The sequence below is a fragment of the Euzebya sp. genome (assembly GCF_964222135.1).
Taxonomy (GTDB): domain Bacteria; phylum Actinomycetota; class Nitriliruptoria; order Euzebyales; family Euzebyaceae; genus Euzebya.
Genome location: NZ_CAXQBR010000051.1, coordinates 54,568 through 96,450, shown reverse-complemented (window position 1 = coordinate 96,450; position 41,883 = coordinate 54,568). Strand labels below are relative to the sequence as shown.

Annotated in this window: 37 protein-coding genes, 1 tRNA gene and 2 pseudogenes (1 of these 40 only partly in view); 17 read left to right on the top strand and 23 right to left on the bottom strand. The window is 73.6% G+C overall.

Features of this window, described 5'->3' with window-relative positions:
• Window positions 1–33: 33 nt before the first annotated feature.
• From ACEQ2X_RS12080 to ACEQ2X_RS12050, 7 genes and pseudogenes are all read right to left on the bottom strand, one after another.
• Window positions 34–1,332: a substrate-binding domain-containing protein gene (locus ACEQ2X_RS12080; protein WP_370326065.1), complete on the bottom strand. Its 1,299-nt coding sequence runs from the start codon at window positions 1,330–1,332 to the stop codon at window positions 34–36.
• Window positions 1,333–1,485: 153 nt separating this feature from the next.
• A pseudogene (locus ACEQ2X_RS12075) lies at window positions 1,486–2,439 on the bottom strand (ABC transporter permease); the annotation flags it as partial.
• An 11-nt stretch (window positions 2,440–2,450) separates the two neighbouring features.
• Window positions 2,451–3,518, bottom strand: a complete 1,068-nt coding sequence (locus tag ACEQ2X_RS12070; RefSeq protein ID WP_370326058.1) for an ABC transporter permease — start codon at window positions 3,516–3,518, stop codon at window positions 2,451–2,453.
• Entirely contained in the window at window positions 3,515–5,053 is a 1,539-nt protein-coding gene (locus ACEQ2X_RS12065; protein ID WP_370326057.1) for a sugar ABC transporter ATP-binding protein, read from the bottom strand. The genes ACEQ2X_RS12070 and ACEQ2X_RS12065 overlap by 4 nt, the downstream gene beginning before the upstream one ends.
• On the bottom strand, window positions 5,050–6,204 hold the full coding sequence (locus tag ACEQ2X_RS12060) for a Gfo/Idh/MocA family protein (protein ID WP_370326056.1): 1,155 nt from the start codon (window positions 6,202–6,204) through the stop codon (window positions 5,050–5,052). Before ACEQ2X_RS12060 ends, ACEQ2X_RS12065 begins: the two co-directional genes overlap by 4 nt.
• A gap of 86 nt (window positions 6,205–6,290) precedes the next feature.
• Window positions 6,291–7,475 carry an ROK family transcriptional regulator gene (locus tag ACEQ2X_RS12055; protein ID WP_370326055.1) on the bottom strand — a complete coding sequence of 395 codons (1,185 nt, stop codon included), beginning with the start codon at window positions 7,473–7,475 and terminating at the stop codon, window positions 6,291–6,293.
• Window positions 7,476–7,578: 103 nt separating this feature from the next.
• On the bottom strand, window positions 7,579–8,670 hold the full coding sequence (locus ACEQ2X_RS12050) for a hypothetical protein (protein ID WP_370326054.1): 1,092 nt from the start codon (window positions 8,668–8,670) through the stop codon (window positions 7,579–7,581).
• Between the two features lie 191 nt (window positions 8,671–8,861).
• Between ACEQ2X_RS12050 and ACEQ2X_RS12045 the strand changes: the two genes are divergently transcribed.
• Complete coding sequence (locus tag ACEQ2X_RS12045) at window positions 8,862–11,102, top strand: protein kinase (protein ID WP_370326053.1); 2,241 nt, start codon at window positions 8,862–8,864, stop codon at window positions 11,100–11,102.
• A 42-nt stretch (window positions 11,103–11,144) separates the two neighbouring features.
• Window positions 11,145–12,167 (top strand): aldo/keto reductase, encoded by a 1,023-nt coding sequence (locus ACEQ2X_RS12040; RefSeq protein WP_370326052.1) that lies wholly within the window; start codon window positions 11,145–11,147, stop codon window positions 12,165–12,167.
• 12 nt (window positions 12,168–12,179) lie between these two features.
• Here ACEQ2X_RS12040 and ACEQ2X_RS12035 read toward each other — a convergent pair whose 3' ends face one another.
• Entirely contained in the window at window positions 12,180–13,037 is an 858-nt protein-coding gene (locus ACEQ2X_RS12035; RefSeq protein WP_370326051.1) for an alpha/beta hydrolase, read from the bottom strand.
• 110 nt (window positions 13,038–13,147) lie between these two features.
• Between ACEQ2X_RS12035 and ACEQ2X_RS12030 the strand changes: the two genes are divergently transcribed.
• The 3 genes from ACEQ2X_RS12030 to ACEQ2X_RS12020 all read left to right on the top strand — a co-directional run bounded on the left by ACEQ2X_RS12030 (window position 13,148) and on the right by ACEQ2X_RS12020 (window position 15,048).
• The gene (locus ACEQ2X_RS12030) at window positions 13,148–13,654 is read left to right on the top strand and encodes a DinB family protein (RefSeq protein ID WP_370326050.1); all 507 of its coding nucleotides are present in this window, start codon (window positions 13,148–13,150) and stop codon (window positions 13,652–13,654) included.
• A 22-nt stretch (window positions 13,655–13,676) separates the two neighbouring features.
• Window positions 13,677–14,363 (top strand): hypothetical protein, encoded by a 687-nt coding sequence (locus ACEQ2X_RS12025; RefSeq protein ID WP_370326049.1) that lies wholly within the window; start codon window positions 13,677–13,679, stop codon window positions 14,361–14,363.
• 301 nt (window positions 14,364–14,664) lie between these two features.
• On the top strand, window positions 14,665–15,048 hold the full coding sequence (locus tag ACEQ2X_RS12020) for an iron chaperone (protein ID WP_370326064.1): 384 nt from the start codon (window positions 14,665–14,667) through the stop codon (window positions 15,046–15,048).
• Window positions 15,049–15,067: 19 nt separating this feature from the next.
• Here the strand turns inward: ACEQ2X_RS12020 and ACEQ2X_RS12015 are convergent, their stop codons facing one another.
• The 6 genes from ACEQ2X_RS12015 to ACEQ2X_RS11990 all read right to left on the bottom strand — a co-directional run bounded on the left by ACEQ2X_RS12015 (window position 15,068) and on the right by ACEQ2X_RS11990 (window position 22,079).
• Window positions 15,068–17,452 (bottom strand): glycoside hydrolase family 3 N-terminal domain-containing protein, encoded by a 2,385-nt coding sequence (locus ACEQ2X_RS12015; RefSeq protein ID WP_370326048.1) that lies wholly within the window; start codon window positions 17,450–17,452, stop codon window positions 15,068–15,070.
• Window positions 17,453–17,456: 4 nt separating this feature from the next.
• A complete protein-coding gene (locus ACEQ2X_RS12010; protein ID WP_370326047.1) occupies window positions 17,457–18,293 on the bottom strand; it encodes a carbohydrate ABC transporter permease in 837 nt (278 codons plus the stop codon).
• Window positions 18,286–19,143 carry a carbohydrate ABC transporter permease gene (locus ACEQ2X_RS12005; RefSeq protein WP_370326046.1) on the bottom strand — a complete coding sequence of 286 codons (858 nt, stop codon included), beginning with the start codon at window positions 19,141–19,143 and terminating at the stop codon, window positions 18,286–18,288. Before ACEQ2X_RS12005 ends, ACEQ2X_RS12010 begins: the two co-directional genes overlap by 8 nt.
• 80 nt (window positions 19,144–19,223) lie before the next feature.
• Complete coding sequence (locus ACEQ2X_RS12000) at window positions 19,224–20,615, bottom strand: extracellular solute-binding protein (RefSeq protein ID WP_370326045.1); 1,392 nt, start codon at window positions 20,613–20,615, stop codon at window positions 19,224–19,226.
• Window positions 20,616–20,627: 12 nt separating this feature from the next.
• A complete protein-coding gene (locus tag ACEQ2X_RS11995; protein ID WP_370326044.1) occupies window positions 20,628–21,671 on the bottom strand; it encodes a LacI family DNA-binding transcriptional regulator in 1,044 nt (347 codons plus the stop codon).
• Window positions 21,672–22,002: 331 nt separating this feature from the next.
• Window positions 22,003–22,079: transfer RNA gene (locus ACEQ2X_RS11990), tRNA-Arg, on the bottom strand.
• Between the two features lie 330 nt (window positions 22,080–22,409).
• Here ACEQ2X_RS11990 and ACEQ2X_RS11985 point away from each other — a divergent pair.
• From ACEQ2X_RS11985 to ACEQ2X_RS11975, 3 genes are read left to right on the top strand one after another with little or no spacing between them, the layout of a single operon-like run.
• Complete coding sequence (locus ACEQ2X_RS11985; RefSeq protein ID WP_370326043.1) at window positions 22,410–23,927, top strand: Ada metal-binding domain-containing protein; 1,518 nt, start codon at window positions 22,410–22,412, stop codon at window positions 23,925–23,927.
• Between the two features lies 1 nt (window position 23,928).
• Window positions 23,929–24,456, top strand: a complete 528-nt coding sequence (locus tag ACEQ2X_RS11980; RefSeq protein WP_370326042.1) for a methylated-DNA--[protein]-cysteine S-methyltransferase — start codon at window positions 23,929–23,931, stop codon at window positions 24,454–24,456.
• A complete protein-coding gene (locus tag ACEQ2X_RS11975) occupies window positions 24,419–25,105 on the top strand; it encodes a maleylpyruvate isomerase family mycothiol-dependent enzyme (protein WP_370326041.1) in 687 nt (228 codons plus the stop codon). Before ACEQ2X_RS11980 ends, ACEQ2X_RS11975 begins: the two co-directional genes overlap by 38 nt.
• Window positions 25,106–25,118: 13 nt before the next feature.
• Here the strand turns inward: ACEQ2X_RS11975 and ACEQ2X_RS11970 are convergent, their stop codons facing one another.
• The gene (locus ACEQ2X_RS11970; RefSeq protein WP_370326040.1) at window positions 25,119–25,949 is read right to left on the bottom strand and encodes an alpha/beta fold hydrolase; all 831 of its coding nucleotides are present in this window, start codon (window positions 25,947–25,949) and stop codon (window positions 25,119–25,121) included.
• 54 nt (window positions 25,950–26,003) lie between these two features.
• Here ACEQ2X_RS11970 and ACEQ2X_RS11965 point away from each other — a divergent pair, with 54 nt between their 5' ends.
• Window positions 26,004–26,912, top strand: coding sequence for a haloalkane dehalogenase (locus ACEQ2X_RS11965; RefSeq protein WP_370326039.1), 909 nt, complete (start codon window positions 26,004–26,006; stop codon window positions 26,910–26,912).
• Between the two features lie 15 nt (window positions 26,913–26,927).
• On the opposite strand, the gene ACEQ2X_RS11960 is transcribed toward ACEQ2X_RS11965, so the two are convergent.
• Together ACEQ2X_RS11960 and ACEQ2X_RS11955 are read right to left on the bottom strand one after the other, a co-directional pair.
• Window positions 26,928–27,218, bottom strand: coding sequence for a hypothetical protein (locus ACEQ2X_RS11960; RefSeq protein WP_370326038.1), 291 nt, complete (start codon window positions 27,216–27,218; stop codon window positions 26,928–26,930).
• 42 nt (window positions 27,219–27,260) lie between these two features.
• A complete protein-coding gene (locus ACEQ2X_RS11955) occupies window positions 27,261–27,500 on the bottom strand; it encodes a hypothetical protein (RefSeq protein ID WP_370326037.1) in 240 nt (79 codons plus the stop codon).
• Window positions 27,501–27,675: 175 nt separating this feature from the next.
• Between ACEQ2X_RS11955 and lon the strand changes: the two genes are divergently transcribed.
• Entirely contained in the window at window positions 27,676–30,144 is a 2,469-nt protein-coding gene (gene lon, locus ACEQ2X_RS11950) for an endopeptidase La (RefSeq protein ID WP_370326036.1), read from the top strand.
• A gap of 20 nt (window positions 30,145–30,164) precedes the next feature.
• Here the strand turns inward: lon and ACEQ2X_RS11945 are convergent, their stop codons facing one another.
• Window positions 30,165–31,661: an alpha/beta fold hydrolase gene (locus ACEQ2X_RS11945; protein ID WP_370326035.1), complete on the bottom strand. Its 1,497-nt coding sequence runs from the start codon at window positions 31,659–31,661 to the stop codon at window positions 30,165–30,167.
• Between the two features lie 55 nt (window positions 31,662–31,716).
• Here ACEQ2X_RS11945 and ACEQ2X_RS11940 point away from each other — a divergent pair, with 55 nt between their 5' ends.
• Window positions 31,717–32,364, top strand: a complete 648-nt coding sequence (locus tag ACEQ2X_RS11940) for a class I SAM-dependent methyltransferase (protein ID WP_370326034.1) — start codon at window positions 31,717–31,719, stop codon at window positions 32,362–32,364.
• A gap of 7 nt (window positions 32,365–32,371) precedes the next feature.
• Here ACEQ2X_RS11940 and ACEQ2X_RS11935 read toward each other — a convergent pair whose 3' ends face one another.
• Window positions 32,372–32,671: a hypothetical protein gene (locus ACEQ2X_RS11935; protein ID WP_370326033.1), complete on the bottom strand. Its 300-nt coding sequence runs from the start codon at window positions 32,669–32,671 to the stop codon at window positions 32,372–32,374.
• Between the two features lie 180 nt (window positions 32,672–32,851).
• Here ACEQ2X_RS11935 and ACEQ2X_RS11930 point away from each other — a divergent pair, with 180 nt between their 5' ends.
• The gene (locus ACEQ2X_RS11930; RefSeq protein WP_370326032.1) at window positions 32,852–34,006 is read left to right on the top strand and encodes a YihY/virulence factor BrkB family protein; all 1,155 of its coding nucleotides are present in this window, start codon (window positions 32,852–32,854) and stop codon (window positions 34,004–34,006) included.
• 42 nt (window positions 34,007–34,048) lie between these two features.
• Here ACEQ2X_RS11930 and ACEQ2X_RS11925 read toward each other — a convergent pair whose 3' ends face one another.
• Window positions 34,049–34,921 (bottom strand): exodeoxyribonuclease III, encoded by an 873-nt coding sequence (locus ACEQ2X_RS11925; RefSeq protein ID WP_370326031.1) that lies wholly within the window; start codon window positions 34,919–34,921, stop codon window positions 34,049–34,051.
• A gap of 117 nt (window positions 34,922–35,038) precedes the next feature.
• On the opposite strand from ACEQ2X_RS11925, the gene ACEQ2X_RS11920 reads away from it, so the two are divergent.
• The 5 genes from ACEQ2X_RS11920 to ACEQ2X_RS11900 are packed head-to-tail and all read left to right on the top strand — an operon-like array spanning window position 35,039 to window position 40,589.
• Window positions 35,039–35,629, top strand: a complete 591-nt coding sequence (locus tag ACEQ2X_RS11920) for an arsinothricin resistance N-acetyltransferase ArsN1 family B (protein WP_370326063.1) — start codon at window positions 35,039–35,041, stop codon at window positions 35,627–35,629.
• Window positions 35,630–35,647: 18 nt separating this feature from the next.
• Window positions 35,648–36,940 carry a hemolysin family protein gene (locus ACEQ2X_RS11915; protein ID WP_370326030.1) on the top strand — a complete coding sequence of 431 codons (1,293 nt, stop codon included), beginning with the start codon at window positions 35,648–35,650 and terminating at the stop codon, window positions 36,938–36,940.
• Window positions 36,941–36,990: 50 nt separating this feature from the next.
• The gene (locus ACEQ2X_RS11910; protein ID WP_370326029.1) at window positions 36,991–37,923 is read left to right on the top strand and encodes a GGDEF domain-containing protein; all 933 of its coding nucleotides are present in this window, start codon (window positions 36,991–36,993) and stop codon (window positions 37,921–37,923) included.
• Window positions 37,924–37,977: 54 nt separating this feature from the next.
• A complete protein-coding gene (locus ACEQ2X_RS11905) occupies window positions 37,978–38,526 on the top strand; it encodes a CinA family protein (RefSeq protein WP_370326028.1) in 549 nt (182 codons plus the stop codon).
• On the top strand, window positions 38,526–40,589 hold the full coding sequence (locus tag ACEQ2X_RS11900; protein WP_370326062.1) for an NAD(+) synthase: 2,064 nt from the start codon (window positions 38,526–38,528) through the stop codon (window positions 40,587–40,589). The genes ACEQ2X_RS11905 and ACEQ2X_RS11900 overlap by 1 nt, the downstream gene beginning before the upstream one ends.
• Before the next feature lie 15 nt (window positions 40,590–40,604).
• On the opposite strand, the gene ACEQ2X_RS11895 is transcribed toward ACEQ2X_RS11900, so the two are convergent.
• The 3 genes and pseudogenes from ACEQ2X_RS11895 to ACEQ2X_RS11885 form a co-directional block, all read right to left on the bottom strand.
• Window positions 40,605–41,207 (bottom strand): SRPBCC family protein, encoded by a 603-nt coding sequence (locus ACEQ2X_RS11895; RefSeq protein ID WP_370326027.1) that lies wholly within the window; start codon window positions 41,205–41,207, stop codon window positions 40,605–40,607.
• Window positions 41,096–41,452: pseudogene (locus ACEQ2X_RS11890) on the bottom strand (ArsR/SmtB family transcription factor); the annotation flags it as partial. The gene ACEQ2X_RS11895 and the pseudogene ACEQ2X_RS11890, both read right to left, overlap by 112 nt.
• Window positions 41,453–41,560: 108 nt before the next feature.
• On the bottom strand, window positions 41,561–41,883 hold the end of the coding sequence (locus ACEQ2X_RS11885; protein WP_370326026.1) for a cell wall-binding repeat-containing protein. The gene runs 1,624 nt beyond the window's last position; 323 of the gene's 1,947 nt are visible here — the last part of the coding sequence; its start codon lies off the right edge, out of view — the gene reads right to left on this strand; its stop codon occupies window positions 41,561–41,563.

Sequence of the window (41,883 nt, the reverse complement as noted above, 5' to 3'; positions counted from 1 at the left end):
CCCCCCCCCCCCCCCGCGACAGGTCGTGGTCGCCTAGCGGTCGGTCCAGGCCTCGGGGAACCCGGGCAGGTCCTCGCCGCCGAACTTCGCGTAGTGCAGGCTCGGCATGTCGGCGTTCGCCTCGAGGAACTCCCCCAGCTGGTCCTCGGTGATCGGCTCCTGGGGCAGGACCCATTCGCTCGGGACCTCCTCGCCGTCCCAGATCCGGACCGCGGCGATGACCGGCGTGCGCCACTGGAAGTTCGAGTAGACCGGGGCGATCGCGGTGATGCCCGTCTCCTCCCACTTGCGCAGGAAGCTCATCTCGTCCTCCCCGACCATCACGGGGTAGTCGACGCCGGCGTCCTCGAAGGCCTCGAGGGCCGCCACGGACCCGTCGCCGGCGTCCATCCAGATGCCGTCGACGTCGCCGCGCTGCAGGTACTGGGTGACGATGTCCTTGATCTGGGCGGCGTCACCGCCGGTGAACTCGTCGCCGAGGACCTCGAGGCCGGAGTCGGCGAAGATCTCCTGCGCCGCGGCCCAGCGGTTCTCGAGGACGTCGACGCCCGGGAGGATGCGGAGCGCGAGGACGGTGTCGCCCTCCTCCAGGTTCTCGACCAGGAACTCCGCGCCGTCGGCGCCGTACGCGTAGCCGCCGATGGGGTGGATGAAGGTGACCATGCAGTCGGTGTTGACGCCGCGGTCGAAGACGATGACCGGGACGCCGCTGGCGCAGGCCTCCTCGACGATCGGGGTGAGGGTGGCGGTGGTGGACGGCGAGATGATGATCGCGCCGCAGTCACCGGAGTCGATGAAGGACTGGATGTCGGAGATCTGCTGGTTGTCGTCGTCGGCGGCGTCCGCGACGCGGAACTCGCCGATCTCACCTGACTCCTGGAAGACCTCGACCTGCTGCTGCATCGTGATCCAGCCGGTCACGCGCCAGGGGTTCGAGATCGACGCGTTCGAGAAGCAGAGGGTCTGCCCGTCCTCCTCGACGGCGTACTCGGAGGTGTCCACCATCTCCGGGTCGATGGCCTGCAGCCACGGCTCGGCGGGGTCGCCCTCGGGCTCGACGTCGCGCTGGGCCAGCTGGCGCTCGTAGTCCTCGCGGACGAAGAACTCGCCCTCCTCGGCGCCGCCCTCGGCGGCCTCCTCCCCGCCCTCGGTGGCGGCGGGCTCCTCGTCCGCCGGCTCCTCGTCCGCCGGCTCCTCGTCGGCGGCCTCGGTCGCGGCGGCGTCCTCGCCGGCGTCTCCCGACTCCTCGGCGGGCTCGTCGGTCGTGCAGCCCGCGATCGCCATGGCCATGGCGATCAGGCAGGCGAGCAGCAGCTTCGGTGTCGGCTTCATCGTGGCTCCCTCATCGGTCGTTCGGTCGGTCGTGGGTCTGGTGGGTCCGCGGTCGCGCCGCCGGCGCCGGCATCGCCGCCGGAGTCGGTGTGCGGCTGGGCGTCGGTGCCGGGTGTGGCCGGTGACCGGACTGCGACCGGAGCGGGAGGTGTCGCGCGCGGCCCAGGCGACAGCGGCGATGATGATCACGCCCTGGAGGGCTGGGCGGGCCGTGGAGGGCAGCGCGAGCTGGGTGAAGAGGCGCTCGATCGCCTGGTAGGCGAGGGCACCGGCGATGGCGCCCATGACGGTCCCGCGGCCGCCGCCGAGGACCACGCCGCCGAGCACGACGGCCGTGATCGCGGTGAACTCGAGGCCCTGGCCGACCTGCGCGGTCACGCCGGCGAACCCGCCGATCAGGATCGCCGCGACGGTGGCCAGCAGGGACGACAGCACGAACGCGACGGTGCGGACCCGCCAGACCCGCACGCCGGCGAACGCGGCAGCGACGTCGTTGTCGCCGGTCGCGACCAGCGTCCGGCCGTACGGCGCGCGCATCAGCAGCGTCGCGAGCACGGCGATCACGAGCGCGATCAGCAGGGCGTAGGGCAGCTGGCGGAGGACCGGCATGTCGATGCCCTGTCGCCCCCACTGCCGGAAGCTCTCGCTGAGCGCACCGGTGGGCGCGCCCCCGGTCCACAGGCGCACCGCGCCGAACAGCACGAGCAGGGTGCCGAGGGTGGTGATGAACGACGGCACGCGCAGCAGGGTCGTGATCAGGCCGTTGACCAGTCCGACGAGCAGGCCGATGGCGAGCATCGCCGCGATCACCGACCAGGTCCGGCCCTCCACCCCGTCGATCATGCGCGCGGCGAACACGACCTGGGCCCCGACCAGCGCGCCGACGGACAGGTCGAGCTCGCCGGCGACGATGACCAGGTACTGCCCGACCGCCAGGACGACCAGGGGTGCGGCTGCCCGCAGGAACGCCATCAGCGACGGCGGTCGGGCGAACCCGGGGTTCAGGATCGTGATGACGACGAGCAGGACGACCAGCAGCGCGAAGACGGTCGCGGTCCCGGTGGTCAACCGGCTCAGCAGGCCGGCGGCACCACCCCGCTCGCGCAGCCCGGACGCGCTCACGCGGCCCCCTCCGACGAGGACGTCGCGGTGGCGTGCGCGCCGCGGACGGGGCGGCCTGCCCGCGTGAAGCGGTGGCGGGCGGCGCTCAGGTCGAGCTCGCGCCTGGCGTACAGCGCCACGGCGGTGATGATGATCACGCCTCGGAGCACGTCGCGGAAGAACGGGTCGACCTCGAGCAGGTTGAAGACCGTGTCGAGCGTGGCCAGGATCAGGACGCCGGCGACCGTGCCCGCCACGCCTCCCCTGCCGCCCATCAGCAGCGTGCCGCCGAGGACCACCGCCGCGATCGAGTCGAGGTCGTAGCCGGCGGAGTAGATCTGGGCGCCGACGCCGGTGGAGAACCGGGCGGCGAGCAGGAGCCCGGCGATGCCCACCGTGGCCGAGCACAGCACGTGGGCGGCGACCATCGTCCGGTCGGTGCGGATGCCCGACAGGCGGGCGGCCTCGTCGTTGCCGCCGATCGCGTACATGGCGTGGCCGACCCGCGTGCGGCGGAGCAGCAGGACCGCGGCGGCCGCGACGCCGAGCATCACGAACGTGGCCAGGGGCACGTAGGAGATGCGCGTGTACCCGAAGTCCTGGAAGGCCGCGGGGACGTCGCCGACCGGCCCGGCGTACCGGGTGTCGAGGTAGCCCTTGATGATGAGGCCCGTGCCGAGCGTCGTGATGAACGGGTTGACGTCCAGCTTCGCGATGACCAGGCCGTTGAACAGCCCGATGGCGGCGGACACGGCCAGGGCGGCCGCGATGCCCGGGACGATGCGCCCCGGGTCGCCGGCCATCGTCGTCGCGCCGACGATGCTCGCCAGCGCCGCGGTGTAGCCGACCGACAGGTCGAGGGAGCGGCACAGGATCACCAGCGTCTGGCCGATGGCGATGAACCCGAGCACGCTAGTGCGGCTGAGCAGGTTGACCACGTTGGCCTGGCCGAGGAGGTTCCGACCGTCGGCGGCGACGAGGGCGGTGCTGACGAGCACGACCGCGACGAACGCGAGCCAGATGATCGCGGTCGGCGACGTGCGCAGGCGGGAGGCGAGCGCCGGCCGGGTCGCGGTGCCGCTCACGCCGCCGCCTCCCCGGTGCCGGCGGCCAGCGCGAGCACGTCCTCCTCGGTCGCGTCGCGGCCGACCTCGCCGACCAGCCGGCCGTCGCGCATCACGACGATCCGGTCGGCCATCCCGAGCAGCTCGGGGAGCTCGGAGGAGATCAGCAGGACCCCGTCGCCCCCCGCGCAGCGCTCACGGACCAGGTCGTACACGGCCCGCTTGGCGCCGACGTCGATGCCGCGCGTGGGCTCGTCGAGGACCAGGACGGACGGCTCGGTGACGAGCCACTTGGTGAGGACGACCTTCTGCTGGTTGCCGCCGGAGAGGTACCGGACCTCCCGGTCGGCGCTGCTGGCCGTGAAGTTGAGGCTGTCGAGGACCCCCGGGATGGCCGCCGCCCGCTCGTCCGCCCGGCGAGGTGTGACCGCGTCGAGGACCAGGCGGGCGTTCGCCGTGACGCCCTGCTCGAGCGCCAGCCCCTCCGCCTTCCGGTCCTCGGTGACCAGGGCGATGCCGGCCGCGACGGCCTCCCGCGGCGACGTCGGCCGCACCTCGCGGTCCCGGACGCGCATGGTGCCGCGGAGGAGGGGGCGCATGCCGAAGATGGCGTGCGCCAGCTCGGTCCGGCCGCTGCCCTGGAGGCCGGCGACGCCGACCACCTCGCCGGCGTGCACGTCGAGGTCGATCCCGTCGACGTCGTGGTTCCCGGCACCGCGGAGGGAGAGGACCACCTCGTCGGCCGGGCCAGTGTCGCCGCGCTCGGGGAAGAAGGCGCTGAAGGAGCGGCCGACCATGTCGCGGACGATCCCCTCGGGGGTCGTGTCGGCGGTGTCGACGGTGTGGACCAGGTGGCCGTCCTTCAGGACGGTGATCCGGTCGGAGAGGTCGAAGATCTCGACGAGCCGGTGGGACACGTAGAGGATCGCGACGCCGCGCTCCTGCAGCGTGCGCACCAGCCGGTACAGCAGCTCGACCTCGGCGCCGGCCAGCGCCGCGGTCGGCTCGTCCATGCAGATGATGCGGGCGTCGAAGGACATCGCCTTCACGATCTCGACCACCTGCTGCTGGGCCACCGACAGCGAGGCCACCCGGCGGTGGGGTGCGAGCACGCCGCCATCGATCCCGAGGTCGGTCAGCAGCGCGGCGGTGTCGCGGCGCATCCGCGCGGTGTCGACCAGGCCGAGGCGACGGCGGGGCTCGCGGCCGAGGAAGACGTTCTCGGCGACGGTCCGCTCCGGCAGGAGGTTGAACTCCTGGTAGACCGTCGTGACGCCGGCCTGCTGGGCCTCCAGCGGGTGGTGGAAGCGGACGGGGCGCCCGTCGAGCTCGACGGTCCCCGCGTCGGGCTGGTGGACCCCGGCCAGGACCTTCATGAGGGTCGACTTGCCGGCGCCGTTCTCGCCCACCAGCGCGTGGACCTCCCCAGCCCGCACGTCCATGTCGACGCCGTGCAGGACGTCGACGCCGAAGAACGACTTGACGATGCCGGTCATGCGGACGAGGGGCGCGCCGGCCACCGCCGGGGTGCCTGCGCTCGGGGTGCCGGCGCTCACGGCCCGTCCACCGCCACCCAGGAGCCGTCGTCGGCGGCCGAGGCCACGACCGCGTCAACCACCCGGACCGAGCGGAGGCCGTCGGCGAAGGTGGGCAGGCCGTCGGGGACCTCGCCGGCGACGGCGAGGGCGGTGTCGCGGACGAAGGCGTCGAAGCAGTCCTGGTAGCCCTGGGCGTGCCCGCCGGGCAGGCGGCTGTACCGCGCCGCCGCGGCGGACAGGGACTCCGGGTCGCGCACGAGGACCTCCGAGGCGGACCGGCGGCCGTGCCACAGCTGCTCCGGCTGCTCCTGGTCGAACGTCAGCGTCCCCTCGGTGCCGGAGACCTCGAGCAGCAGCCGGTTCTTGCGGCCGGGGGAGACCTGGCTGATCACAGCCGTGCCGGGGAGGCCGCCGGTCGTGCGGACCTGCCGGGTGACGACGTCCTCGGTCGCGACGGGCCGGGCCCGGCCACCCCGCTGGGGCTGCACGGTCGCCATCTGCGCGCTGACGGCGGCGAGGCGGTCGCCGGTCAGGAACTCGAGCATGTCGCACCAGTGGGACCCGATGTCGGCGAACGCGCGGCTGGGACCGCCGAGGTCGGCGTCGACGCGCCAGTCGTCGTCCTCGGGCTGGGTGAGCCAGTCCTGCAGGTACGAGCCGTGGGCAAGGAGGACCCGGCCGATGCCCCCGCCGCGGATCCGTTCGCGGGCCTCGCGGGCCATCGGGTGGAAGCGGTAGACGAACGGGACGGTGCCGACGCGGCCGTGCCGCTCGAGGGCGGCCAGCATCTCGGCGGCCTGGTCGCTCGACGTGGCCAGGGGCTTCTCGCACACGACGTGCTTGCCGGCGTCGAGCGCGGCCATGGCGACCGGGTGGTGCAGGTGGTTCGGGGTGCAGACGTGGACGACGTCGACGTCATCGAGGTCCACGAGCTCCTCGACCCCGCCCACCGCGCGGCCGGCGCCGAGCTCGGCCGCGGCGCGCCGGGCGGACTCCGGCGAGCGGGCCGCGACGGCGGCGACGACCCCGCCGGCGACCACGATCGACCGGGCGTGGACGCGGCCCATGAACCCCCCGCCGACGATCCCCGCCCGGTACCCCGTCGCCCGCGGACCGTCGCCGCCGGGCGCATCGAGGGCGGAGGGGGTCGCGGTCGCCACGGGGTCCATGTGGCGAGTCTTGTGCACCCTTACGTCACATGTCAAGCAGAAGTCGGCAACCTGGCTGGAACAAGTCCGACACGGGATCGACGCGTTCAGCCTGCGGCGTCACCCCGGATCGCGGCGTCCACCGCGCTCGGGAGGAGGATCGACTCGATGATCATCACGGCGGCGCCGACCACGCCGGCGCGGTCGCCCAGCTCCGAGCACTCGACGGTCAGGTCGTGGGTGGCGAGGACGGTCGACCGCTCGTAGACGACCTCGCGCACGCCGGCCACCAGCTCGTTGGCGGCCAGCGCGACGTCGCCGCCCAGGATGATCGCCCCGGGGTTGAGCAGGTTGACGACGCCTGCCAGCACCTCGCCGATCTGGCGGCCGGCCGATCGGATCATGCGGATCGCGCGCGTGTCGCCGGCGAGCGCGGACTTCGCCACGTCGCGCCCGTCGACCACGGTCTCGCCCAGGCCGCGCAGCCGCTCGGCCAGCGCGCCGCCGCCGGCGATGGCCTCGAGGCAGCCCCGGTTGCCGCACCGGCAGACCACCTCGGTGGCGGTCGGCACCTGGACGTGGCCCATGTCCCCCGCGGCGCCGTGCTGGCCGCGGTAGATGTCGCCGTTCGCCACGATGCCGCTGCCGATGCCGGTGCCGACCTTGACGAACAGCATGTGGTCGATGCGGTCGCGCCAGCGGGTCCAGTACTCCCCGAGGGCCATGATGTTGACGTCGTTGTCCACCAGCACGGGCACGTCGAAGGTTGGGCGCAGCAGCGACGGGACCGCGACGCCGTCCCACCCCGGCATGATCGGTGGGCTGACGGCGCGGCCGGCGGAGTACTCCACCGGCCCCGGCAGACCCACCCCGATGCCCCGGACGTCCGCGTCCTGCCGTCCGACCTCCTCGAGGAGCTCGGAGAAGCGGTCCAGGACCCACCCCATGACCCGTTCGGGCCCCTCGGCGATGTCGAGCTCGCCGGCGGACTCGGCCAGCAGCCGACCAGACAGGTCGGCCACGGCGAAGCGGCTGTGCGTGACGTCGAGGTCGGCGACCAGCACGACGCCGGCGTCGGAGTTGAAGGCGAGCGTCTGCGGGGGGCGCCCGCCGCTGGACGGTGCCTCACCGGCCTCGTACAGGAAGTTCCCCGCCAGCAGCGCGTCGATGCGCTGGGTGATCGTCGACCGGGACATGCCGGTGAGGCGGGACAGCTCCGAGCGGGTCCGGGCGCGGCCGTCCCGGATCAGCGCGAGGACCTCCCCCGGGGTGTTGGCGGCGTTGTCTGGCATGCGTCCTCGAACCGGGTCGTGCGGAGCGGGCACTTCCGTCTGCTGGCCGACAGAAGTGTGGCGTCGAGCATACGTGGTGTCCGGGCGACGCCCGGAACGGAGGTCACCCGCCGCCCGGCACCGCCGGATCGCGCAGGAAGAGCATGCGGAGGGGGAGGTCCGCCGGGCGGTCCGCGGCGATCTCGAGCTCGAGGACGACCAGGCGCTCGTCCTGGCTGACGTCGGTCGAGCTGAACAGCTCGACGTAGGGCTGGCCGGACTGGGACGCGCTGCCGGTCAGCACCTCCGCCACACGGGCCACCTCGGCCGCGGCCGAAGCCTCGTCGGCCAGCCGCGCCGCGAGGAGCGCGGTGCGCGCGGGCTCCGCCTGGGACAGGGGGCACCACATCACCGGATCACCGGGCCCGAGGGCGATGTGGGCGCCGAGGCACTCCCGGTCGTCGGCGAGCTCGGCCAGGGCCAGCAGGCCCTCGTCGTCGGCGGCGCTGGCACCACCCCCGCGCAGCGCGTCGAGGGACTCGGGTGACCGCGCGACGCCGAGGACGCCGTCGGCCAGGGTCAGCCACAGCGGTTCGCCGATCGGCCTGGCGGGGGTCGTGTCCTCGAGGGACGGCGCGAACGGCTCGCCGCCGCCGACGGCCCAGAGGTCGTCATCCGGCTCGCCGATCGCGGCGGTCAGGTCGTCGGGGGTCACGTCGCCACCGGCCACCATCGTGACGGCGGGCGGGGCCGACACCTCGGCGTACCAGTCGAGGTCGATCGCCGACCACCCGACCTCCGCGGCGAACTCCGCGATCTGGGCCGCGCGCTCGGGGTGGGCGGTGGTGGGCAGCGGGATCACGACCTGGGACGGATCGCCGTCGGCGGTCGGGCCGCCGGAGATCGCGAGCAGGTAGGGGATCGCGGCCTCGTCGGCCGGGTCGCTCGGCGCGGTGACGCCGGCGAGCGCCGCGGCGCGGTCGAGGTCGCCGAGGACGACCTGGGCCTGGTCCTCCCCCACGGGTGGCAGCAGCGCCAGCCGCTCGGCGAAGGACGGCCGGTCGGTCGCGTCCGTCGCCTCCCCCGTCGACGGGTCGGTCGTCGCGGTGGGCGTCGCCGCCTCCGTCCCGTCGTCGACCGGGTCGGTCCCGCCGCAGGCCGCGGCGAGCACCGCCAGCACCAGCGCCATGACCGCCACCACCGCACGTCGGCCCACGCCGACCCCCTTCGTCCGAGTCGGGCGCCGTCGGTCGGCGCCGGACGCGTCAGCGTACGCGAGCCCCCCACCGACCCCACCCGCCGGCCCGGCGACGTCACCCACACGTCAGCGGTGCGCTGGGGGGGAGGTGCGATACTCCGCCTCCGGCCGCCGCATCCGGTGGTGGGTCGGAGGAGCAGCGGTGGACCATGGCGACTGATCTCGGGACCGAGGAGTTCGTCGATCTCGTCGAGATCGGCCGCGGCGGGTTCGGCATCGTGTACACCGCCCGCCAGCCGGCCTTCGACCGGACCGTCGCGATCAAGGTCCTGACCCTCAGCGACGAGCGCACCCTCCGCCGCTTCGACCGCGAGCGCCAGGCGCTCGGCAAGGTCTCCAACCACCCCCACATCACGCCGGTGTTCGCGTCGGGGTTCACCGCGGAGGGGATGCCGTACCTCGCGATGGAGCTGATGCGCGGCGGGTCCCTGGCCGACCGCCTCGACCGGCAGGGGGCGATGCCGTGGCAGGAGGTCCTGGACCTCGGCGTGAAGATGGCCGGAGCGCTCGAGACCGCGCACCGCTCGGGGATCCTGCACCGCGACCTGAAGCCCGCCAACATCCTGCTCAGCGACTTCGGCGAGCCGCGCCTGGCCGACTTCGGGATCGCCAGCCTCGACGACGGCGAGCAGACCAAGACCGGCATGATCACCGCCTCGGTCGCCTACGCGGCGCCGGAGGTGCTCGACGGGAAGCGACCCGAGGTGGCCGCCGACGTGTACGGGCTGGGGGCCACGCTGTTCACCCTCGTCGCGGGCGGCGCCCCGTTCGCCGCGGACGAGGACGAGTCGATCCTGGCCATGGTGCTCCGCGTCGCCCGCGACCCGGTCCCCGACCTGCGGCCGCGCGGCGTGCCCGGGGTGTTCGCGACCGCGCTCGAGACCGCGATGGCGAAGTCGCCGCGCGCCCGGTACCCGACCGCGGCGGCGGTCGGCGCCGCGCCGCGGGCCGCCCAGCGCGCGCTCGGCCTGGCGGAGACCCCGATGGTCCTCCCCCAGGCGCCGGGTGCCGAGCCGACGGCAGACGCCACGGTCACCTACGCCCGCCCGGGCGGGTTGCCCGTGTTCGACACCGACGGCGTCGCGCCGCCGGTCGCGGCGAGCGACCGGGCTGCGGACGGGGGGACGCCGGCCGTCGCCCCGGCTGGCCCAGCCGAGATCGGGCCGGTCACCGGCCAGGGTGGACCGCCGCCAGGTGCGACGACCCGGCGGTCACGCCGCGCCCCCGCGCTGCTGGCGCTGGTCGGGGTGCTGCTGGTCGTGGCGGTGGGCGCGGTCGTGGTCCTCGGGTCGGACGGGGACGACGGCGACGGCACCGAGCTGGCGGCCGGCGCGGCCGGGCCCGCACAGGACGAGGGGGCAGGTGACCCGGCGGCGGAGGACGGGCGGGCGGAGGACGGGCCGGCGGGGGGAACCCCCGCGGACACGGCCGCAGCCACCCCGGCCACCGACACCCCAGAGGTCGAGGGGGCGGACGCGGCCGGCGAGGGGTCCGACGGCGCGACGGGCATGCCGGCGCCGTCGGAGTGGCAGGCCGTCCGATCCATGCGGGTCGCGCGCCAGCAGATCCCCGCGGTGACCCTCCAGGGGACGATCTGGATCACCGGCGGGCTGACCGAGGACGGGGTCACCACGTCGGTGGAGGGGTACGAGCCGGCCACGAACAGCTGGCGGACCGGTCCGGACCTGCCCCTCCCCCTCCACCACCAGATGAGTGCGGTGTTCGGCGGCGAGGTGGTCGTGCTCGGCGGCTGGGCGCCCGAGGGCAGCCTGTTGTCGGCGATCACGAGCGACCAGGTGTTCGCCCTGCGCGGTGACGAGTGGGTCGAGCTGCCCCCGCTGCTGCAGCCCCGCGCCGCCGGCGCCGCCGCCACGGTCGGGGACCTGCTGGTCGTCACCGGCGGCCAGGACTCGGCCGGCGAGCTGATCGCCACGACCGAGGTGTTCGACGGCGAGTCCTGGCGCGAGGTGGCACCGCTCCCGACCCCCCGGGAGCACCTGGCCCTCGTCGCCGACGACCAGCACGTGTACGCCGTCGGCGGTCGGGAGCTGTCCTCGGACGCGAACCTGGCCACCCTCGAGCGCTACGACCCGGCCACCGACACCTGGGAGCCCCTCCCCGACATGCCGACCGCGCGCGGCGGTCTCGCCGCCGCGATGGTGGAGGGGACGCTCGTCGCGATCGGCGGCGAGCAGCCGCTCGGCGTCTTCGCCGAGGTGGAGGCCTACGACGTGGCTGCCGGGACCTGGACGGCCTGGCCGTCGCTGCCGATCGCCCGGCACGGCCTGGCCGCCAGCGCCTCGGCGGACTCGATCTTCACGATGGGCGGGGCGCTCGAGGCGACCCACGCCGCGCCGACCGCGGACGCCGAGGTGCTGGCGCTGCGCTGATCGCCCCTTGACCCGCGGCCGGCATCGCGGTGTCGTGTGCGCGTGGAGTACCGGTTGCTCGGCCCGACGGGCCTGCGCGTGTCCGAGGCGTTCCTCGGCACCATGACGTTCGGCGAGGGGTGGGGGTGGGGCGCACCGCCCGAGGAGTGCCGGGCGATGCTCGACGCCTACCTCGAGGCCGGCGGCAACGTGGTCGACACCGCGATCAACTACACCGACGGCGCGAGCGAGCGGATCGTCGGGGAGCTGCTCGAGGGCCGGCGCGACCGGGTCGTGCTGTCGACGAAGTACACGCTGTCGACCGATGGCGCGGACCCGAACGCGGCCGGGAACCACCGGATGAACCTGATCCGGTCCCTGGAGGAGAGCCTCCGCCGCCTCCGCACCGACCACGTCGACCTCTACTGGGTCCACATCTGGGATCCGCACACGCCGGTCGAGGAGACGATGCGGGCCCTCGACGACGCCGTCCGTGCGGGCAAGGTCCGCTACATCGGCCTCTCCGACACCCCGGCGTGGGTCGTCGCGCGGGCGCAGACCCTCGCGGAGTGGCGGGGCTGGACACCGCTCGCCGCCATCCAGGTCCCCTACAGCCTGATCCAGCGCGACGTGGAGCGGGAGCTGCTCGGCATGGCCGAGGGGCTGGGGCTGGGCGTGGCGACGTGGGGGGCGCTCGCCGGCGGGGTGCTGTCGGGGAAGTTCACCCGGCCGGAGGGGCCGGAGGGCTCGACCCGTGTCGATCCGTCGGGGCTGTCGGAGCGGGATCGCTCGGTCGCCCGGGCGGTGCAGGACGTGGCCGACGGGCTCGGCGTGTCCGCCGCACAGGTCGCCCTGGCGTGGGTGCGGTCCCGGTCGCCGCGGATCATCCCGATCCTCGGTGCCCGCCGGCTGGCGCAGCTGCAGGACAACCTGGCGGCCCTGGAGGTGGTGCTGGACGAGGGGGCGCTCGCCCGGTTGGAGGAGGCCGCCCCGATCGAGCTCGGCTTCCCCCTCGACTTCTTGGCCGAGACCGCCTCCTACGTCTACGGCGAGGCCGGCCGCCGCGTGCGGGGGCGGGCCGGCTGAGCTGCGTCCGGATCAGCCCGCCCCGACGGTCCGGTCGAGGAAGGTGAGGATGTCCCGGGTGACCTCGTCGCGGTTGGTCTCGTTCAGGACCTCGTGTCGCGCACCGGGGTAGAGGTGCACCTCGACGTCGGTGAGCCCCGCGTCGCGGTAGCGCTGCGCCAGCGCCTCCACCGCCGCGCCGCCCTGGGCGAGGGGGTCGGCATCGCCGGAGACGATGAGCAGGGGCAGGTCGTCGCGGACCGCCGCGATGCGGTCGGGGTCGGCGGCGGCGGCCAGGCTCGCGATGCCGGGCAGCGGCGGGGCCGCCCACCCGCATGCCGGGTCGGCGACGTAGGCGTCGACCTCGTCGGCGTCGCGGCTGAGCCACTCGAAGCCGGTGCGGTGCTCGAACGGCTCGTTGAAGGCGCTGAGGTCCGCCGGCTCGTCGGCGTCGAGCACCGGGACCAGCCAGCCGACCTCGGTGCTGCCGGACAGCACCACCGCGTCGACGTCAGCGGAGTGCTCGAGCAGGTGCTGCTGGGTCGCGAAGGACCCCATGCTGTGGCCGAGGATCGCGAGGGGCAGGTCGGGGTGGTCGGCGCGGATCCGCTCGGACAGCCGGCCGACGTCGTCGACCCAGCCCGGCCACCCGTCCTCTCCCCACACGCCGTAGGCGCCCTGGGCGGTCCGCCCCGAGCCGCGAGCATCGGGGGCGTACACGAGGTAGCCGGCGGCGGTCAGCGCCTGGGCGAGCCGGCGGTAGCGGGCGGCGTGCTCGGCGAGGCCGTGCTGGACCTGCACGACGGCCCGCGGGGTCCCATCTGGGGTCCAGACCCAGGTCTGGATCTCGATGCCGTCGCGGCTGGTGAAGGTGGTGGTCGACTCGTCCATGGCCGGACTCTGGCACCCCGCCCGGGTGGCCACAAGCCGGGTCGCGCCACGTGCCGCGGTGGACCGGCCGGTCTGGCGCGACGCGCCGGGCCGGTGCAGGATGCCCGCTCGTGGTGCTGGAACGCGTACGCACGCCCGGCGATGCCGGGGAGCGGGAGCAGCTGACCGGGTGGCTCGACCTCCAGCGCGCCGTCGCGCTGTGGAAGGCCGAGGGGCTGAGCGACGCCGACGCGCACCGGGCGCTCATCCCGAGCTCGCCGCTCATGACCGTCGCGGGCATCATCTCGCACCTGCGCTGGACCGAGCACCTCTGGTTCCGGGTGATGTTCCTCGGCGAGCCGGCGGACAGCCCGCCGTTCACCGCCGAGGACGGCGACATGCGCGTCGAGGGCGTTCCCCTCGCCGAGCTCGTGGAGGCGTACGTCCGCCAGTGCGCGGACTCCGACGCGATCATCGCCGCCCACGACCTCGACCAGCCCGGGCGCCACCCGGACTTCGAGAAGGCGCGCAGCACCCTCCGCTGGATGCTCCACCACATGGTGGAGGAGACCGCCCGCCACGCCGGGCACCTCGACCTGATCCGGGAGCTCCTGGACGGCCGGACCGGCTACTACTGATCGCTCCGGTACGGTCCGGTCCGTGGACCGGCGACCGCACGTGGGGACCCTGCGCGAGGGGCCGCTGCACGCGGCGTTGAAGCGCTGGTACGCCGAGGAGGGCGACTTGGTCGAGGAGCCGGTCGACGGGTTCGTGATCGACCTGGTCCGCGACGGGGTGCTGATCGAGATCCAGACCCGCGGGTTCGCGTCGATGGCGCGCAAGCTGGGGATGCTGCTCGCCGACCACCCGGTGCGCGTGGTCCACCCGATCGCGGTGGACCGGTGGATCGTGAAGGTCGACGACGACGGCGTGGTCACGTCGCGCCGGCGATCACCGAAGCACGGCGTGCCCGCCGACGTCTTCGGGGAGCTGGTCGGGGTCACGGCCCACTTGGCGCACCCGGGGTTGACCGTGGAGCTCGTCCTGACCCGGGAGGAGGAGCTGCGGCGCCACGAGCCGGGCCGGGCCTGGCGCCGTGGCGGCTGGGTGGTGCAGGAGCGCCGGCTGGTCGAGGTGGTGGATCGGGTGGTCGTCGGCGGTCCCGCGGGGTGGTCGTCGTTGCTCCCCGCGGACCTGCCCGATCCCTTCACCACCGCGGACCTGGCCGAGCAGCTGGGCCGGCCACGACGGCTGGGCCAGCAGATGGCCTACTGCCTGCGCCACGCCGGCGTGCTCGTGGCGGTCGGGAAGCGGGGCGGCGCCGTGCTGCACGCCGTGACGCGGTAGCGGTCCGCCGGAGGGGTGGCGGGACGGTCCCTCGTAGGGTCCCGCCTCTCTGCCGGGGTGTGTCATGTTCGTTGCGCAGACCGGAACGAAGGTGACGGACCTCCGTGGATCTGCCCCCTCAACCGCCGAGGTGTGTCATGTTCGTTGCGCAGACCGGAACGAACATGACAGGCCTCCATGTGTGGTGGTGACGGTCTACCCTCGTGCGGACCGTCGGTCGGTCCGTGCCGACCGCCGTGCGACGGAGGATGACGTGGGCGAGACGACCGCAGACGGGTTCACCGACGCCGAACGCGCCGCCATGAAGGCGCGCACCGAGGAGCTGCGGGCCGAGCGAGGCGGGAAGAAGAAGGCGGACGGCATGCAAGCGGTCCTGGACGCGATCGCGGAGATGCCCGACGCGGACCGGGTCATCGCCGAGCGGCTGCACGCCCTGGTGATCCGGGTCGCGCCCGACCTGCTGCCGCGGACGTGGTACGGCATGCCGGCCTACGCCCGGGGCAAGGAGATCCTCTGCTTCTTCCAGGGTGCCGACAAGTTCGACACCCGGTACGCCACGCTGGGGTTCAACGACGACGCCGCGCTGGACGACGGCGCCATGTGGCCGACCGCGTACGCGATCACCGAGTGGGACGACGGCGTGGAGGAACGCGTCGAGGCCCTCCTCCGCACCGCACTCGGCTAGAGGCGAGCCCAGCACACGGTCAGTGGCAGTCCACCCGCGCCGTGGCCGGCCGGGGGCGGGTCGTCGGGACCCACCCCTCCCCCGCGATCGACACCCGCCGCGCGACCGTGACGTCGTCGGACGACGTGCCGACCAGCAGCTCGACCTCACCCGGTTCGAGGACGTAGTCGAGGTCCGGGCCGGCGAAGCCGAGGGCGTCGACCGGCACCTCGAAGGTGACGGTGCAGCGCTCACCGGGATCGAGGGTCACCCGCTCGAACCCCTGGAGCTCGAGCACGGGACGGGTGATCGTGGCCACGGGGTCGCGGGAGTACAGCTGGACGACCTCGTCGGCCCGGCGGTCACCGACGTTCGCGAGCGACACCGCGACCTCGACGCGCTCGCCTGAGCAGACCGCCGTCGCCTGCCCCTCCCCCTCCGACGTGACGGGTTCCAGCTCGAAGCGGCTGTAGCTCAGCCCGAACCCGAAGGGGTGCAGCGGCTCGTTGGAGCAGTCGACGTACGCCCCCTTCCAGTGCGACCGCCCGCCGGACACCTTGTGCCCGTAGTACATCGGCAGCTGCCCGGAGGTGCGGGGGTAGCTGACGGGCAGCTTCCCCCCGGGGCTGAACGCGCCGGTCAGCGCCTCGGCCACCGCGATGCCGCCCCGCTCGCCGGGCAGCCACGCGTGCAGCACCGCGGCGGCGGCCTCGTGCACGGCCGGCGACCCCACCGGACGGCCGCCGACGATGACCAGCACGACCGGCGTGCCGGTCTCGGCGACCGCCAGCACCAGCTCCTCCTGGACCCCTGCGAGGGACAGCGAGGTGACGTCGCGGCTCTCGCCGCTGGTGCAGTCCGCCGTCAGGCCCGACCGTTCGCCGACCACCACGACCGCGACGTCCGCTGCAGCCGCCGCCTCCACCGCGGCGGGGATCTCCGACCGGTCGTCGGAGTTGACGTCGCAGCCGCGCACGTGGGTGATCGCGGCGTCCGGCAGCTGGGTCCGCAGCCCGTCGAGCACGGTCGAGATGTGGGACAGGTCGATCGTCTCGCCGACGTCGACGCCGTCCTGGACCGGCAGGGCGAGGACGTTCTCGCCGCTCTCGAGGAGGTCGAGGAGCGACTCGACGTGGGCGACGTAGCTGTAGTCGCCGAGCATGGCGCGGGCGTCGTCGGCGTTCGGGCCGATGACCGCGACCGATGCGGGGGAGGCGAGCGGCAGCACCCCGTCGTTGCGCAACAGGACCAGGCTGTCCCGCGCCATCGTGGCGGCCAGGTCGAGCTGGTCGGCGGTGCGCGTGACCTCCCCCACCGCGTCGACGTCCACGTACGGCGCGTCGAGCAGCCCGAGCGCGATCTTGGTCTCGAGGACCCGGCCGACCGCGCGGTCCACGACGGCCTGGTCCAGCTCGCCCCGCTCGATCGCCTCCTGCAGCGGCTTGGCGTAGCAGTCGGTGTTGGGCAGCTCGACGTCGATCCCGGCGGTGAGCGCCATCGCGGCGGCGCCGGCCTGGTCGGCGACGACGTGGTGGTAGCCCCGCAGCTGGTCGACCGCGAAGTAGTCGGCGACGACGGTGCCGGTGAAGCCCCAGTCGCCGCGGAGCACCTCGTCGAGCAGCCAGGCGTTGGCGCCGCAGGGGACGCCGTCGAGCTCGGAGTAGGCGTTCATGATCGACGCGAGGCCGGCGTGGCGGACCGCGTGCTCGAAGGGCCGGAGGTAGGTGTCGCGGAGCTCGCGAGGACCGATGTGCGGCGGCGCCCAGTTCATGCCGCCCTCCGACGCGCCGTAGCCGACGAAGTGCTTCGCCGTGGCCACGACGCCCTCGGCCAGGTCCGTGCCCTGCAGGCCCTCGACGAACGCCCCGCCCATCACCGCGACGAGGTGCGGGTCCTCGCCGTACGTCTCCTCCAGACGACCCCAGCGGGCGTCGCGGCAGATGTCGAGGACGGGCGAGAGGCCCTGGTGGGCGCCCATCGCCCGCATCTGCCGGCGGATCGCGTCGGCGGCGGCGTGGTTGTGCGCCGGCCGGAAGCTCGCGGCGACGCCGATGGCCTGCGGGAAGATCGTCGCCTCCCGGGCCATGAAGCCGGAGCAGATCTCCTCGTGGACGATCGCGGGCAGGCCGAGCCGGGTCTGCTCGCGGAGGTGGCGCTGGATGTCGTTGGCCATCTCCGCGGCCTCGCGCGCGGTGAGGCTCGACGCGCCGCTGATCCGCGTGACGTGGCCGAGCCCGGTGCTCAGGTGCTCGGTGACGCGATCCGGCACCAACCCGTCGGAGTCGGCGAGCTGGAAGATCCAGGCGCTTCCGAGCTGGCCGATCTTCTCCTCGAGCGTCATCCGCTGGAGGAGGTCGTCGACGCGCTCGGCGACCGGCCGGTCGGGGTCGGCGAAGGGCGCGTCGGCGTGGTCGGCGTAGCTCATCGGGTCACTCCTTGACTGCCCCGGCGGTGAGGCCGGAGACGATCTGGCGCTCGGCGACGGCGTAGAAGAGCAGCGCCGGCAGCATGGCCAGGGTGGTGTAGGCGAGCACGACCGCGAAGTCGGTCGAGTACTGGGCCGAGATGTTGTTCACCCCGATCGGCAACGTGTGCTGGCTCGTGTCGACCAGTACCAGGAGGGGCAGGAAGAACGCGTTCCAGCTGGTCACCAGCGTGAGGATTGCGACGGTGGACACGACGGGGCGGGACAGCGGCAGGACGACGTTGAAGTAGAAGCGGAAGGCACCGGCGCCATCGATCAGCGCGGCCTCCTGCAGCTCCCTGGGGATGGCCCGGAAGAACGGGCGCATGATGATGATCGCGATCGGCAGCCCGAACGCGGCCTGAGGCAGGGCCACGCCCATCGGGTTGCTGAGGAGGCCGACCTCGCGAAGGAGGATGAACAGCGGCAGGATCGCGACCGCGACCGGGAACAGCAGGCCGACGGTGAAGAGCCCGTACAGGGGCTCGCGTCCCCTGAAGGGGTAGCGGGCGATGACGAACGCCGCGAGCGACGACGCGGGCAGCACCAGCGCCGTCGTGACGAGGGCGATCAGCGTGCTGTTCCACACCTGCCGCCAGAACATCCCCGACGTGGCCAGGTCGGCGTAGTTGCTGAAGACCCAGGGATCGGGCAGGCCGACGGGCTCCGCGGTGAGCCGGGCGTTGGTGCTGAACCCACCCAGGATGGCGAAGGCGAGCGGGACCACGATGACCGCCATGACCACGAGGGCCACGACGTAGAGGAGGATGCGTCCGGAGTTGCGGCGCAGTCGCTCACGCACCGGCACCCACCCCCTCGATGTCACGAGCCAGCACCATGCGCTGGTAGAGGATCGCCACCACCAGCGACAGGACGAAGATGATGATCGACACCGCGCTCGCGTAGCCGAACAGACCTCGGCGGAACTGCTCGTACAGGAACGTCGCCATCGTCGAGGACGCGCCGATCGGACCGCCCCCTGTGGTCACCCAGACGAGGTCGAACAGCTGCAGCGCACCGATGACCGACAGGAACGCCGACACACGGATGGTCGGGCCGAGCAGGGGCAACGTCACGTAGCGGAAGGACTCCCAGGACGAGGCGCCGTCGATCGATGCCGCCTCCTGCAGGTCCTTCGGGATCCCCTGCAACCCCGCGAGCATCAGGATCATGTGCAGGCCGAAGTACTTCCAGGAGATGACGAAGAAGAGCGAGGTCAGGACGATGTCCGGGTCGGAGAGCCAGCCCTGGACCAGACCTCCGGCCCCCAACCCCTCCAAGGTCTGGTCGACCAGGCCGTCCGGGCGCAGGATCTGCCGCCAGACGACGCCGGTGACGACCTCGCTGAGCACGTACGGGGCGAAGAAGATCGTCCGCATGAGCGCGCGGCCGCGGATCCTCGAGTTGAGGATGACGGCCAGGCCGAGGGCGAAGGGCAGCTGGACCACCAGGGACACGACGACCACGAAGAGGTTGTGGCCGAGGGCGTCGCGGAACTGGTCCGAGCCCAGCGCGCGCTCGAAGTTCTCGAGGCCGACGAAGGTGTCGAGGGGTCCCAGCCCGTTCCAGTCGAAGAGGCTGTAGCGCATGCTCTGCACGATGGGGTAGAGCACGAACACGCCGTACAGCAGCAGCGCTGGCAGCAGGAACACCAAGATGGTGCCCCAGCTGGGCCGGTCCAGGCTCAGAGAGCCTGAACCGCGTCGCCCAGCTGGGGCAGACCGGGTGCGCATCACCCGCCGGCGACCGCCGTGATGGCCTCTGCGGCCTCTTCCGGCGTGACCTCACCGGCGAACAGGAGCGCCGTCTGGTCGTTGATCTCCGCCCCGACCTCGGGGCTGAAGAACTGGTCCAGGAAGAGCTGCATGAAGGTCGCCTCCTGGAGACCCGCGAGCACGTCCTGCATCGCCTCGTCCTCGACGGCGTCGAACGCCTCGGGGTTGACCGGAAGACCGGTGTTCTGAGCCCAGATCTCCTGGTTCTCCGTGTTGGTGATGAACCGCAGGAAGTCGACGGCCTCATCGGGGGCGTCGGCGCCCACCGCGAACCCGTCGACGCCACCGAGGGCCTCGGTCGCGGAGCCCGCGCCACCCTCGACGGACGGGAAGGGTGCCCAGCCGATGTTCCACGGAAGACCCTCCTCCGGGGTGACACCGAGCTGGCTGCGGAAGGTGCCCGGGGCCCACTGCCCCATCAGGTCCATGGCCGCGCCCTCCTGGGCCATGACGCCGGCCTCACCGTCGGGGGCGTCCCACGGTGCGCCGAGGAAGCCCTCCTGGAAGGGCTCGAGCGCGACCAGCTCGCCGACGAGCTCACCCGCGGTGATGACGTGGTCAGCGGTGAAGTCCTGCGTCTCGGCGATCTCCTCCATGGCCTCGCCGCCGCCGGCGCGGATCATGAGGTAGGAGTACCAGAAGTGCGCCGGCCACTTGTCCCCGGCGCCGACGGCGATCGGGGTGATCCCGGCGTCCTTCAGGGTCTGGACCTGCTCGAGCAGACCCTCCCAGGTGTCCGCCGGTGCGTCCAGGCCCGCCTCTTCGAAGAGGTCCTGGTTGTACCAGATGCCCACTACGCCGGCGTTGTAGGGGACGCCGTACTGGGCGCCGTCGATCTGGTGCAGCTCGACCGCCGCGGGGTTGAGGTCACCGATCCAGTCAGCGGTCAGGTCGGAGATGTCGCGGACCGCGCCGGCCTCGACCTGCTGGCGCAGCACGCCGCCACCCCAGGACTGGACGATGTCCGGGATGTCGCCGGCCTGCAGGTTGGTCTGGATGGCGGCCTTGAACGCCTCGTTCTCCATCACGTTGATGGTGATCGTGACGTTGGGGTTGTCCTCCATGTACTGGTCGGCCATGGCCTGCCAGTCGGACATCCCCGGGTCGGCGTTCTGGATGTGCCACCACTCGATCTCGACGGGCTCACCGTCCCCGCCGTCGTCGGTGGCGGCATCGTCGTCGCCAGCTGCGTCGTCGGCGGCGTCGTCACCGGCAGCCGCCGTATCGGCGGAGTCGGTCGCGTCGTCCTCCGCATCTCCGTCACCGCCGCCGCACGCGGCGACGGCCAGGGCCAGCACGGCGAGCAGCGCGAGCAGCCGCAGTCGGAAGGTACGTCCCTCTGTTGTCATGGCGATCCCTCTCTATCGACTCGGGTGGGGACTTCGGGGGGGCGCCGTCGACCCGCGGACCACGAGGTGCACGGGCAGCAGGCGGTGGATGGGCTCTGGGGTCTCGGCGCCGTCGAGGGCGCTCTGGGCGTCTCGGTCGATCAACTCGAGGAGGAGCTGGATGGCCTCGGACCCGAGCGCGCGGATCGACTGGTCGACGGTGGTGAGCGGCGGGTTGGTCATCAGCGTCTCGGGCACGTTGTCGAACCCGACGATCGAGAGGTCGCCGGGGACGTCGAGCCCGAGCTCGGCCGCAAGCCGAAGCACGTACATCGCCGAGCGGTCGTTGGCCGCGAAGATGCCGGTCGGGCGGTCGGGGAGGGCGAGGAGCCGGCGGGCGGGCGCTTCGGCACCGGCCTCGGTGAAGTCGCCGTGCTGGACGAGGTCCGGGTCGACGGGCCGGCCGGCGTCGGTGAGGGCGGCGCGGTAGCCGGCCTCGCGCTGGCGGGCTGACTCGAGGTCCGTGCGCCCGCCGAGGAACCCGATGCGCCGGTGCCCGAGCTCGATGAGGTGCTGGGTCGCCGCGACGGCCCCCTCGTGGTTCTCCGCGGCGACGGTCGGGAGGTGCGACGCGCCGACGTGGGGGTCGACGGCGACGACGGGGTGGTCGCTCGCGACGTCGACGACCGTCGGGGCGATCAGCAGGGAGCCGTCGACGAGCGTCCCGCCGAGGCGCGCGACCGACCGGCGCTCCCAGCCCTCGGCGTGCTCGGAGGTGGGGCAGAAGACGATCAGCTCGTAGCCGGAGTCCTGCAGGGTGTCCGAGACCGACTTCAGGATCTCGGTGCCGAACGGCTCGATGCGCGACATCAGCACGCCGATCACGCCGGTGCGCTCGCTGCGGAGGCTCTGGGCGACCAGGCTGGAGGCGTAGCCCATCTCGTCGATGACGCGCCGGACCTTCGCGGCGGTGGCTTCGGAGACGCCGTATCGACCGTTGACCACCCGCGAGACCGTCGCCACCGAGACGCCCGCGCGGGCCGCCACGTCGGCGATGGTCAACCGGCTCCTCAGCACCAGATCGGCTCCTGGCAAGGGGTCTGGAAACGATGTCGAGAACGATGTCGTAAACGTTTCCGAGGCAGTGTTCGCCCCCACCGGACGCCCGTCAAGGGTCAATTGTCGGTTGGCCCAACAAATTTCGCCCTGTGCCACCGGAGCGCTGGGATCGCGCAGAACCTCGCCGTCACGCGAGGCAGGCCCCGATCGCGCCTCACGTCGTCGCCGTGAGACGGACGCGCATGACGCCGTCAGCCCGCGAAGCCCGAGATCGCGCCGAACCTCGCCGTCAGCCGAGGTGGGCCCCGATCGCGCGGAACCTCGCACCGACGGCGAAGTGGGGTTCCGGTGGCGGGCCCTGAGGGATTCGAACCCCCGGCCTTCTGTTCCGTAGACAGACGCTCTATCCAGCTGAGCTAAGGGCCCCGGGTGGGCTCGTCAGAGTAGCGGAGCCCGACGGCGTCGGCCACCCCGCCGGTCCCCCTGGTGGCGGCGCGGCTCCACGCTTGCCGGGGGTCTGTCGGGTTCGTTGCGCAGAACGGAACGAAGGCGACACACCTCCGGCCGTTCGAGCCCGTCCAGCTGAAGGCCTGTCAGGTTCGTTGCGCACACCGAGACGAAGGCGACAGACCACCTTGGGTGTGGGTGGTGGTGCCCACCTGGGGTGTGGGCGGTGCGATGACCACGCCCCCCTCCCCGGACCGTGATGTCCGATCCCCGCCAGAGCCCAGCATGTGGGGGTGCGACACTCACCCCATGCTCGACCACACCGACTTCGAGGCCTGCTACACGGCGGTCGCCTCACGCGACCGGCGCTTCGACGGGCGCTTCGTCACCGGTGTGCTGACGACGGGGATCTTCTGCCGGCCGTCCTGCCCGGCCCGCACCCCGTTGGCCCGCAACGTCCGGTTCTTCCCCACCCCGGCCGCCGCCCAGCAGGTCGGTCTGCGCGCCTGCCGCCGGTGCCGGCCCGAGCTCGCCCCCGACGCCGCCGGCGCGGATCCCGCCCGGGAGCTGGCGACCCGCGCCCTCAGGCTGATCGACGACGGCGCTGCCGACGAGGGCGTCGAGGCGCTGGCCGGCCGGCTGTACGTCAGCCCGCGGCACCTGCAGCGGATCCTCGTCGACACCTACGGGGCCGGACCGGCCGCGCTCGGCCGGATGCGGCGCACCCGGATCGCGCGGCTGCTCGTCGACCAGACGGACCTCCCGCTGGGCCGGGTGGCGTTCGCCGCCGGGTTCGGGAGCGTCCGGCAGTTCAACGACGCGTTCCGCGACGCCTTCGGGACCAGTCCCTCCGCGGTCCGGCGTGGCCGGACGGGGCCGGTCGCCGCCGGGATGACCGTCACCCTCCCGGTGCGCACGCCGTTCGACGCGACGGGGGTCCTGTCCTGGGCGGCCCTCCACGCCGTCCCGTCCCGCGACGAGGTCACCCCCCACCACTGGATCCGCCACGGCGACACCGGCACCACCGCGCTGGCGCCCACCTTCGACGGCGTCCGGGTGACCGTCGACGCCGACGCGGTGACCGACCTGCGCCCGGCGGTCGCGCTCGCCCGCCCGGTCTTCGACGTCGACGCCGACATCGAGGCGATCACGGCGGCGCTGGGCGGGGACCCGGTCCTCGGCCCGCTCGTCGCCGAGCGTCCCGGCGTGCGGATCCCCGGCGCCCCCCACCCCTTCGAGGGGGCGGTCAGGGTCGTCGTCGGCCAGCAGGTGTCGGCGAAGGGCGCCACCACGCTGATGAGCCGGCTGGCGGCGCTCACCGACCGGCCCGGTCTGCCCCACGCCGACCAGCTGGCCGACGCGGACCTCGAGGCCGCCGTCGGCCTCACCCGGCAGCGCGCCGGGGCCGTCCGCGCCCTGGCCCGGGCGGTCGTGGACGGGCTCGACCTGTCACCCGGCGCCGCGCCCGACGAGACCGTGGACGCGCTGCGCGCCCTGCCCGGCATCGGCCCGTGGACCGCCGCGACCATCGCGCTCGTGGTGCTCCGCCAGCCCGATGCGTGGCCGACCGGCGACCTGGCGCTGCGACGCGCGCTCGAGGGCCTGACCGGACGATCCACCAGCAGCGCCGACCTGGACGCTCGCGCCCGGGACTGGCGGCCCTGGCGGGGGTACGCGGCGCTCCACCTCTGGCACCACCACCTCCAGACCCCGACCCAGCCCCCGACCCGAACCGAGACCCCCACCTCCACCCCGACCCGAACCGAGACCCCCACCCCCACCACGACCGACCGACCGGCCCGCCCACCCCTCACCCTGGGAGCCTGACGTGCACACCCTCACCCTCGACACGCCCGGCGGTCAGCTCACCGCGATCGCCGACGACGACCACACCGTGCTGGCCGCCGGGTTCTGCGACGCCGCGGAGCTGGCCGCGCGACTGGGCCTGCCCGCCCCTCCCCCACCCCACGCCGGCCCGAGCCCGGCCGGGGACGCGGTCGCGGCCTACGTCGCCGGGGACCTCGGCGCGCTCGACCGCGTGCACACCCGCCAGGCGGGCACGGACTTCCAGCAGGCCGTGTGGTCGGCGCTCCGCGCGATCCCCCCCGGGGAGACGGCCTCCTACGCCGAGATCGCCGCGGCGATCGGGCGCCCCCAGGCCACCCGGGCGGTCGGCAGCGCGTGCGGCCGCAACCTGATCGCCCCGTTCGTGCCGTGCCACCGGGCGGTGCGCACCGACGGTTCGCTCGGCGGCTACGCCTACGGGTTGGCGGTCAAGGGCTGGTTGCTCTCGCTCGAGTCGGGGCAGGGTGGCCGGGATGAAGCCCGTGCACCGGCAGCGCGCAGCGCTGTGTGACCTGCTCGAGTCCCTGACCGATGAGCAGTGGCAGGCCGAGACGATGTGCGACGGCTGGGATGCCGGCGACATCGCCGCCCACCTCCTCGTCCGCGAGCGCGAGCCGTGGGCAGCCGGCGGCATCCTGATCAAGCCGCTCGCCTCCCTGACCGAGTCGCGGATGCGGTCGCGGACGCGCGACGGGCGCGCGGCGATGATCGCGGACCTGCGCAAGGGCCCGCCGCCGTGGTTCGCCTACGGGCCGCTCGCCCGCGCGCAGGTGGCGGAGGACTACATCCACACCGAGGACGTCCGGCGCGGGGGCGCGGCGGCCCTCACCCCGCGGCTCGAGCCGGACGACGGCACCGGCGACGAGATCATCGCCGACATCCTGTGGGAGTCGGTGAGCCGGTTCGCGGTGCTGACCTTCGGGCGCGTCCGCGCGGACGGCGTCCTCGCGCTGACCGACGGCTCCACGTCGCGCGCCTACACCCTCGGCGGGAAGATCGCGCACCGCGCCGGTGATGCCCGGCCTGATGAGACGGTGACCGTGCACGGGCCGGTGGGCGACCTGCTGCTGTACACGACCGGCCGGGTCGGAGCCCGGGTCAGCGCCGAGGGACCCCAGCACCTCATCGACGCGATCGAGGCCAGCCACCAGCGGGTGTGACCACGAGCGGCCCTCAGGCCGTGCCGGCCTCCTGCACCCGGCCCGTCGCCCAGGTGGTGTCGAGGAACCGGATGATCTCATCGGTCAGCCGCTCCGGCCGGACGCGCAGCTCGGCGAGGGATCGGGCGGTCAGCATCGTCGCGGCGGGCATCTGCCGGGCCAGCCGCGCCGCGTCGTCCAGGGGGTGCAGCGGGTCGCCGCTGTGACCGATGACGAGGGTGGGGGCGGTGATGGCAGCGCGCGCCTCCTCCGTCGGCCCGAGCGCCCCCATCAGCAGTCCGTGGAGGACCGCGGTGATCTCGCGGGGGTGCATCGACGCCGCGTCCATGAACGAGTCGATCGCATCGATGCGGGTGCGCGGCAGCCGACCCATCAGCCTGGTCCCGAGCCGGGCGACCGGACCGCCGTAGTGCATGCCGAGCAGGACGGGCACGAAGAGCATCGCGGCGAAGGGGGCGGCGTGCTCGAGGACGGGCATCTCGAGGAGCAGGCCCTGCACGCGGTCGGGGTCGGTCACGGCCGCGGTCAGCGCGACCGCGGCGCCGAGGGACACGCCGCCGAGCACCGCCCGCTCCAACCCGAGGTGGTCGAGCAGGGCCACCGCCTGCTCGGCGTACAGCCCCACCCGGTGCGCGCTCGCGCGGCGCGGCCGGTCCGAGCGGCCGTGGCCGAGCAGGTCGAGCAGGACCACCCGGTGCCCGGCCCGGGCGATCGCGCGGGCGAGGGCGCGGTTGATCCCGGCGTCGAGGAGCAGGCCGTGGACGAGGACGACGACCTGCGGGCCGTCGCCGTGGACCTCGTAGGCGAGCACGTGGCCCTGGTGGATGAAGGTGTCGGGCTGCATCGCCGTCAGCCTGCCACAACCTGACCCGGGTCAGTCTGTGGCACGCTCACGCCGATGGAGCTTCTGCGCACACCCGACGACCGCTTCGCGGACCTCCCCGACTGGCCCTTCGCGCCCCGCCACGCCGTCGTCCCCCACGACGGCACCGACGGGATCCGCATGGCGTACGTCGACGAGGGACCGCCCGACGCCGCGCCGATCCTGCTGCTGCACGGCGAGCCGAGCTGGTCCTACCTGTACCGCCACATGATCCCGCCGCTGGTGGACGCCGGGCACCGGGTGGTCGCACCGGACCTCGTCGGCTTCGGCCGGTCTGACAAGCCGGCGGATCGGGCCGACCACTCCTACGCCGCGCACGTCGGCTGGATGGCCGCGCTGGTCTGCGACCACCTGGACCTGTCCCGCACCACCCTGTTCTGCCAGGACTGGGGCGGGCTGATCGGCCTGCGCGTGCTCGCCGCGCACCCCGAGCGGTTCGCGGCCGTCGTCGTCGCCAACACCGGGATGCCCACCGGCGACCAGCAGATGCCCGAGGCGTTCATGGCGTGGCAGCGCTTCAGCCAGACCGTCGAGGAGTTCCCGATCGGCCCGATGCTCCAGGGTGCGACCCAGCGCGAGCTCTCGGACGCCGAGGTGGCCGCCTACGACGCGCCGTTCCCCGACGAGTCGTTCAAGGAGGGACCGCGGATCATGCCGGCGCTGGTCCCGACCGGCCCGGACGACCCGGCCAGCGCAGCGAACCGCGCCGCGTGGGAGGTCCTCCAGCGCTTCGACCGGCCGCTGGTCACGGCGTTCAGCGACGCCGACCCCATCACCGCGGGCGGCGAGCGGGTCTTCCAGAAGCTCGTGCCGGGTGCGGCGGGCCAGCCGCACACGACGGTCCACGGCGGCCACTTCCTGCAGGAGGACTCGCCGGCGGAGCTCGCCGCGCTGATCGACCAGATCGCCCGCGCGGCCCGCTGAGGTCAGGCGGCGCGCCTACGACTGGTCGGCGGCGACGGCGCGGGCCGCCGCGGCGATCCGGGCGACGGTCCCCTCGACGACCTGAGCGGGCATCGCGTAGCCGACGACCTCAGCCTCGGCGTGGCCGAGCACCTGCCCGATCACCTGGTCGGGCAGCCCCTCGGACTCGAGCGCGGACCGGGCGTCCTCCCCGACGCGCATCGCGAAGTCCTCGTCGCGGTCGATGCGGTCGGCGATCTCGGTGAGGACGTGGGCGTGCTCGGACATCTCGCTCTGGCTCCCCTCGGTCGTCTGCGGTCCGGCCACGGTACCCACGCCCGCGGCAGCCGAGACCAGGCGTAACAACTCTCACCCCCCGGCCCGCAACACCCGCATCGCCAGCTCGTAGGCGCGGACGGCGATGCGCTCCACCCCTCCCGCGAAGGCCGTCACGTCCCCGTCGTCGAGCAGCGACATCGCCGTCGCCGCGTCGATCCCCTCCGCCGTCAGCGCCACCAGCGGATCTGCCGCCACGTGAGCGGCGAAGCTCGGGTCGAACTCGATCCGCGCCGCAATGTCGAGCAGCAGCCGAGGGGTGGACGGGGGCATGGCGGGATCCTCGGCGCACCGGCCCACGCGAGGCATGACGTTCCGGTGACGGCACGTATCGACGCCCCGACGAACGCGGGCACGCACGGTTTGCACCAGCAAACCTGAGTGCACTTGGAATAGATCCTGACAGACTTCGGTTCCAGCGTGCTCCGCACTTCGTAAGGACGTAATCATGGCTGATCAGCTCCGCGAGTCCGACCGGGTCGACCCGGCCGTCCTGCCCCTCCTGCCGCTTCCCGGCGGCGTCGTCGTCCCCGGCATGGTCGTGACCATCGCCGTCGAGTCGAACGACGCCCGCGCGGCCATCGACGCGGCTGCCGAGGCGGACGACCGCGTGGTCCTGGTCACCAAGTACACCGACGACGAGGGCACCGCGCGGTTCTCCACCGTCGGCACCGTCGCCCGCATCGAGCAGCGCGACCGCCTCCGCGGTGGCCGGCGCGGCATCCTCGTCCGCGGTCTCGCCCGCGCGGTCATCGGCACCGGCACCGCCGGGGGCGGAGACGCGACCTGGGTGTCGGTCACCCCGGTCGACGACGAGCCGACCGAGGACCTCGACGGGCTGGCCCAGGACTACCGCGCGGTCGTCGAGGGGATCCTCGAGCACCGCGGCGGCCAGTCGATCGCGGCCGCCCTCAACGAGATCTCCGACCCCGGCCAGCTCGCGGACACCGCGGTCTACTCACCGGACACCAGCACCGCGCAGAAGGTGCAGATCCTCGAGACCGTCGACGTGCGCGAGCGGTTGGAGCTGGCCCTCGGCTGGGCGCGCGACACCCTCGCCGAGCTGCAGGTCCGCTCGAAGATCCGCGACGACGTCAGCGAGTCGATGGAGAAGCGGCAGCGGGAGTTCATCCTCCGCGAGCAGCTGAAGGCCATCCAGTCCGAGCTGCGCGACCTCGGCGGGGAGGGCGAGGGCCTCGACGGCGACGACCTCGACGCCTACCGCACCCGAGCCGCGGAGCTGCCGCTGCCCGACGCCGTCCGGACGTTCGTCACCAAGGAGATCGACCGCCTCGAGCGCACCGGCGAGCAGTCGCCGGAGCAGTCGTGGATCCGCACCTGGCTCGACCGCATCCTCGAGCTGCCCTGGGGTGAGCGGAGCGTCGACAACCTCGACCTGACCGCCGCGCGCCAGGTCCTCGACGACGACCACACCGGCCTGGACGAGGTGAAGGAGCGCCTGATCGAGCAGCTGGCCGTGCGCAAGCTGCGGATCGAGCGCGGCCTCGACGGCGCCGACGACGCCGAGCCCGTGCTGTCCACCGCGGAGGAGCCCGCGGTCGACGACGCCACCGACGACGCCACCGACGACGGGGGCGACGCCGCGGTCCGGTCGACGTCTCGCCGCGGTCAGGGCGCGATCCTCGCGCTCGTGGGCCCCCCGGGCGTCGGCAAGACCAGCCTCGGGGAGTCCGTCGCACGGGCCCTCGGCCGCAGGTTCGTGCGCGTCGCCCTCGGCGGCGTCCGCGACGAGGCGGAGATCCGCGGGCACCGCCGCACCTACGTCGGCGCCCAGCCCGGCCGCATCGCCCGCGCGATGACCGAGGCGGGGACCATGAACCCCGTGCTCCTGCTCGACGAGATCGACAAGGTCGGCGGCGACTGGCGGGGTGATCCCTCCGCCGCACTGCTCGAGGTCCTCGACCCGGCGCAGAACCACACCTTCCGGGACCACTACCTCGAGGTCGACCTCGACCTGTCCGACGTGCTCTTCATCGCGACGGCCAACGTGCTCGACACCATCCCCGGCCCGCTGCTGGACCGGCTCGAGGTCGTGCAGCTCGACGGCTACACCGACGACGAGAAGGTCGTCATCGCCCGCGAGCACCTGATCGGCCGCCAGCTCACCAACGCCGGGTTGGCCGCCGACGAGGTGGAGATCTCCGACGAGGTCCTCCGCCACGTGGTGGAGGGGTGGACCCGCGAGGCCGGCGTCCGACAGCTCGAGCGCCAGCTCGCGAAGCTGACCCGCAAGGCCGCGGTGAAGATCGCCGCGGGGGAGCCGGCACCGATCGTGGTCGAGGACCCGAGCGACCTGCTCGGCCGCCAGCGCGTCTTCAAGGAGGACGCGATGGCCCGCGTCGACGTGCCGGGCGTCGCGACCGGCCTGGCCGTGACCGGCGTCGGCGGCGACGTGCTGTTCGTCGAGGTCGCCCGCACCGGCGAGGGGGAGGGTGAGGGGCAGCTGCGCCTGACCGGCCAGCTCGGCGACGTGATGAAGGAGTCCGCGTCGATCGCCCTGAGCTTCCTCCGCGCCCACGCCGATGAGCTGGGCCTCGACGTCGACGCCCTGTCGAGCGGCCGGTTCCACGTCCACTTCCCGGCCGGCGCGATCCCGAAGGACGGGCCGTCGGCGGGCATCACGATGACCACGGCGCTCGCGTCGCTCGTCAGCGGCCGCACGACCCGCAAGGGCGTCGGCATGACCGGCGAGGTCACGCTGCAGGGCAAGGTCCTGCCGATCGGCGGGGTCAAGCAGAAGGTGCTCGCCGCCCACCGGGCGGGCCTTGACACCGTGCTGCTGCCCAAGCGGAACGAGGGCGATCTCGAGGACGTCCCCGAGCACATCCTCGACGACCTGACCGTCCACCTCGTCGACGACGTCCGCGAGGTGCTCGACCTGGCCCTCGAGGCCTGACGGTCCGCAGTCCGGGAGCGTCAGCCCAGGACGAAGTCGATCCCGGCCTGCTCGGTGCAGCCGTCGTCGACGGTGGCACCGGGTCGCAGGAGGAACGCGTCCACGATCGCGAGCGTGCACTCGCTCACGTCGTGGACGCGGTGGCCGGCCCCGTCGACCTGGACGACGGTGCCGTCCAGACCGGTCGCGGTGGCCGCACCCCAGGCAGGCGGGGACAGCGGGTCGAACTCCCCGGAGAGCACCAGCGCGAAGACGTCGGCGGTGACGGGGTCGTCAGCCCCCTCCCCCGCGCTGCCGACGTCCCACAGCGCGCAGGCGGCCACCAGGCGCTCGACGTCGGTGGCGACAGCCAGCCCCACCGGTCCGAGGCCGTCGTCACCGCCCCCGCCGCCGCCCGCCACGGCGGAGGAGGGCACCTCGTCCCGGCAGTCCGACGACAGCCGCAGCCCCTCGGCGAACGCCGACGAGGGGACCGCCGCACCCGCGATCGCCACCTCCTGCAGGCGGGCCAGCGCCGCCTCCGGCTCGCCGTCCACGGCGAGTGACAGGGCGGCGGGGACCTCCGCCGGGCCGGCGCCCCGGAGCGCGGCGACCGCAGCCAGGGCGAGGTCGTCGCCGCTGACCCCGCCGGTCTCGCCGACGTCGTCGTTCAGCGCCTCGACCACCTGCTCCACGGCCGGGCCGATGGCTCCGAAGCGCCGCTCGCAGCCCCGGTCCTCTGCGCAGGTGTCGAAGAGCCGGTTCAGCACGGACTGGGCGGTGCGGGGCCGGTCGGCGTAGACGTCGGCCTCCGGCGGCACGGGCGAGTCCAGGACGGCGGCCCGGACGACCTCCGGCTCGCGGTCGATCACCGCGAGCGCGATGCGCGCGCCGTGCCCGACGCCGAGCAGGTCGATGGCGGGCACGTCGAGGACCTGGCGCAGGTCGAGGACGTCCGCGGCCATCGCGGCGGTGTCGTAGGCGCGTCGGTCGACCGCCTCGGCGTCGAGCTGGCGCCGGCAGTCCTCCACCAGGTCCGGCGGCAGGGCACCAGGCCGCGGCGGCTGGCCGCAGTCCAGGGAGGGGAAGGACCGGCCCGTCCCCCGAGGGTCGATCAGGACGACCTCCCGGCCGGCGCGGAGCGGTGAGGCGATCCAGCTGGCGGCGTCCGCCAGGCCGCTCTGGCCGGGGCCGTCCGGCAGCACCACGAGCGGGGGCGGGTCCGGCCCCACCCGCTCGGGGGACTCGGTCGCCGCCAGCACCGCGTAGGCGACCTCGACGACCGGACCGGCGGGCCGACCCCGCGCCTCGGGCACGACCAGCAGCGCGCAGGTCGCGTCGGCCGCGTCGAGGACGTCGGGACAGGCCGCGCTCGTCGACTCGGGTCCGGCCAGCGCGGGTGTGGTGGCGCCCGCCCCCCCTTCGTCGAGGGCCGGGCGGTCGGGTTCAGGCGGATCACCGGGGGTGCCGCCGGCGACGCAGCCGGCCGCCAGCGCCGCGACGACGACCACGACCACGCGCACCGGGACGGATCTCACCAGGCCATCCTGCACCCGCCACCGCACGCGACCGGGCGCACTAGGCTCCGCCACCATGTCCGAGCCGCCCGCCGACGCCACGCCGCGACCGACCCGACGGGACCGGTTCGAGGCGCGGCTGATGCGCCGCTCCGGTGACCTCGAGCCGGCCGCGGTGATCGCGTGGAAGCGGCGGGTGCTCGGCGACCTCGCCAGCCCCGTGGTCGAGATCGGCCCGGGCGCGGGGGCGAACATGCCCTACTACCCGGCCGGCACCGCGGTGATCGGGATCGAGCCGAACGTGGCGATGCACGAGCCGCTGCGGCGAGCGGCGGCCGACGCCGGCGTGGACCTCGAGGTGCGCACCCGGTCCGCGGAGGCGATCGACCTCGGGGACGACGCGGTCCCGAGCGTGGTCGGCACGCTGGTCCTCTGCGGGGTCGGCGATCCGGACGCCGCGGTCGCGGAGGTGCGCCGCATCCTCGCCCCCGGCGGGCAGTACGTGTTCTACGAGCACGTCCGCGCGCCGGAGGGGACCGCGACGCGATGGGGGCAGCGGCTGCTCCGCGGCGTGCACACCTACGTGTTCAACGGCTGCCAGGTCGACCGCGACCTGGGCGCGGTCGTCCACCGGGTCTTCGACGACGTGACCTGCGACCCGATCGACACCGGCTGGCAGAACGTGCACACCCGGACGCGGATCCACGGGATCGCCCGGGGCTGAGCAGGGCTCAGGCCCGGCGATCGGCCACGACGTGCGCGGCGAGCGCGCTGGTCGCCGCGGCGCTGAGCACGGACGGCCACGCCCCGATCTTCTTCGCGAGCGGGTGGGACGCCCCGAACCCGAGGAGGTACACCGCCGTCAGCCCGGCGGTGGCGGCGGGCCCGACCGTGCGCTGCCAGCGACGGCCGGCGACCACGCCGGCGGCGGCGAGGACCGCACCGCCGAGGGGTCGGTTGCCGGTCTCGCGGGCGGTCAGGTAGCCGCCGAGCAGTCCGACGGCGACGACGGGTGCGGTGCGCATGGCCATGGGCACCGACGCTAGCACCGCGATGTCCTCGGCCCGCCAGCGCGTGGGTTCGGGTTCCACCCCTCGGGGACGGGGCAGGGATGGGGTGCAGCCCGACCGCTGCACAGGAGGACCCGACATGCGCGCCACCGCACCCGCCCCCGCCCGACCGGTCGCCGTCCGCCACCGCCGAGGTGCCCGATGATCCGCAGGCTGCTGATGCTGTTCGGGATCGGGCTCGCGGCACGCACCGTGCTGGCCAGCCGCAGCAGCGCCAGCGACCGACCGACGGACCCCGAGACCGCGGCGGGCGCCGCTGGGACCGCGGATGTGCAGCCGGTCGCGATCGACCCGACGGCGACGGGCCCCGCCGCGACCGGGCCGACCGTCGACGAGGTCGAGGGGACTGGCAGCCGCGGCGGCGCGGACGGCCACCTGGCTCGCACCCCGACCGAGATCTCGGGCAGCGGATGGGTCGCGGTCCTGAAGCGGACCGGGAAGGAGGTGTCCGCCGACAACGTGCCGATGATCGCCGCGGCGGTGGCCTTCGCCGGCCTGCTGGCGCTGTTCCCGGCGATGATCGCCGCGATCAGCATCTACGGGCTCGTCACCGACCCCGGCACCGCCGCCCAGCACGCCGCTGACCTGGCCGAGACCCTCCCCGCCTCCGCACGGGACCTGATCAGCACCCAGCTCGAGTCCATCGCCGACAGCGAGTCGTCGACCCTCAGCATCTCCCTGGTGGTCTCGATCCTCGGTGCGCTGTGGAGCGCCTCGGGCGGGGTCGGGATGCTCGTGAAGGGGCTGAACCTGGCCTACGACGAGACCGACGACCGCGGCTTCGTGAAGGGCCGGGCGCTGGCGCTGGCGCTCACGCTCGGCGCCATCGTCTTCTTCGGGGTGGCCGTGGGCCTCATCGCGGTGGTGCCGCCCGTCATCGACTCCCTCGGGCTGGGGGTCGCCGGGACGATCGGCGCCCAGGTGGCCCGGTGGACGCTCCTCGCGCTGCTCATCGTCGTGTCGCTCGCCGTGCTGTACCGGCTGGCACCGGACCGGGAGGACGCCCGGTGGTCGTGGCTCTCGCCCGGGGCGGTCCTGGCCACGGTCCTGTTCCTGCTCGTGTCGGTCGGCTTCTCGTTCTTCGTCGACAACTTCGGCAGCTACGGCGAGACCTACGGCGCGATCGCCGGCGTGATCGTGCTCATGCTGTGGCTGCAGCTGTCCGCCCTGGTCATCCTGGTCGGCGCCGAGCTGAACGCGGAGTCCGAGCGCCAGACCGCGCGGGACACCACGACCGGTGCGCCGCGGCCCCTCGGCCAGCGCGGTGCGGAACCGGCCGACACAGTCGCCGCCTGACGCACCGCGCGATCCCCGAGACCCCGCAGCCCGAGAGGAGCGCTACAGGAGGCCGAGCTGCTCAGCGCCCGCGCGGTCCGCGACGGCGGCGACCGGGTCGTCGGTGGCCGACGGCCCGGGGGTGAGCTCGGCGTCGAGGTCGACCAGCAGCGGGGCGTGGTCGGACGGCTTGGACTCCCGCACCTTCGTCGGCTTCCGGTACTCCCGGTCGACCGTCGCCGCGGTGATCCCCCGCGCCAGCCGCTCGGTGGCCAGCACCAGGTCGATGCGCAACCCGTAGCCCTTGTGGAAGTGCCCGGCGCGGTAGTCCCACCAGGTGTAGCCCGGCTCGTCGGGGCGGTGGTGGCGGAACGTGTCCACGAACCCGGTGTCCACGATCGCCGTCAGACGCGACCGCTCGTCGTCGGTCGCGTGGGTGCCGCCGTGCAGCTGCACCGGGTCCCACACGTCGAGGTCGGTCGGGCAGACGTTCAGGTCGCCGCCCATGACGGTCGGCCCGTCCGCCGCGAGCCGTCGGGCCCGGTCGGCCATCGCGTCGAGGAACTGCAGCTTCGCGACGAACGTCGGCGTGCCGACCCGCTGGCCGTTGGGCACGTACGTGCTGACGAACCGGACGCCACCCACCGTCGCCTCGACCCAGCGGGCCTGGTCGGGATCAGGCTCGCCGGGCAGGCCGATCGAGACGTCGTCCACCCCCAGCGCCGCACGGCCGAGCACCGCCACCCCGGCCCACCGGCCACCGGAGTGGTCGGCGGCCAGGTAGCCGACCTCGGCCAGCTCGCGGTGGGGGAAGGCCTCCGGCGCGCACTTGGTCTCCTGCACCAGCACAACGTCGGGGCGGTGCTCGTCGAGCAGCGCCACGAGCCGGGGCAGGCGGGCCGGCAACGAGTTGACGTTGTAGGTGGCGACGCGCATCGCGAGAAGCCTATCGACCCCGTCCGCGCCCCCTGGTGACCGAGAGCCTGCTGCGGCGCGGGGACTAGACCCGCAGGCGGCGAGGCGCCAGGATCCGCCGCCGTGACATCCCTGCGCCTGGCCACCCCCGACGACGGCGCGGCCGTGGCCGCCATCTACAACCCCGTCATCCGCGACACGACGACCAGCTTCGAGACCGTCCCGGTGACCGCCGGGGACATGGCAGACCGCATCGCCGCCACCGTCCCCACCTGGCCGTGGCTGGTCGCCGACCGCGACGACGAGGTCCTGGGGTACGCCTACGCCGGACGCCACCGCGCCCGTCCGGCCTACGCCTGGTCGGTGGAGGTGTCGGTGTACCTCGACGCCGACACCCGCCGGCAGGGGCTCGGCCGGGCCCTCTACACCGCCCTCCTCGACCTGCTGGCCGCCCAGGGCTACGCCAACGCCTACGCCGGCATCACCCTGCCGAACCCCGCCAGCGCCGCCCTCCACGAGGCGGTCGGGTTCACGCACCTGGGGACGTTCACCGCGGTGGGCCACAAGCACGGGCGCTGGTGCGACGTGGGCTGGTGGCAGCGGCCCCTCGGCGACGACGGCGCCGCCCCCTCCCCTCCCACACCCCTGACCGAGCTCCCGGACGGCATGATGGAGGTGGTCCTCGCGGCCGGGCTGGCGACGATCGCCGGCCGCCCCCACCCGGAGTGATCTGTGGATTCGTTGTGGTTGCAAGTCGTCCTCGTCCTCGTGCTGGTCCTCCTCAACGCCGCGTTCGCGGGCAGCGAGATGGCGCTGGTCAGCCTGCGGGACAGCCAGCTGGCCCGCCTCGAGGAGCGTGGTCGCGCCGGCGGGACGCTGGCCCGCCTGGCGCGTGATCCCAACCAGTTCCTCGCCACCATCCAGATCTTCATCACCCTCGCCGGGTTCATGGCGTCGGCCACCGCCGCGGTGACGTTGGCCGAGCCGCTGGTCGAGCCCCTCCGCGGCGTCCTGGGCGGTGCCGCCGAGCCGGTCAGCGTCGTGCTGGTCACGCTGGTCCTGACCTACGTGACCCTGGTCCTCGGGGAGCTCGCACCCAAGCGGGTGGCGATGCAGCGGGCGGAGGGCTGGGGCCTCCTCGCGTCGCGTCCCCTCGCGGCCCTGGCCACGCTGACCCGGCCGGCGGTGTGGCTGCTGGCCACCTCCACCGACCTGGTCGTCCGCGCGGTCGGGGTCGATCCCGACGCCCAGCGCGAGCAGATCACCGAGGAGGAGCTGCGCGACATGGTCGCCGCGCAGCCGGAGCTCTCCGACACCGAGCGGCGGATCATCGACGGGGCGTTCGAGTTCGCCGACCGGTCCCTCCGCGAGATCCTCGTCCCCCGCACCGCCATCGTCGCGCTGCCCGGTGACAGCGACGTCCGCGAGGCCTCACGCCGCCTCGCCGCGACCGGGCACACCCGCGCCCCGGTGATCCGCGGCGACCTCGACGAGGTGCTCGGCACCGTCCACCTGCGCGCCCTGGTCGAGGCGGAGGGGACCGTCGAGCCGCACGTCCAGCCAGCCCTCGTGCTCCCCGAGACCGTCGGCTGCCTGGACGCCCTCCGGCGCATGCAGGCCGACCGGCAGCAGATGGCGGTGGTGATCAACGAGCACGGCGGCACCGAGGGACTCATCACCATCGAGGACCTGGTCGAGGAGCTCGTCGGCGAGATCTGGGACGAGGCCGACCCGGACGTCCAGGCCGTCGTCCACCACGACGACGGACGGCTGAGCGTCGACGGCGCCTACCCCATCCACGACCTGCCCGACATCGGCGTCGACCTTCCCGCCGGCGACTACACCACCCTGGCGGGCCTGGTGCTGGCCGAGCTCGGCCACGTCCCGACCGCAGGCGAGGTGGTCGTGGCATCGGGCTGGCGCATCGAGGTGGTCGAGGCGACCGACCGCACCGTCCGCCTGGTGGAGCTCACCCCGGACCCCTCAGCTCCGGATCCCGACAGCCGACAGGAGGGCGACGACCGCACGGGGACGGAGTAGACGTGATCCGAGGAGGCTGGTGGCGCGAGCGGCCACCACAGGTGTGGTGCATGGCGCTGATGCTGGCTCTCGGTGCCGCGCTCTGCCTGGTCGGCGCCATCCGGCCCGCGACGCCGGACACCCCGCGGGTCCTCGACGGCATCCTCGCGGGAGTCGGCGGCGCCCTGGCGCTGATCGTGTGGTGGACGCCGGCCCGGGCCTGGCTGCTGCACCTCTGCAGCGCCGTGTACCTGGTGGCCGCCACGGCGCTGATGGCCGCAGCCGCCACCGGTGAGGGCGTCGCGTCCGGCGGCGTGTCATTCGTGTGGCTGGGCATGTACGCGGCCGTGGTGCACCCCCGCCCGGTCGCCCGGGCCTACGCCATCGTCTGCGCGGTCGCCCTCTGGGTCGGGTTCGCGTTCAGCCCGGTGGTCCGCAGCGGGTGGGCCTCCTGGCTCGTGATCGCGGTCACGCTGGTGATCGCGGTCGAGGTGCTCGCCACCCTCCTGACCCGACTGACCGGCATGGCCACGACCGACCAGCTGACGGGGGCCCACAACCGCGCGGCGCTGCAGTCGGCGGTGGAGTCCGAGCTCATCACGGCGATCCGCACGGGGGACCCGGTCAGCCTGGTGCTGATCGACCTCGACGACTTCAAGTGCGTCAACGACTCCGCGGGCCACGGCGCCGGCGACCAGCTGCTCGTCGACCTGGCCGCCGAGTGGCGCGCCGGCATCCGCCGCGGCGACCGGCTGTTCCGCTACGGCGGCGACGAGTTCGTGCTGCTGCTGCCCCGCACCGGGGTCACCGCGGCGGAGGAGCTCGTCCGACGTCTCCACGACAGCTCGCGGGCCGCGTGGTCCTTCGGGATCACCCAGCTCGGGACCGGCGACCACCTGGCCACGGCGATCGACCGGGCCGACCAGCGGATGTACGCCCACAAGCTGCGCGGGGCCGGGATGGTGCCGGCGGGTGTGAGGGAGCCGCTCGCGGGCAAGGGGTGAGGAGCGGCGGACTACGATCCGCCCGCCCGCGCCCCGACACGAGAGGAACCCCGCATGTCCGCCCCGGCACGACGGCCGTCGTCCCTGCCCGGCAGCGACCCGCAGCGGGACGCCGAGACCCTCGCGGGCGTGGTCGACCTCTCCCTCGAGCGCCGCATCCGGCGGGTCCTGCAGCACCTGAGCGCCCGTGACCTCAAGCTGGCGACGGCCGAGAGCTGCACCGGTGGGTTGCTGGCGTCGCTGTTCACCGACGTGGAGGGGGTCAGCCACGTGTTCGACCGCGGGCTCGTCACCTACGACCCGATGGCGAAGTGCGAGCTGCTCGGCATCGACCCCGAGGTGATCGAGCGGCACACGGCGGTCAGCCGTGAGGTGGCGGTGGCCATGGCCGAGGGGCTGCTCGACGACGCGAACGCCCAGGTCGGCATCGCCGTCACGGGCTTCACCGGATCGGGTCGGGAGCCGGGGCTGGTGCACCTGGCCGTCGCGCGCACCGGCCGCCCCACCGTCCACCGCGAGCTGCACCTCGGCACCGTCGGGCGCGGGGCGGTCCGCCAGGGCGTCCTGCGCGGTGCGCTGCAGCTGCTGGAGGAGACGCTGTGATCCCCGGACCTGAGGCCTTCGGTTCGATCCACGGCCACGGCATGCTCCGCGTGGCCGCCGCCACGCCGCGCGCCACCGTCGGGGACCCTGCGGTCAACGCCGACACGACGATCGAGCTGGCCGAGCGAGCCGACGCCGAGGGCGCCGACCTGGTCGTGTTCCCGGAGCTGAACCTCTCCTCCTACGCGATCGACGACCTCCACACCCAGGAGGGCATGCGCGTCGCCGTGGACGCCGCCCTCCGCCGGGTCGTCACCGCGACCGAGGGCCTCCACCCCCTCCTGCTGATCGGCGTGCCGCTGCTCCGCGGCGACCGGCTCTACAACTGCGCGGTCGCGGTCCACCGGGGCGACGTGCTCGGGGTGGTGCCGAAGAGCTTCCTGCCGAACTACCGCGAGTACTACGAGAAGCGCTGGTTCTCCCCCGGCGCCGGCATCGTCGGCGCGGAGATCACCGCCGCCGGACGGACCGTGCCCTTCGGGACCGACCTGCTGTTCGCGGCCACCGACCACCCCGACGCGGTGATCGCCGTCGACGTCTGCGAGGACTACTGGGCGCCGATCCCCCCCTCCACCCACGCGGCGCTGGCCGGTGCCCTGGTCATCGCGAACCTGTCCGCGTCGAACATCGTCGTCGGCAAGGCCCGGGACCGGGCGCTGCTGTGCGCCTCCCACTCCCTGCGGACCGCCAGCGCGTACATCTTCTCCGCCGCCGGCCCGGGTGAGAGCACGACCGACCTGGCCTGGGACGGCCAGAGCCTCGTCTTCGAGCTCGGCGAGCAGGTCGCCGCCTCCGAGCGGTTCGCCGACAGCGCCGCGCTGCTCGTCAGCGACGTCGACCTGGCGCGGGTGCGCCTGGAGCGGACGCGCACCGGGACCTTCGGCGATGCCGCACGGGCGGCGGGGTCACCTGAGGCGCGGTTCCGGCGCATCGGCTTCGCGCTCGAGCCCCGGAGCGACGACACCGGGCTCCGGCGCGACATCCCGCGGTTCCCCTACGTGCCGAGCGACCCCGAGCGGCTGGACGAGGACTGCTACGAGGCGTTCAACATCCAGGTCGACGGCCTGACGCGGCGCATGACGGCGACGGGCGAGCCGAAGCTCGTCATCGGCGTGTCCGGGGGCATCGACTCGACCCACGCGCTGATCGTCGCCGCGAAGGCGATGGACCGGCTGGGGCGGCCGCGCAGCGACATCCTCGGCATCACCATGCCGGGGTTCGCGACGGGTGACACGACGAAGTCGAACGCCTGGCGGCTGATGGAGGCGATGGGCGTCAGCGCGGAGGAGATCGACATCCGCCCGGCGGCCGAGCAGATGCTCGCCGACCTCGATCACCCGTTCAGCCGCGGCGAGGAGGTCTACGACGTCACCTTCGAGAACGTCCAGGCCGGGCTGCGGACCGACTACCTCTTCCGCATCGCCAACCACCGGGGCGGGTTCGTCGTCGGCACGGGTGACCTGAGCGAGATGGCCCTCGGCTGGTGCACCTACGGGGTGGGTGACCAGATGAGCCACTACGCGGTCAACACCGGCGTGCCGAAGACGCTGATCCAGCACCTCATCCGCTGGACGATCTCGACCGACCAGTTCGACGCCGAGACCGATGCGGTCCTGGGCGACATCCTCGGGACCGAGATCTCCCCCGAGCTGGTCCCCCAGGGCGAGGAGGAGGAGCTGCAGTCCACCGAGGCGAAGATCGGTCCCTACGAGCTGCACGACTTCTTCCTCTACCACCTGCTCCGCCAGGGCCAGGCCCCCTCGAAGGTCGCGTTCCTCGCCTGGCACGCCTGGCGGGACGCGGCCCGCGGGTCCTGGCCGGTGGACTTCCCCGAGGCCGACCGCCGCAGCTACGACCTGCCGACGATCGTCCGGTGGCTCGAGGTGTTCCTCGAGCGCTTCTACGGCTTCAGCCAGTTCAAGCGCTCGGCGCTGCCGAACGGGCCGAAGGTGTCCGGCGGCGGGTCGCGGTCCCCGCGCGGGGACTGGCGCGCCCCGTCCGACGGGACCGCCGCGCCGTTCCTCGCGGAGCTGCGCAGCCGGGTGCCGGGCGGGGCGCGGTAGGGATCCTCGGGGCGCTCAGCTCGCGAGCAGCTCGTCGAGCTTCTCGTAGCCCTCGCGGACGCCGACCTCCATGCCGCTCGCGACGAACGCGTCGCGGTCCTCGAAGGAGTCGACCAGCGAGGTTCCGGTCAGCCGGGTGCGGCCGTCGCCGAGGTCCTCGAAGCGCAGCTTCTCGAGCGTGACCCCGTCGGGCATGCCCTCGAAGGTGAAGGTCTGGACGATCAGCTCGTCAGGGCGGACCTCGTGGAAGGCGCCGAAGAACCAGTACTCCTGGTCGCCCTCACGGTTGACGTAGCGGTACGAGCCGCCCGTCCGGCAGTCGAAGTGGTCGATGGCCATCTCGAGGTCGCGGGGCCCCATCCACTGCACGAACAGGTCGGGGTCGACGTGGGCGCGGAAGACCTTCGCCGGCGGGGCGTCGAAGGTGCGGGTGATGCGGACCAGGGGGACCCGGTCGTCCAGAGCGATCTCGGTCTCGTGGGTGCGGGTGGCGGTCCTGGCGGGTCTCCTGTCTGGGGGGGGGGGGGAGGGGACCCGGGGTCGTCGGGCATGCCGGCCAGGACGTCGTCGAGGCGGCGGTAGCGCGCCTCGGCCTGGCGGCGGTACCGCTCGATCCACTTGGTCATGAGGTCGAACACCTCCGCCTCGAGGTGCACCGGTCGGCGCTGGGCGTCCCGGCTGCGGCTGACCAGGCCGGCGTCCTCGAGCACCTTCAGGTGCTTGGACACCGCCTGGATGCTCACGTCGTAGGGCTCGGCCAGCTCGCTGACGGTCGCGTCCCCGTCCGCCAACCGCGCGACCATGTCGCGACGGGTGGGGTCGGACAGGGCCGAGAAGACCCGGGAGAGCGCGTCGGCCGGCATGTCACCTCCTCTGTGTTCAACCGATTGGTTGAGGAGGAGTGAACACGAGTGGACCGTCGTTGTCAACCCATCGGTTGAAGACGGTGCGGGGTGACGGCGGGTGCCCCCTCAGGCCCCGCAGGCGGGCGCCGCGTCGAGCTGGGTCGCCACCGCGTCGCCCAGGACGGCGAGGCCGCCGGCGAGCAGCACGTCGATCGTCTCCGGACCGCAGGCGAGCGCGAGGGTCTCGGGCGGCACCGGGTCGTCGCCGAGGGCGATCGGGGCGCCGGCATCGGCGGCGAGCCCCGCGGCCGGCAGGCCGAAGAGCCACCCGTCCGGGCGGTAGCCGTTGATGACCACCAGCTCGCGGGTGCCGTCATCCGGACGGCCGACCAGCTGGCTGGCGATGGCCGCGGCCGTCCCGGCCCGGGAGTCGCCGGCGATGCGCTGGG

Bases quoted from the DNA above. Each gene is read 5' to 3' on its own strand.
- ACEQ2X_RS11910 (WP_370326029.1), top strand. From the start codon at position 36,991: ATGGCGCTGATGCTGGCTCTCGGTGCCGCGCTCTGCCTGGTCGGCGCC.
- ACEQ2X_RS11970 (WP_370326040.1), bottom strand. From the start codon at position 25,949: ATGCAGCCCGACACCTTCATCCACCAGGGCCACGTGCTCGCCTACGAG.
- ACEQ2X_RS11935 (WP_370326033.1), bottom strand. From the start codon at position 32,671: ATGGCCATGCGCACCGCACCCGTCGTCGCCGTCGGACTGCTCGGCGGC.
- ACEQ2X_RS11955 (WP_370326037.1), bottom strand. From the start codon at position 27,500: ATGCCCCCGTCCACCCCTCGGCTGCTGCTCGACATTGCGGCGCGGATC.
- ACEQ2X_RS12035 (WP_370326051.1), bottom strand. From the start codon at position 13,037: ATGGACGAGTCGACCACCACCTTCACCAGCCGCGACGGCATCGAGATC.
- ACEQ2X_RS11940 (WP_370326034.1), top strand. From the start codon at position 31,717: ATGTCCGAGCCGCCCGCCGACGCCACGCCGCGACCGACCCGACGGGAC.
- ACEQ2X_RS11965 (WP_370326039.1), top strand. From the start codon at position 26,004: ATGGAGCTTCTGCGCACACCCGACGACCGCTTCGCGGACCTCCCCGAC.
- ACEQ2X_RS11985 (WP_370326043.1), top strand. From the start codon at position 22,410: ATGCTCGACCACACCGACTTCGAGGCCTGCTACACGGCGGTCGCCTCA.
- ACEQ2X_RS11925 (WP_370326031.1), bottom strand. From the start codon at position 34,921: ATGCGCGTCGCCACCTACAACGTCAACTCGTTGCCGGCCCGCCTGCCC.
- ACEQ2X_RS11930 (WP_370326032.1), top strand. From the start codon at position 32,852: ATGATCCGCAGGCTGCTGATGCTGTTCGGGATCGGGCTCGCGGCACGC.
- ACEQ2X_RS11905 (WP_370326028.1), top strand. From the start codon at position 37,978: ATGTCCGCCCCGGCACGACGGCCGTCGTCCCTGCCCGGCAGCGACCCG.
- ACEQ2X_RS12045 (WP_370326053.1), top strand. From the start codon at position 8,862: ATGGCGACTGATCTCGGGACCGAGGAGTTCGTCGATCTCGTCGAGATC.
- lon (WP_370326036.1), top strand. From the start codon at position 27,676: ATGGCTGATCAGCTCCGCGAGTCCGACCGGGTCGACCCGGCCGTCCTG.
- ACEQ2X_RS12015 (WP_370326048.1), bottom strand. From the start codon at position 17,452: ATGAGCTACGCCGACCACGCCGACGCGCCCTTCGCCGACCCCGACCGG.
- ACEQ2X_RS11975 (WP_370326041.1), top strand. From the start codon at position 24,419: ATGAAGCCCGTGCACCGGCAGCGCGCAGCGCTGTGTGACCTGCTCGAG.
- ACEQ2X_RS12080 (WP_370326065.1), bottom strand. From the start codon at position 1,332: ATGAAGCCGACACCGAAGCTGCTGCTCGCCTGCCTGATCGCCATGGCC.
- ACEQ2X_RS12055 (WP_370326055.1), bottom strand. From the start codon at position 7,475: ATGCCAGACAACGCCGCCAACACCCCGGGGGAGGTCCTCGCGCTGATC.
- ACEQ2X_RS12020 (WP_370326064.1), top strand. From the start codon at position 14,665: ATGAAGGCGCGCACCGAGGAGCTGCGGGCCGAGCGAGGCGGGAAGAAG.
- ACEQ2X_RS12000 (WP_370326045.1), bottom strand. From the start codon at position 20,615: ATGACAACAGAGGGACGTACCTTCCGACTGCGGCTGCTCGCGCTGCTC.
- ACEQ2X_RS12060 (WP_370326056.1), bottom strand. From the start codon at position 6,204: ATGGACCCCGTGGCGACCGCGACCCCCTCCGCCCTCGATGCGCCCGGC.